This is a genomic window from Enterovibrio coralii (assembly GCF_001559595.1).
GTDB classification, from domain to species: domain Bacteria; phylum Pseudomonadota; class Gammaproteobacteria; order Enterobacterales; family Vibrionaceae; genus Enterovibrio; species Enterovibrio coralii.
Genome location: NZ_LNTY01000051.1, coordinates 1 through 56,832 on the forward strand (window position 1 = coordinate 1; position 56,832 = coordinate 56,832).

General features: G+C 47.6%; 60 protein-coding genes and 4 pseudogenes (1 of these 64 only partly in view). 24 read left to right on the forward strand and 40 right to left on the reverse strand.

Annotated features, from left to right (window positions below; translation table 11 throughout):
• The 3 genes from ATN88_RS19415 to ATN88_RS19425 all read right to left on the reverse strand — a co-directional run.
• On the reverse strand, positions 1-108 hold a 108-nt coding region (locus ATN88_RS19415), incomplete at its 3' end, for a hypothetical protein (protein ID WP_157490773.1).
• A 110-nt stretch (positions 109-218) separates the two neighbouring features.
• Positions 219-1,169, reverse strand: a complete 951-nt coding sequence (tal, locus tag ATN88_RS19420) for a transaldolase (protein WP_067419318.1) — start codon at positions 1,167-1,169, stop codon at positions 219-221.
• Positions 1,170-1,437: 268 nt separating this feature from the next.
• Positions 1,438-2,442, reverse strand: a complete 1,005-nt coding sequence (locus tag ATN88_RS19425) for a sugar-binding transcriptional regulator (protein ID WP_067419379.1) — start codon at positions 2,440-2,442, stop codon at positions 1,438-1,440.
• 319 nt (positions 2,443-2,761) lie between these two features.
• Here ATN88_RS19425 and ATN88_RS19430 point away from each other — a divergent pair, with 319 nt between their 5' ends.
• Positions 2,762-5,329, forward strand: a complete 2,568-nt coding sequence (locus ATN88_RS19430) for an EAL domain-containing protein (protein WP_067419319.1) — start codon at positions 2,762-2,764, stop codon at positions 5,327-5,329.
• On the opposite strand, the gene ATN88_RS19435 is transcribed toward ATN88_RS19430, so the two are convergent.
• A complete protein-coding gene (locus ATN88_RS19435; RefSeq protein WP_083539546.1) occupies positions 5,317-6,411 on the reverse strand; it encodes an anhydro-N-acetylmuramic acid kinase in 1,095 nt (364 codons plus the stop codon). The genes ATN88_RS19430 and ATN88_RS19435 overlap by 13 nt on opposite strands.
• 151 nt (positions 6,412-6,562) lie before the next feature.
• Here ATN88_RS19435 and nagZ point away from each other — a divergent pair, with 151 nt between their 5' ends.
• Positions 6,563-7,567 (forward strand): beta-N-acetylhexosaminidase, encoded by a 1,005-nt coding sequence (nagZ, locus tag ATN88_RS19440; RefSeq protein ID WP_067419321.1) that lies wholly within the window; start codon positions 6,563-6,565, stop codon positions 7,565-7,567.
• Positions 7,568-7,618: 51 nt separating this feature from the next.
• On the opposite strand, the gene ATN88_RS19445 is transcribed toward nagZ, so the two are convergent.
• Complete coding sequence (locus ATN88_RS19445) at positions 7,619-7,915, reverse strand: ArsR/SmtB family transcription factor (RefSeq protein ID WP_067419322.1); 297 nt, start codon at positions 7,913-7,915, stop codon at positions 7,619-7,621.
• Between the two features lie 228 nt (positions 7,916-8,143).
• A complete protein-coding gene (locus tag ATN88_RS26215; protein ID WP_198158422.1) occupies positions 8,144-8,302 on the reverse strand; it encodes a hypothetical protein in 159 nt (52 codons plus the stop codon).
• Positions 8,303-8,899: 597 nt separating this feature from the next.
• Here ATN88_RS26215 and maoP point away from each other — a divergent pair.
• Positions 8,900-9,229, forward strand: a complete 330-nt coding sequence (maoP, locus tag ATN88_RS19455; RefSeq protein ID WP_067419324.1) for a DUF413 domain-containing protein — start codon at positions 8,900-8,902, stop codon at positions 9,227-9,229.
• A gap of 74 nt (positions 9,230-9,303) precedes the next feature.
• Here maoP and ATN88_RS19460 read toward each other — a convergent pair whose 3' ends face one another.
• From ATN88_RS19460 to ATN88_RS19480, 4 genes and pseudogenes are all read right to left on the reverse strand, one after another.
• Entirely contained in the window at positions 9,304-10,722 is a 1,419-nt protein-coding gene (locus tag ATN88_RS19460; RefSeq protein WP_067419380.1) for a lactate dehydrogenase, read from the reverse strand.
• A 343-nt stretch (positions 10,723-11,065) separates the two neighbouring features.
• Positions 11,066-11,236: a XapX domain-containing protein gene (locus ATN88_RS19465; protein WP_067419325.1), complete on the reverse strand. Its 171-nt coding sequence runs from the start codon at positions 11,234-11,236 to the stop codon at positions 11,066-11,068.
• 324 nt (positions 11,237-11,560) lie between these two features.
• Positions 11,561-12,451, reverse strand: a complete 891-nt coding sequence (locus ATN88_RS19475) for an aspartoacylase (RefSeq protein WP_067419327.1) — start codon at positions 12,449-12,451, stop codon at positions 11,561-11,563.
• Positions 12,452-12,541: 90 nt separating this feature from the next.
• Positions 12,542-13,200, reverse strand: a pseudogene (locus tag ATN88_RS19480) (pyridoxamine 5'-phosphate oxidase family protein).
• Between the two features lie 97 nt (positions 13,201-13,297).
• On the opposite strand from ATN88_RS19480, the gene pdxR reads away from it, so the two are divergent.
• Positions 13,298-14,758, forward strand: coding sequence for a MocR-like pyridoxine biosynthesis transcription factor PdxR (pdxR, locus tag ATN88_RS19485; protein ID WP_067419328.1), 1,461 nt, complete (start codon positions 13,298-13,300; stop codon positions 14,756-14,758).
• On the opposite strand, the gene ATN88_RS19490 is transcribed toward pdxR, so the two are convergent.
• Both ATN88_RS19490 and ATN88_RS19495 read right to left on the reverse strand, forming a co-directional pair.
• On the reverse strand, positions 14,755-14,985 hold the full coding sequence (locus ATN88_RS19490) for a DUF7661 family protein (RefSeq protein WP_232313429.1): 231 nt from the start codon (positions 14,983-14,985) through the stop codon (positions 14,755-14,757). The two genes, pdxR and ATN88_RS19490, sit on opposite strands and share 4 nt — an antisense overlap.
• Complete coding sequence (locus ATN88_RS19495; RefSeq protein WP_067419329.1) at positions 14,969-15,568, reverse strand: pentapeptide repeat-containing protein; 600 nt, start codon at positions 15,566-15,568, stop codon at positions 14,969-14,971. The genes ATN88_RS19490 and ATN88_RS19495 overlap by 17 nt, the downstream gene beginning before the upstream one ends.
• Before the next feature lie 169 nt (positions 15,569-15,737).
• Here ATN88_RS19495 and ATN88_RS19500 point away from each other — a divergent pair, with 169 nt between their 5' ends.
• The 3 genes from ATN88_RS19500 to ATN88_RS19510 all read left to right on the forward strand — a co-directional run bounded on the left by ATN88_RS19500 (position 15,738) and on the right by ATN88_RS19510 (position 18,622).
• Positions 15,738-16,199 (forward strand): NADAR family protein, encoded by a 462-nt coding sequence (locus tag ATN88_RS19500; protein WP_067419330.1) that lies wholly within the window; start codon positions 15,738-15,740, stop codon positions 16,197-16,199.
• 615 nt (positions 16,200-16,814) lie between these two features.
• On the forward strand, positions 16,815-18,170 hold the full coding sequence (locus ATN88_RS19505) for a sigma 54-interacting transcriptional regulator (RefSeq protein ID WP_067419331.1): 1,356 nt from the start codon (positions 16,815-16,817) through the stop codon (positions 18,168-18,170).
• A gap of 194 nt (positions 18,171-18,364) precedes the next feature.
• On the forward strand, positions 18,365-18,622 hold the full coding sequence (locus ATN88_RS19510; RefSeq protein ID WP_232313430.1) for a hypothetical protein: 258 nt from the start codon (positions 18,365-18,367) through the stop codon (positions 18,620-18,622).
• Positions 18,623-18,674: 52 nt separating this feature from the next.
• Here ATN88_RS19510 and ATN88_RS19515 read toward each other — a convergent pair whose 3' ends face one another.
• The 4 genes from ATN88_RS19515 to ATN88_RS19530 all read right to left on the reverse strand — a co-directional run bounded on the left by ATN88_RS19515 (position 18,675) and on the right by ATN88_RS19530 (position 22,458).
• A complete protein-coding gene (locus tag ATN88_RS19515) occupies positions 18,675-19,064 on the reverse strand; it encodes a response regulator (protein WP_067419332.1) in 390 nt (129 codons plus the stop codon).
• Positions 19,065-19,201: 137 nt separating this feature from the next.
• On the reverse strand, positions 19,202-19,510 hold the full coding sequence (locus ATN88_RS19520) for a hypothetical protein (protein WP_067419333.1): 309 nt from the start codon (positions 19,508-19,510) through the stop codon (positions 19,202-19,204).
• A complete protein-coding gene (locus ATN88_RS19525; RefSeq protein WP_067419334.1) occupies positions 19,495-20,415 on the reverse strand; it encodes a glycosyltransferase family protein in 921 nt (306 codons plus the stop codon). Before ATN88_RS19525 ends, ATN88_RS19520 begins: the two co-directional genes overlap by 16 nt.
• A gap of 198 nt (positions 20,416-20,613) precedes the next feature.
• Entirely contained in the window at positions 20,614-22,458 is a 1,845-nt protein-coding gene (locus ATN88_RS19530) for a sensor domain-containing diguanylate cyclase (RefSeq protein ID WP_067419335.1), read from the reverse strand.
• Positions 22,459-23,436: 978 nt separating this feature from the next.
• On the opposite strand from ATN88_RS19530, the gene ATN88_RS19535 reads away from it, so the two are divergent.
• The 3 genes from ATN88_RS19535 to ATN88_RS19545 all read left to right on the forward strand — a co-directional run bounded on the left by ATN88_RS19535 (position 23,437) and on the right by ATN88_RS19545 (position 25,129).
• Complete coding sequence (locus ATN88_RS19535; protein WP_232313431.1) at positions 23,437-23,670, forward strand: hypothetical protein; 234 nt, start codon at positions 23,437-23,439, stop codon at positions 23,668-23,670.
• 454 nt (positions 23,671-24,124) lie between these two features.
• Positions 24,125-24,493 carry an NADH:ubiquinone oxidoreductase gene (locus ATN88_RS19540; protein ID WP_067419337.1) on the forward strand — a complete coding sequence of 123 codons (369 nt, stop codon included), beginning with the start codon at positions 24,125-24,127 and terminating at the stop codon, positions 24,491-24,493.
• Positions 24,494-24,571: 78 nt separating this feature from the next.
• Positions 24,572-25,129 carry a GNAT family N-acetyltransferase gene (locus tag ATN88_RS19545; protein ID WP_067419338.1) on the forward strand — a complete coding sequence of 186 codons (558 nt, stop codon included), beginning with the start codon at positions 24,572-24,574 and terminating at the stop codon, positions 25,127-25,129.
• A gap of 110 nt (positions 25,130-25,239) precedes the next feature.
• Here the strand turns inward: ATN88_RS19545 and ATN88_RS19550 are convergent, their stop codons facing one another.
• Together ATN88_RS19550 and ATN88_RS19555 are read right to left on the reverse strand one after the other, a co-directional pair.
• Positions 25,240-25,698 carry a DUF6151 family protein gene (locus ATN88_RS19550; RefSeq protein WP_232313432.1) on the reverse strand — a complete coding sequence of 153 codons (459 nt, stop codon included), beginning with the start codon at positions 25,696-25,698 and terminating at the stop codon, positions 25,240-25,242.
• Between the two features lie 9 nt (positions 25,699-25,707).
• The gene (locus ATN88_RS19555) at positions 25,708-26,766 is read right to left on the reverse strand and encodes a GNAT family N-acetyltransferase (RefSeq protein ID WP_232313433.1); all 1,059 of its coding nucleotides are present in this window, start codon (positions 26,764-26,766) and stop codon (positions 25,708-25,710) included.
• Between the two features lie 518 nt (positions 26,767-27,284).
• Between ATN88_RS19555 and ATN88_RS19560 the strand changes: the two genes are divergently transcribed.
• Positions 27,285-28,523 (forward strand): cysteine desulfurase-like protein, encoded by a 1,239-nt coding sequence (locus ATN88_RS19560; RefSeq protein ID WP_067419339.1) that lies wholly within the window; start codon positions 27,285-27,287, stop codon positions 28,521-28,523.
• Positions 28,524-28,592: 69 nt separating this feature from the next.
• Here ATN88_RS19560 and yqfB read toward each other — a convergent pair whose 3' ends face one another.
• The 5 genes and pseudogenes from yqfB to ATN88_RS19585 all read right to left on the reverse strand — a co-directional run bounded on the left by yqfB (position 28,593) and on the right by ATN88_RS19585 (position 33,364).
• Positions 28,593-28,913: a N(4)-acetylcytidine aminohydrolase gene (yqfB, locus tag ATN88_RS19565; RefSeq protein ID WP_067419340.1), complete on the reverse strand. Its 321-nt coding sequence runs from the start codon at positions 28,911-28,913 to the stop codon at positions 28,593-28,595.
• 149 nt (positions 28,914-29,062) lie between these two features.
• A complete protein-coding gene (locus ATN88_RS19570) occupies positions 29,063-29,545 on the reverse strand; it encodes an ASCH domain-containing protein (protein WP_067419341.1) in 483 nt (160 codons plus the stop codon).
• A gap of 56 nt (positions 29,546-29,601) precedes the next feature.
• Positions 29,602-30,132 carry an MltR family transcriptional regulator gene (locus ATN88_RS19575; protein WP_067419342.1) on the reverse strand — a complete coding sequence of 177 codons (531 nt, stop codon included), beginning with the start codon at positions 30,130-30,132 and terminating at the stop codon, positions 29,602-29,604.
• A 75-nt stretch (positions 30,133-30,207) separates the two neighbouring features.
• Positions 30,208-31,355, reverse strand: a pseudogene (locus tag ATN88_RS19580) (mannitol-1-phosphate 5-dehydrogenase).
• A gap of 62 nt (positions 31,356-31,417) precedes the next feature.
• Complete coding sequence (locus ATN88_RS19585; RefSeq protein WP_067419343.1) at positions 31,418-33,364, reverse strand: PTS mannitol transporter subunit IICBA; 1,947 nt, start codon at positions 33,362-33,364, stop codon at positions 31,418-31,420.
• 568 nt (positions 33,365-33,932) lie between these two features.
• Between ATN88_RS19585 and ATN88_RS19590 the strand changes: the two genes are divergently transcribed.
• Entirely contained in the window at positions 33,933-34,196 is a 264-nt protein-coding gene (locus ATN88_RS19590; protein WP_067419344.1) for a DUF5062 family protein, read from the forward strand.
• Positions 34,197-34,262: 66 nt separating this feature from the next.
• Entirely contained in the window at positions 34,263-34,730 is a 468-nt protein-coding gene (locus ATN88_RS19595; RefSeq protein WP_232313434.1) for a DUF3429 domain-containing protein, read from the forward strand.
• A gap of 26 nt (positions 34,731-34,756) precedes the next feature.
• Here ATN88_RS19595 and ATN88_RS19600 read toward each other — a convergent pair whose 3' ends face one another.
• From ATN88_RS19600 to msrB, 3 genes are all read right to left on the reverse strand, one after another.
• A complete protein-coding gene (locus ATN88_RS19600) occupies positions 34,757-35,029 on the reverse strand; it encodes a hypothetical protein (RefSeq protein WP_067419345.1) in 273 nt (90 codons plus the stop codon).
• A gap of 103 nt (positions 35,030-35,132) precedes the next feature.
• A complete protein-coding gene (locus tag ATN88_RS19605) occupies positions 35,133-36,488 on the reverse strand; it encodes a sensor domain-containing diguanylate cyclase (protein WP_083539541.1) in 1,356 nt (451 codons plus the stop codon).
• A 241-nt stretch (positions 36,489-36,729) separates the two neighbouring features.
• Positions 36,730-37,173 (reverse strand): peptide-methionine (R)-S-oxide reductase MsrB, encoded by a 444-nt coding sequence (gene msrB / locus ATN88_RS19610; RefSeq protein ID WP_067419347.1) that lies wholly within the window; start codon positions 37,171-37,173, stop codon positions 36,730-36,732.
• A gap of 199 nt (positions 37,174-37,372) precedes the next feature.
• On the opposite strand from msrB, the gene ATN88_RS19615 reads away from it, so the two are divergent.
• From ATN88_RS19615 to ATN88_RS19620, 3 genes are all read left to right on the forward strand, one after another.
• The gene (locus ATN88_RS19615) at positions 37,373-37,780 is read left to right on the forward strand and encodes a hypothetical protein (RefSeq protein WP_157490776.1); all 408 of its coding nucleotides are present in this window, start codon (positions 37,373-37,375) and stop codon (positions 37,778-37,780) included.
• A 38-nt stretch (positions 37,781-37,818) separates the two neighbouring features.
• Entirely contained in the window at positions 37,819-37,956 is a 138-nt protein-coding gene (locus ATN88_RS25900) for a hypothetical protein (protein WP_157490777.1), read from the forward strand.
• A 94-nt stretch (positions 37,957-38,050) separates the two neighbouring features.
• Positions 38,051-38,734: an HAD family hydrolase gene (locus ATN88_RS19620; RefSeq protein ID WP_067419349.1), complete on the forward strand. Its 684-nt coding sequence runs from the start codon at positions 38,051-38,053 to the stop codon at positions 38,732-38,734.
• Positions 38,735-38,776: 42 nt separating this feature from the next.
• Here ATN88_RS19620 and ATN88_RS19625 read toward each other — a convergent pair whose 3' ends face one another.
• From ATN88_RS19625 to ATN88_RS19670, 10 genes are all read right to left on the reverse strand, one after another.
• Positions 38,777-39,685 carry a methylenetetrahydrofolate reductase gene (locus ATN88_RS19625; RefSeq protein ID WP_067419350.1) on the reverse strand — a complete coding sequence of 303 codons (909 nt, stop codon included), beginning with the start codon at positions 39,683-39,685 and terminating at the stop codon, positions 38,777-38,779.
• Between the two features lie 197 nt (positions 39,686-39,882).
• A complete protein-coding gene (locus ATN88_RS19630; protein WP_083539542.1) occupies positions 39,883-40,728 on the reverse strand; it encodes a lipase secretion chaperone in 846 nt (281 codons plus the stop codon).
• Positions 40,729-40,765: 37 nt separating this feature from the next.
• Complete coding sequence (locus ATN88_RS19635; protein ID WP_067419351.1) at positions 40,766-41,698, reverse strand: lipase family alpha/beta hydrolase; 933 nt, start codon at positions 41,696-41,698, stop codon at positions 40,766-40,768.
• A gap of 190 nt (positions 41,699-41,888) precedes the next feature.
• The gene (locus ATN88_RS19640) at positions 41,889-42,956 is read right to left on the reverse strand and encodes a succinylglutamate desuccinylase/aspartoacylase family protein (RefSeq protein ID WP_067419352.1); all 1,068 of its coding nucleotides are present in this window, start codon (positions 42,954-42,956) and stop codon (positions 41,889-41,891) included.
• On the reverse strand, positions 42,940-43,848 hold the full coding sequence (gene rimK / locus ATN88_RS19645) for a 30S ribosomal protein S6--L-glutamate ligase (protein ID WP_067419353.1): 909 nt from the start codon (positions 43,846-43,848) through the stop codon (positions 42,940-42,942). The genes ATN88_RS19640 and rimK overlap by 17 nt, the downstream gene beginning before the upstream one ends.
• Positions 43,849-43,852: 4 nt before the next feature.
• Positions 43,853-44,344, reverse strand: a complete 492-nt coding sequence (locus ATN88_RS19650; protein ID WP_067419354.1) for an ATP-dependent zinc protease family protein — start codon at positions 44,342-44,344, stop codon at positions 43,853-43,855.
• A gap of 450 nt (positions 44,345-44,794) precedes the next feature.
• The gene (locus ATN88_RS19655) at positions 44,795-45,643 is read right to left on the reverse strand and encodes a 2OG-Fe(II) oxygenase family protein (RefSeq protein WP_067419355.1); all 849 of its coding nucleotides are present in this window, start codon (positions 45,641-45,643) and stop codon (positions 44,795-44,797) included.
• A 103-nt stretch (positions 45,644-45,746) separates the two neighbouring features.
• Entirely contained in the window at positions 45,747-46,229 is a 483-nt protein-coding gene (locus ATN88_RS19660) for a GNAT family N-acetyltransferase (RefSeq protein ID WP_067419356.1), read from the reverse strand.
• Positions 46,230-46,261: 32 nt separating this feature from the next.
• Complete coding sequence (locus ATN88_RS19665; RefSeq protein ID WP_067419357.1) at positions 46,262-46,738, reverse strand: GNAT family N-acetyltransferase; 477 nt, start codon at positions 46,736-46,738, stop codon at positions 46,262-46,264.
• Positions 46,739-47,042: 304 nt separating this feature from the next.
• On the reverse strand, positions 47,043-47,918 hold the full coding sequence (locus ATN88_RS19670) for a DMT family transporter (RefSeq protein WP_067419358.1): 876 nt from the start codon (positions 47,916-47,918) through the stop codon (positions 47,043-47,045).
• A gap of 136 nt (positions 47,919-48,054) precedes the next feature.
• Between ATN88_RS19670 and ATN88_RS19675 the strand changes: the two genes are divergently transcribed.
• The 8 genes and pseudogenes from ATN88_RS19675 (at position 48,055) to ATN88_RS19705 (ending at position 52,694) form a co-directional block, all read left to right on the forward strand.
• On the forward strand, positions 48,055-48,537 hold the full coding sequence (locus tag ATN88_RS19675) for a MarR family winged helix-turn-helix transcriptional regulator (protein ID WP_157490778.1): 483 nt from the start codon (positions 48,055-48,057) through the stop codon (positions 48,535-48,537).
• Positions 48,538-48,619: 82 nt separating this feature from the next.
• Positions 48,620-48,883 carry a hypothetical protein gene (locus ATN88_RS19680; RefSeq protein ID WP_067419360.1) on the forward strand — a complete coding sequence of 88 codons (264 nt, stop codon included), beginning with the start codon at positions 48,620-48,622 and terminating at the stop codon, positions 48,881-48,883.
• Between the two features lie 82 nt (positions 48,884-48,965).
• Positions 48,966-49,382, forward strand: a complete 417-nt coding sequence (locus ATN88_RS19685) for a BLUF domain-containing protein (protein ID WP_067419361.1) — start codon at positions 48,966-48,968, stop codon at positions 49,380-49,382.
• 123 nt (positions 49,383-49,505) lie between these two features.
• A pseudogene (locus tag ATN88_RS19690) lies at positions 49,506-50,109 on the forward strand (LysE family translocator).
• Positions 50,110-50,375: 266 nt separating this feature from the next.
• Positions 50,376-50,717, forward strand: coding sequence for a DUF1428 domain-containing protein (locus ATN88_RS19695; protein ID WP_067419362.1), 342 nt, complete (start codon positions 50,376-50,378; stop codon positions 50,715-50,717).
• Between the two features lie 245 nt (positions 50,718-50,962).
• Positions 50,963-51,262: pseudogene (locus tag ATN88_RS27755) on the forward strand (cupin domain-containing protein); the annotation flags it as partial.
• 141 nt (positions 51,263-51,403) lie between these two features.
• The gene (locus ATN88_RS26225; protein ID WP_067419384.1) at positions 51,404-52,162 is read left to right on the forward strand and encodes an SDR family oxidoreductase; all 759 of its coding nucleotides are present in this window, start codon (positions 51,404-51,406) and stop codon (positions 52,160-52,162) included.
• A gap of 145 nt (positions 52,163-52,307) precedes the next feature.
• Positions 52,308-52,694 carry a hypothetical protein gene (locus ATN88_RS19705; protein WP_067419363.1) on the forward strand — a complete coding sequence of 129 codons (387 nt, stop codon included), beginning with the start codon at positions 52,308-52,310 and terminating at the stop codon, positions 52,692-52,694.
• A gap of 1 nt (position 52,695) precedes the next feature.
• On the opposite strand, the gene ATN88_RS19710 is transcribed toward ATN88_RS19705, so the two are convergent.
• The 4 genes from ATN88_RS19710 to ATN88_RS19725 form a co-directional block, all read right to left on the reverse strand.
• On the reverse strand, positions 52,696-53,577 hold the full coding sequence (locus ATN88_RS19710) for an AraC family transcriptional regulator (protein ID WP_067419385.1): 882 nt from the start codon (positions 53,575-53,577) through the stop codon (positions 52,696-52,698).
• A gap of 98 nt (positions 53,578-53,675) precedes the next feature.
• On the reverse strand, positions 53,676-54,485 hold the full coding sequence (locus tag ATN88_RS19715) for an L-iditol 2-dehydrogenase (RefSeq protein WP_067419364.1): 810 nt from the start codon (positions 54,483-54,485) through the stop codon (positions 53,676-53,678).
• Complete coding sequence (locus ATN88_RS19720) at positions 54,482-55,882, reverse strand: mannitol dehydrogenase family protein (protein ID WP_067419365.1); 1,401 nt, start codon at positions 55,880-55,882, stop codon at positions 54,482-54,484. The genes ATN88_RS19715 and ATN88_RS19720 overlap by 4 nt, the downstream gene beginning before the upstream one ends.
• Positions 55,875-56,832, reverse strand: the 3' portion of a protein-coding gene (locus ATN88_RS19725) for an ABC transporter ATP-binding protein (protein ID WP_067419366.1). Its footprint extends 149 nt past the window's final position; only the last 958 of its 1,107 coding nucleotides appear in the window; the start codon falls outside the window, past its right edge — the gene reads right to left on this strand; its stop codon occupies positions 55,875-55,877. Before ATN88_RS19725 ends, ATN88_RS19720 begins: the two co-directional genes overlap by 8 nt.

A 56,832-nucleotide genomic window follows, 5' to 3' on the forward strand; every position in this document is an offset into this window, starting at 1 on the left:
AGCGATGTCAGCCATACCCATTGGTGCACCTGGGTGACCAGAGTTAGCTTGTTGAACACCGTCCATGCTCAGCGCACGGATTGCATTGGCAAGGGTTTTACGTTCCATCTTGGGCTTACCTTGTTAAATCGAAGTTATCAGACCGGGAATTTTCAGCCGGATCATATAAGAAATAAGAAAGCGGCAATAGTGCCGCTTTCAGAAAAGTGATTTGACGCTTACAGACGCTCGCGGATCATGACTTCAAGTTTGCCTTGGTCAACCGCGAAATTACGGATGCCTTCGGCCAGTTTCTCTACTGCCATTGGGTCCATGTTGTGTTCCCACAGGAACTCAGCGTGAGACATTGCTGCTGGGCGGTCTTTCACTTCCACGTCGTCTTGCAGTTTTTGTACGACTTCGCCTTCAGCGTCAGACAGCTCTTGCAGAAGCTGCGGGCTGATAGTCAGGCGGTCACAACCTGCAAGTTCAAGGATTTCACCGATGTTACGGAAGCTTGCGCCCATAACAACTGTGTTGTAGCCGTGCTCTTTGTAGTAGTTGTAGATGTTGGTTACAGACAGCACGCCTGGATCTTCTGTTGGTTCAAAGTCACGACCTTCTTGCGCTTTGTACCAGTCCATGATGCGGCCTACAAAAGGAGAGATGAGGTAAACACCTGCTTCTGCACATGCACGCGCTTGAGCGAATGAGAACAGAAGCGTCAGGTTACAGTTGATACCTTCTTTTTCCAGCACTTCAGCCGCGCGGATGCCTTCCCACGTAGATGCCAGTTTGATCAGAATACGATCGTTGCTGATACCTGCTTCGTTGTACATGCTGATCAGCTTGCGTGCTTTTGCCACGCTGCCTTCGAAATCGTAAGAAAGACGTGCATCAACTTCGGTAGAGATACGGCCTGGAATCACTTTCAGGATTTCTTTACCAATGTTCACTGCCAGACGATCACCTGCGTCTGCAACTTGCAGTTCGATGTCGTCACTTTTTGATTTTGCGTATGCGATAGCGTCATCAATCAGTGGCGCGTATTGCGGGATTTCGGCAGCTTTAAGAATCAGAGAAGGGTTAGTGGTTGCATCTTGTGGTTGGTACTTCGCGATAGCATCGATATCACCAGTATCCGCAACAACAGTCGTGAGCTTGCGTAGTTGTTCAAGTTTAGTGCTCATCTTCAGAACCTTTTGTAGAGAGTTTCACTTTGGTCGCGTGGCAACCTGATGCTGCTTCAGGTTCGAATTGTTCACAAACATGGTGTTTTTGCATGAGTTGAACAAATGCGACATACCTGAGCAAATGATATGGTCATGTTTGTGTTTTTCCGCGATAAAGTCAACGGCTGGATCTAAGATTTTTTCCCCAGATCTCACCGCTCTTGACCTTATTTTCAAATTCTGCTCAGCGCGCTGTTAACGGGATTTTGCTGTTACAAATGTTCAGTCACTTAAACGATTGTTCAGCGTCCACCATATTAAGTAATGCCATGGCACAACTTGCACTTGTGGCAAGCACGTCAATGGTGCCTGTTTTCAATGCTCCGAGGATAGAAAGTGCCTTGCGGCTTTCACTTGCCATGGCAATAACATTGGGAATTCTCGCCAAATCAATCATTTCCAGTCCAACAACACGGTCGCGCATCAGAGTATTGGCGCGGCTGCCATCCAATTTAAAGAAGTCAAAACCACCGATGTCGCCCACAATGCCGTCGTTAATACGTGCTTCTACAAACTCTTTCGCTGAGAAACAACCAAGTTTCACCATATGGCTGTTCTCATCCATGTCACCAATACCCACTAGCGCGAACTCCGCCTTTCTCGCCTGACTGAGTGTTTCTGCGATGTTTGGATGATGAATAAAGACATCTCTGATCGCGGGTGTGTCGACATAGGCAGGGGCGTACAAGGTTTCACTGGAGCCCCCAAATTTCTTCGCCAAACGGCGGCAAATGTGGTCAGCATTGATGATGTCACCGCTTCGGTGTGTACCGCCAATGGCACAAACAAAGCGGGCATTGCGATGTGAGACAAGCCCCGGGTGATCGGCAATGGCGGCGACGTTTTGGCCCTGACCAACCGCGACGACCATGCCATCTTGCAAGCTGCCGTCCAAAAACGAAGAGACAAGGGTTGCCACTTGGGTACGTTGCTCTTGAACGCTTGGCTGGTCGAGCGCAATCAATGCGCGCTTTAAGTTGAACCGCTCCATTAATCTTTGTTCGAGTTGCGCACTGTGCACAGGGTGAAACTTCACAGAGATTTCAACGATGCCTTCTTCACGCGCGCGGCGTAGCAATCGGCTTACTTTGGCGCGGCTTATGCCAAACTTCTTGGAGATTTCTTCCTGCGTGGTGTTCTGTTGATAGTAAAGAATTGCTATTTCAGTCAATAGGTTAGTGTCATCCAATAGACTTTCGAAATTGCTGCTCAGTGCGCGGGTCGTGATCATCATGCTTCTCGGCTAGGGTTATCTGCGAGAGTTTACTCGTTTTCCAAACAATGAACAAATGTTCGGAATAAATACATTTGTTCACGTATCGCGTGCTGATCGAGTATGAATATTTGGCGAATAAAAGTGATCTGTGTTTGAAAAAGTAGCCACTCGTAACTAAGTTGATATTGATTGAAACAGTAATGTTAACGGCATTTTCTCTTTATTTTCGGTGAGATGTTCTCTTCTCGAGTTGGCTTATGGAAAAAATTTTTCAAAGTTTTGTGTATTTGCGCACACATTCGACGTTTGTTCGTCATATGAAAAGGCATGACGTATGAGGAATGTGTCCTTGGTGCCGAATAAAACGCTCTGGGTTACGGCGTCTCTGCTTTTGGTTATCCTCTTTGGGTTAACCTCTGCGCGCTTCTCGTCATTTTTTCCGGCCTTGTCATCGCAAAGCGAGAGTCTGAAAGCGAAATACAGCTATTTCATCGACAATAGCAACAGCCATATCCTGAGCTATGTAATTGGCTCTGCGATTTTCCGAAATATCGATGATCCCTCTGAAATCCCTTGGACCATCGGTCAAAAGTCTTACTGGGTCAAAGTTGAATTGCAAAACATCGCGGACGAGCACAAGCACCACGTTCTTTACTTCGACACGCCACTGATAGACAGGCTCAACATCTATATGTATTCATCAGGTGGTGTGTTGGTGAAACAGTGGTGGCTGGGTGACAGTGCGCAGCGTGGCTATGAAATGGGCGACATGCCGCCAGCGGTGCATTTTCAGCTAGACATTGGCGAACGTGCGACCATGTATTTGCAGGTGAGCACAACGGGCATTCCAGTGATGCCCATTTGGCTCTTGGATCAACAAGAGTTTCATCAAGTCACCCAACTGCTGCATTTAGTATGGGGCGGCTTTGTCGCCATCTTGGGTATTGTGGCGGTGTATACCTTCGCAGTCTTTGTCGCGCTCAAAGAGAGAGTTTATCTGGTTTACGCCGCCTACGTCGTAACCGCGATTGTTCAATTGGGGGCATTGCATGGGTTTGGTGCCTATCTCTTCCCTTCAGCGGTGCAGTCCTTCTTTAGTAAAAATCTGGTTGCGCTGACCTTTGGCCTATTCATTCTTTCTTTATTATTCGCTCATCTCTATTTGCGGGTACATAAAACTCCGAGTCTACTGCGTCAGGTCGTTCACTATGGCTTGATGGTGCTCAGCGGGTTGATGTTGGTATCGCTATTTTTACCTGAGCATATCTCGGGCACTTTCTTGATTGCCGTTCAACCGCTTTTCTACGGGCTCATTGGCACCATTGTGTGGCGCAGATGGCGACTTGGTAAAAACTGGGGCCGGATGTTCATGGTCTCTTGGGTGCCGCTCATCATTGCGGGCGTATTTCCGCCACTGCTGGCGTTGGGGGTTATTGAATACACCTTGACGACACGCTACGCCTTTATGATGGGTACTGTGCTCGCTGTGTTCTTTATGGCGTTGGCTCTCGCCGAGCGTTTTCGTCAGCAACGCCAAGATTCAGTGTTCCAACTTACCCATGATGTGGTTTCTCAACTGCCTAATCTCAATGTGTTGAGCCTTGTGGTAGACAGGCTTGTCGACAAAGCGACACCTTTTACGCTGTGCTGTTTCCAAGTTGACCGATTCGAAAGTCTGTCGCCTTACATGTCGGCAGATGAAAAGGCACGATTCGTGAACGCGATTTGTGAACGGCTCACTCGCGCTCTCGACAGCGACGATGTCCATGAGCTGGAGCGTGGCTACAAGGTCATGCATCGCGTGGCGTGTATTAAAGAAGGGAGCTTCGGCTTTATCGTTCTGTCCGCGGTGGAAGAAGACGTTTCCCTCTTTGTCTCTAGCGTGATTGATGAAGTAGAAGGTTACATCGAGCTGAACAACTACAGTATTCGAGCGCAGGGCACCGTCGGTATGAGCCTGTTCCCGAAAGATGGCAGTCAGTCTGACGTCCTTATCAACAAAGCCCTGCAGGCGGTGACAGAGACCTCTCCGCTTGAGAAGAAAGTTAACACCTACGATTGTCTGGATAACTTCAACCGCACCTTGAACATGTCACTTGTGGCTGACTTGAAAAAGGCGATTGAGAACGACGAACTCTCGTTGTATCACCAACCACAGGTCGATTTGCGTACAGGCACCATTCACGGTTCAGAAGTCCTGTTGCGGTGGGAGCATCCGAAATACGGTCACATTTCGCCAGAAGTGTTTGTGAAGTTGGCGGAGGAAGTTGGCTTAATTAATGACCTGACGATGTGGGTAATCAAGCGCGCCTTCTACCAACAGAGCAAGCTGATTGAGATGGGCTTTAGCCGCCGTTTGTCTATCAATGTGAGCGCGTCTGATATTGCTATCCCAAATCTTGTCGACAGGATTTGTGACTTTGCCAATAACTACAGAGTGCCAACCGGATTGCTGTCACTTGAATTGACAGAATCCACCATGGTGTCTGACTACGACAGGCTGCATGAGGTGATCGAGAAGTTGTCTCAATTCGATATTGAGGTTTCTATCGATGACTACGGAACAGGGTATTCCTCGCTGACCTACTTGTCGCAATTGCAGTTTACGGAGTTGAAGATAGACAGAGGCTTTATTCAATCGCTCACCAGCAGCCCTCGTCAGCAGAACATTGTGCGTGCGACGACCGAAATGGCGAAATCACTGGGTTTGATGGTGGTGGCTGAAGGGGTGGAAGACCTTGAAACCGTCTCTGTGCTCAAACGCTATGGGGTCGATATCGCGCAAGGCTATCACTATTCTCGACCCCTAAGTTTCAGCCAGTATTTGATCTACTTGAAGCGCACGTGCACGCAAATGCCTGCGCCAGCAAATCGTATCCGCCGAGATTCTCAGTCCGGGTAATAAATGGCACCGAGTCGACATTGTCGGCTCGCGCCCGTTACTTCAGAAAGGTTCCCCGGCTTTCCTTCGATCGCTTGTTTGGCCAGCCATGCGAAGGCGAGTGCTTCCATGGAGTCGCCATCGACGCCACGTTCATCGGTTGTCAAAACCTTCCAAGTAGGCAATGCAGCTTGCATTGCGCTCATAAGAGCAATGTTTTGCGCCCCGCCACCACAGACAAGCAGTTCACCTGCCGTGTACTTGGCGACATCATTTGCTATGGATTGTGCGGTAAGTGCAAGCAGGGTCGCTTGCACGTCCTCCTCGTTGAGATCTTCTCCGAACATGTCGAGTTGCTGACGAAGCCAGCCTGCGTGGAAGAGCTCGCGTCCCGTACTCTTTGGTGCAACGCGTGCGAAATAAGGCTCAGACAGCATTTGATTTAATAGCTGGGTATTTACCGTACCTGAAGCTGCCCATAAACCGTCTTTGTCATAACCTTGCCCTTTATGCTGTTTGATCCAGCTATCCATCAACATGTTGCCTGGACCCGTGTCATAGCCAATCACTGGCTTGTTTGGCTCTAAGACAGAAATGTTGGCAATACCGCCAATGTTGAGGATCACGCGGCAAAGGTGTGGGTCGGAAAATAGCCCTTTGTGGAATGCGGGCACCAATGGCGCGCCTTGTCCGCCCAATGCCATGTCTTTACGGCGAAAATCTGCAACGGTTGTGATACCCGTTTGCGCGGCGATGATGTTTGCATCACCTAGCTGCATAGTGAAGCGCATGTCACCATCTGGCTTATGGAAAACGGTTTGACCGTGGCAGCCAATCGCGGTGACAGATGCTGGCGGCAATTGATGCTCATCCAAGAAGCGATTGACCGCATTGGCGTAAGTAACGCCAAGGAAATGGTCAATCGTGCCAACCTCTTCCAATGTCACTGGTGCGCCTTGGCTAAGGGAAATCAGCTTTTCTACGAGCTCGGCAGGAAAGGGATACATTGACTGGTGCAGAACACGAATGTCGTCGCCAGAAAATTCAGCCGCGACCATATCAATACCATCCAAGCTGGTACCGCTCATAATGCCTATGTAAATGCTCACAATTTCACCTCAAAATTGGCGTCTTTATGCGGGTAAGTTTCTCATAGGATTAGCATTTCCAATATCAATTTATACTGCACTCTTTCTAGAGTGTGCGACTCAACGTAATATGTCGCGTAGATTTAAGAAATGACAGGAGAGCACCATGGGCCCACTGTGGCTTGACCTTACCGGTTGTGAGCTGGACGCTGAAGAACGAGAACTACTTGAACACCCTTTGATTGGTGGCGTCATCCACTTTGCTCGTAACTATCACGACAGTGAACAGCTTGCTGCATTGAACAAAGCGATAAGAAAAGCAGCAAAACGCCCGATCCTGATTGGTGTTGACCAAGAAGGTGGCCGCGTTCAGCGTTTTAGAGAGCAATTCAGCATTATTCCGCCAGCCCAATCGTTCGCAATGATGGACAACGGTGAGCAGTTTGCCCGTGAGTCAGGCTGGCTGATGGCAGCTGAGTTGATTGCGCATGACTTTGATTTGAGCTTTGCTCCTGTTCTGGATCGCGGATTCGATTGTAAGGCGATTGGCAGCCGCGCATTTGGCGACGACAACGACACTGTGCTGCGTTATTCGACCGCGTATATGCAGGGCATGAAAGACGTTGGTATGGCAACGACCGGCAAACACTTCCCTGGGCACGGTGCGGTGCTGGCGGACTCGCATTTTGAAAGCCCTATCGATGATAGAACAAGTCTGTTTGAGCAAGACATGGCGATATTCAAAGCGCAGATTGATGCAGGCATACTCGATGCGATGATGCCTGCACATGTTATCTATCCGCACTTCGACGACCTGCCAGCCAGTGGTTCGCCATATTGGCTGAAAGACATTTTGCGAAACAAGCTTGGCTTTAAAGGCATTGTGTTCTCGGATGACCTCTCCATGGAAGGCGCGACTGTTATGGGAGGGCCTGCTGAGCGTTGTCGTCAAGCGTTGGCAGCGGGCTGTGACATGCTTTTGCTGTGTAATAACCGTCAATCGACAATTGAAGCGATTGATGGCCTTTCTATTACAGAAGTGCCACAAGCCGCATCGTTGGCAAAACGTCAGTCTTTCAGCGTGAAAGAGCTTAAAGCGACCGAAAAATGGAAAGAAATCAGCAAGCGAATTGAAGCCTACAATGCTGAATGGCAAGAACGTCAGGCGTAGTAGGCGTTTTTGAATGATGAAAGGAAAGGCAAGGTGAATACCTTGCCTTTTTTAATTGCAGGTTTCGTCGCGGCAACATTCGTCGCGTAGAAACGCGAGTACGCCTTCTAACTGGTCATATTCTGGGGTGCAATAAAGCACGCGACCTTCACGACGCTGGGTGATAAGACCCGCAGACATCAGACTGGATAGATGGTGTGACAGTGTCGAGCCCGGAATCCCCAGTTCTTCTTGTACAACACCTACAGCAATGCCGTTGTGTCCGGCCTTAACGAGACGTTTGAATATCGTTAGGCGAGTAGGATGCCCAAGTTCCTTCAGTGCCTTAGCGACGGATTCTATGTTCATGGTGTGTTCTCTTAATACATCTGATTTCGATATTACCAGAATTAACCAATTACGCACGCTCAACGCAAAGTTTCTTGCTGAGTCGAGGGGGGCAGCGCGCATGGGTGTTGGGGAGAAACGCAAAACGCTCGCTATACACATTAGGTCTTTGCCTTGGGCAAGGGTGTATCGACGAGCGTTTGGATTAGTCAGCGAATGCTGTGAGTTCGATTTTAATGCTTTGCGGTATTAATCGAATGGGTAGTCCTCGTGGGTAGGACGACCAGAACGCGGCTTACGACGCTTTCTGTCTCGTTGAGGTCTATCGCTATATTCATCATTGAATTTAGAGTGAAATTTCTCTTTTTTGTTTGTGTCGTTTTTCAGCCACTGATCCCACTTGGCCATCGTATTTACCCTGTTCGTTTAACTGTTGTGTAAAGAAAACTATTAGGTGTTTCAATGCGACTATATTTCATTAATGCATTACCCGCAGAAATATAGCTCACGCTCCATGTCAATTTCATGAACTTTTATTGGCATCAGTGTGATACCGCAGTCGGCTCAAGCATAAGCTCAGCGCGATGATTAAATAAAACGAAAAAATTCGTCCTTTGTGATTAGAAAAATAGATGAAGAATGAAAAAACATAGACAGTTCCATTTTGGCTTCACTTTCGCTACAGAAATGTTGCTGTGGTGTAAGCGGGTAGCGGCTTGCAGCCGAAAAACTGCGATCAGTACCGCGGTTGAAAAATGAATGATGACCGTTTTCACATTGTTACAATGATTTACGCATTACGTACTCGACCTCTCCGTATTTATTGACTATTTTGGCTTATAAATGAGATAGGAAATAGGTGTTCAAAAGCTCGACAGAACTTAAAAACGTCGCTATAAAGCGCGTGAAGCATTAATTTTCTTTATCGTCAGATTAACAATATTTTGCTTTACACCTTAATGGTTTAATGAAAAATATTGCGCAAATTTGTTAAGGAGCTAAATAATGTTTAGTGGTCAAAAGTTTTTTGATGACAAGCATTTTCCAAAAGGTTTCGCTCGTTCCGGCTATTTCACCATCAAGGAAGCGCAACTTTTGGAAACCAGTGGCCGTACTATGAAAGCCTTGTTTGAAGGTACGATGGTTCCACAAGATGAAGAACAGCAGAAGTTTGTTGATGAAGTGAACGGTCGCCGTGCTGCTGAATCACAATACGCTCTATGTTGGTTGAAGTATTTGAAAGAGATCAACCACAAGCACGTTGTATACAACCTGTGCTCGACATCTCGTAACGGTGCTGCTGAAGATTACTCAGAAGCTGAAGCTGACGAATAATCGGCTGAAAATGCGGAAAAAAAGCGAACAAATTGTTCGCTTTTTTTATTTCTGCTCTAAGCAAAAACGCCTATTTAGCTCAATAAATCAGCCAGTGAATAGGGCTTGCGAGCCAGTCCCAACGCTTGTGCCGGAGTAATGCCATTGCTGTCTTGATGACACAGGTTGTTCCAAGCGCGATAGATATCCAAAAGCGGTAGCAAACCACCTGGACGCAGACGACGCCTTGGCTCATCGATAACGCTTTTAAAGCATTGATGGAATCGAGATTGGTATCTTTCCAGTTGTTCGGTAGACGCACACTCCAGCCAATGTCGCTCGTTATCCGTTTCTCGCCCTAAGTGGCAAATCGCTTTATTGCCTTCTCCACTTTTCGTAAATGCCCATCTGTCTCTCCACCAACTTAACAGCATGATATCAACAGGGGCACTCTCATCTGGTTTGTGCCAATAGGCATTCTGTACCACATACACAGGGTGGCAGGATTTTCCAAGCATTCTGTCTTTGAACACAGAGACCACCGCAGAGCGAAGAAGCGGCTCCTGAGGTAGATACAGCGTGACGGTTTCCCAGTGAGCGGTTGCTTCGACAAGACGCATAAAATGGGCGTAGGTGGTGTATTGAGGGCGCACTAAACTGCCGACTGCAGGGTAGTTCACATCAATCGCTTTGGTAAACGGATCTTCAACGTTCTGGCGAGACAAGACGTCGCTGTATTTTGCATTGACCTTATCGAGTAACACCTGTGGTGTCGGAGCCGGCACTTCACTCGGAGCAACAAAATCATCAGGCATTAAACGGCTATGTTTCTGTGTGGCTGAGAATGTAACTGGCTTATCTTCATCGGCCGAGTAATTCAAGCTTTGCTGTAAGACATAGCCAAAGTTTGCATCGCCCGTTGCCAGCCAGTTGACCCCGTTTTTACTGTTGGGTTGTAAAGGCGCAATGGTTGCAGCTAAAGGTGTTGAATCGCAAAGCTGAACAAATCGCGCATCAACCGCCGCCAGTTTGTTGCGACAACGGAGCGCAATTTGCGCGAGGTGGTCGTAAAAGGTTTTGGGATTGATGGCGAGCTTGCGGCAGATTTCGCGTACGGCGTGCCCGGTAAAAACCAGACCAAGCAAGCGCTGTTGGATCTCTAGCTTAGGATTGGCATTCGACCATTTATCAACAAAGGTCGATTGGCATTCTTTACAGCGGTAACGCTGTTTTTCACCACTATAACCAAATGCGTGGTAGAGCTCGCGATGGGTCAACACGGGTTTGCCAAACGAAGAACAATCGTGATTTGAACACGCAGCAAGGTTTGCCGAGTCCTGCTGCTTGGTTCGAAAAACCTCTTCGAGCAACGCTCGGTTATCAAGGAGAGGAGGAAAGGCACCGCACTCACGGCAAACTAAGCCGGGACGAGACGGATCGGTTTCTTGAAGCAAGTAGTACTTCTTGTCACTCAACCCAAAGTTTCGACACGCCAATGTTTTACAATGATTCATTGAAGCTAAGCCAATCGTGCCACCAAAATCGATAGGTTGGAGAAGTAACTCCGTGCTGTCGATTTGGGTAGGTTGATGTGGTGTCAGCTTGCAACCGTTGAGTTTTAATCCATCTGCTGTCGACGTTAATTTACCTGGCGACACCAGTCCTCCTCGAAATTTATAATGCAAATGACTGTCAGGATGTTTTTGATAAACACCATACGGGCGTTCATCGAGAGCGTGGTGCTCTCTACTGACGGAAAGGGTATTCCCACTCCGTGAACGCTTCATTCCTTTTAGTACGCTCAGTGTTTAATGTTGGATTAAATCAATGAGTTTTAACGCTTTTTACTGTTCGTCGTTAAGAGAAAAAGCGCGCGACGATGGCGTGGTAAGCTTGACCGCCTAAGTAAATCCCCACTATTCCCATAATACCTGTGATAACGGGCGGTGCTGGCAGTGGCAGTTTGATAGCACTGAATAGAAAACCCACCAGTGCGCCAGCAAATAGGGCAAGGATAACGTCGCTCATTGTGTTTACTCTCTTCTACGTATCGCCCTTTAAAATCATCCTGTTGCGTAAAGGGCCAGTGATATTGTCTCTCTCTGTGATGCCTTTGTTTTTTTATTTAGGCATTCTGTTCATTTTTGTTAGTGCGATTAGTCTAAGTAAACTGCAAATGCGTGCGAGGGATCTCGGTCACAATGATGGGATCGTTTTTTGGATTATACGTGATAGTAACTAAAAGTGTTGAAAGTGAGGTTATAGCGTATTCATTTGTTTGCATAATTTTGGCGTGAGCACAAAAAAAGCACCACTGAAAAGGGTGCTTTTTGTTGAGGATTGCGAAGGCAACTATTTGATAACTTTGATATCGACCTTCTTACCCAGCGACATCGCCAGATTGTTGTCGTAGTACGCCGCTTCATTGATGAAATGCGGGTAGGCTTCGTAGTCACCGTCCCAGCAGATCTCTTGTCCATCAAACAGGGTGTAGATAGGGTCACCGTTTCGCAGCGGTGTAAAGTCTGCATCTTGAACGTTTTTGTGCACCATGCCGATGCGCTCACCCTTCTCGTCTTCAGGTAGTTTCAGCGTTTCTGTATAGCGGTATGCGGAAATCGTGTCTGGCAGCTCAGGTACGTTGTTATTGTTGTACAGCTCGACGAAATCGAGGATGTGAAGCGTCATTTCTTCCATCCAATCCAACACATCTTGGCGGATCACTGACTGAGGCTGAGGACCTACTTCGATGATGATACCTTGCTCTGCAATCGAGCACAGGAAGTAGTGCTCTTCTACCGAGCAGTGATCCTCAAAGAGGATAACCGCATCATCCATGCGCTCTGCGACATAGGCAGCAAGCTGTGTGTTGAAAGCATCAGATTTCAGCAAAATCAGCGTTGGGCCCATGTTGCTGGTGGTGTTGTGAAGATCGATGATGAGATCGGTACGCGCGTTACCCTTCGGGCCAAGTTGCAAATTGATCGCTTTGGCGCGGCTTTGCTCGTAATTTCCAAGCTCAGGGTTGGCAAGATCGTGAAGAAGAAACTGACGGTTCAGGTCGCAGTCTAAATAGCGCTTGTTGTCACGATGCGCGTTTGGGTTGCCAAAAAGGGTTTCTGTTTCGAAAGTAGGGCGGCTGATGGTCGCAGGCGTCGCTTGCCATTTTTTCAAAAGATAAACGCCACTAAATTCATTTCCGTGGGTGCCGCCAACAATGGCTACCCGATTAAAAGTCTTCATCCTTGTCCTCTCCTGATAGACGAACAGTCAATATATCAGGGAGGTAGGCATTCCCCAAGTGCTTAAAACATCATGAGGAATGCATAAGTTTTATCTATCGAACCAACGCTCTCCATAGGCGGATGAATAGTCAGGCTCGACGTCCGTTTTCAAGTCACTTTCTGCAATCAAAGGCCCGACAACTGTGCGGTAGGGCAATATGCCAGCCCAGACATCAAGCTTCATGTCAGCGAGGTCATCATTCACCCCGTGACGACCGATTTTTACGGAGGCTTCTTGTATTGGCATAACCAGCAATTCTGTCGCGGTTAGTTCTTTCTCATTGCCCGGTCTGGCTTCTTGGCTTCTGCCCGGTGCGATTTGCTCGAGAAACGCGTCCAATGCGACTGCCTTTTGCTGGTTGTCTTCAACGCGTTCGAATTGTCCAAACACCATTGCACAACGGTAATGAGCACTGTGGTGGAATGCCGATCTCGCTAGCACCCAGCCATCAAAAAGAGTGAAAGTCAGGCAGCAATCTTCACCTTTCTTCAAGTGCTTCATCAAAGGCTGTTCTTTGCGCCGTGAATATAGAGGTTATCGTCGATGCGCCATACCAACATTGGAATGACAGTTGGACCACGATGATCGTGAATGGCGACATGCGCCAGTTTTGATTCATCGATGATCACGTAGAGCGCTTCTTGATCTTTAACGCCTTTGTGCGCGGCTTTATTAAGCGTTGTTCGTGCCGTTGAACTGAGTGACATTGTTTGCTTCCCCTCATTGTCTGATTCCTTAACTTGAAATTTAAGACAAAGGTGGCACCTTATATAGAACCAATTTTTACAAGCTAATGGATCCAATATGCAGCCCATCGACATCGGAGACCTCGTGCTGGATGAAAGTGTCGGCTCAAAGCAGCAGTCGCTCTATCTCGCCATCCAATCAAAAATTCTTCGTGGCGAATGGAAAAACCAGGCGAGGTTACCAGCAACCCGTGTGTTGGCAGCGGAGATGGGGCTGAGTCGCAACACGGTAACGGCCGTTTATGAGCAGCTAAAGGCGGAAGGCTACATTGATAGCAAACCGGGCGCGGGCTATTTTGTGTTGCTGCACCCCGACTATTATTTGAATACACAAGCTGCGGCACTCGATTCGGCTGATTTAGACAAATCCGGTGAAACGGTGTTCAGTTCGAGTACGAGGAATAGACCGTTTTCGCCAGGTGTGCCCGACCTTGCCCACTTTCCTTATAAAAAATGGGCAAGACTGGTTCAAATCCAAATGCAGCGCGCAGTGTTAGCGGGGCAAAATGATATTCAGGGTAGTTTTGCGCTTCGCCAGGCGTTGAGTGAGTATCTCCTGACAAGCCGCTCAGTGGTCGCACCGGCGCATCGCATCATTATTACAACAGGCGCACAACAAGCCTTGTTTATCGCACTCAATGCCATTGTGAGACGTGGTGACAAAGTGCTGATGGAAAATCCGGGTTATACCCAAATGCGCAAGGTGCTGCAGCAATCAGGTGCGAACGTTTCTTACTTTTCTCTCGCAAGCCAATTCAACGATGATTTATCGATGTTGGATAACTTCAACGGAAAAGCTCTATATCTCACGCCCAGCAATCAATACCCGATGGGGCATAGTATCGATACACAAGCGAGAATGCGTTGCATTGAGTGGGCAGTGAAAACCGGCGGTTGGATCATTGAGGATGACTACGACAGTGAATTTCAGTTCGCCAATCGTCCTTACCCGTCTTTACAAGGGTTGGCGACTCAACTGCAGGGTGAAAGGGCAAATGTTATCTACATTGGCACCTTTGGAAAGGCGTTTGTACCGGGTATTCGTGTTGGCTACATGGCGGTGCCAGACGGTCTTGTGGACGCCTGTTTATCACTGAAAGACGCGACCACCGGGTGCTCCCCCGTTCACATTGAGGAAGCCTTGGCCGAGTTCATTAAGCCGGGTGATTATCTTCGTCACATTAAGAAGATGCGCCACCTTTACCAGCAAAAGCACACCAAATTTGTGGCATGTTTATCTTCCGTGTATGGCGGGAATATCGATGTTGTAAGCCAACCCGCGGGGCTACATGTGACGTTTAGATGGCAAGGTGGTCCAGATGCGTATTGGGTCAAAAATGCACTGGCGGACAAGGGATTTACCCTCCGTACCTTGGATTACTATTGCGATGAGGAATCCCTGCACCAGATGCCAGAATGGATACATCGTTGTCTGGTGGCAGGGATAGGCAATAGCTCGCTGAATGACATTGAAGAAGGGCTACTCGCACTGAGCGATGTTTTTAAAGCGTTTGGCTAAGACACCCTAAGAACATGGGGATGAGCTGCGTTGGCATGCTCATGGTAGATATCGCCAAGGTAAGTGAGAAGCTCGTTTTCTGTCATCTCATTGGGAATAACAACATCATAAACACGCACTCGCATCGCTGTTGGCGACTCTTTGAAGAGTTGCCACTCATCCCCAATGCGTCGCACACTCATCAACTGGCCGAACACATTGAAAACCACCTCAATCCACCAGCTCAATGTTGAGGCTCTCTAGCAAAGCCAGTGCTTCATAGCGTGAGAAGGTTGCACCTTTGAGGTTGTTTTCTAACACATTGATTGAGAAATTGTGTGAATCGGTAAAATCGGTTTCAGACAAGTTTGTTCGCATAAACAAGCTATTGGAAAAATCACAATTAGTGAGGGTGGAACTAGCAAAATCCCCATCACGAAAGTCGACATCATGAAGCTTACAATCTGTGCAGTTAAGCTCATTTAAGGTCAACCCAAAGAAGCTGGAATCTGTGAGGATGCAGTTTTTGAATCTCATCTCGGCATCTTTTCGATAGGCTGGCCAATCTGCCATTGTCCAATCAATTCCCACAAGTTTAGATTCCTCAAAATCCAGCTCAGTGAGCCTTGAGAAAGGAAACTTTGCCATGCTGAGGTTACAGCGTCGGAAAGTGCAATTGATGAACTTGCAGTCACGAAAAACCGTGCCTGTAAATTGGCAATCTCGAAACTCACACTCTTCAAATTCAATACCCGTGAAATTGGCTTCTTGAAGGGTTAGCTTTGAAAACACTTCATCGTAATACTGCTCGCCATTTTCAATGCTTACCACGGTAACTCCTGTGTGTGTTAGTGCCTGAATATAGAGTGAGAGTACAGTGTATTTGGGCGGAGAGAAAGCGCGATTTTCGAGGCTAAGAGAATCCATTTAACGAGGGAATATTTGACATCCTTGACTATGATTAAAGGCAGAAACCTTTGTGAGCCAAGGTCGTAGATGTATGACAAATAGAACAATCTACTTTTACGAGCCAGACGATGCGTACGGCTTTCTGTCTAACTTCTTTATTGCGCCTTTAACGATTGATGACCGTGTTTGGTTAACCTCCGAGCACTATTATCAAGCGCAAAAATTCCCGTCTTTTTCTCTTCAAGAGCGTATTCGACATGCGCGCTCACCGGACGAAGCGTTTCAGTTAAGCCGACAATTTGCTGACGAGGTCGACAGCAAGTGGATGGACGTTCGCTGCGAGGTGATGCGCCATGTGGTCGAGCAAAAGTTCACGCAACATCCTGCGTTAAGGACGTCGTTACTCGCCACCAATGATGCATTGCTGGTGGAGCATTCCAGTGTTGATGCGTTTTGGGGCGATGGGGCAAAGGGTGATGGCCTCAACCAACTCGGTCTGATTCTAATGGATGTCAGGTTGATGCTGGCTAACAATGCGAGACATGTATCCTGAGTCATCCTCTGCGCTGATTTTGGGACAGAGTGTTCTCCGAGATAAGCGCGTTTTCATGCATTTTGATTGAGAGAAAGTGCCTACAAAGTAAGAATTAACAACATTTCCTCCTTTTGCTGCAACCCTGCGCGCAGTGCCCCTGCTATTTTAATGACGAGCGGGGAAGTCGGCGCAACCGCTCTTAAATATCCCGCCAATAAAAATTAATAACTCAAAGCAGCCGTCACCAAGATGTGATGTTGTCTGTCAGGGAACGTGAGTTTGGCTTTATCCATTGCTTACACCGATGAGGATGTGCCCAAGTACAAGAACTGAATGCGTCGTCAGTTTTCTTCCACGAAGTTCTTATTGTGTGGTTAAGCGGAAAGACACTTTGGTATCAGAAGGATTGCATACCAAAGAAACATTACACCTGTGACTCAAAAATCTTGGTGTGAGTAAAGGAGAACGAAACACTCGCGGAGTGCGATTGTTCTTCTCATTTTTACGCCAAGATTTGACGCCAAAACGGCAACGAACATGACGAGATTCATGTTGCTTCCTGTTGCGATACTCAACGCGCAACTGGCCTGAGGCGGTTTTATGTCAGGTGATTTACCATGATAAGGGGGAGAAATGTTTGAAACACCAAGGAGCAATGTCTCTTCAGCTCAGGGATCGCTGCTGATCATTGATGATGATCCCGAATCCCAGAAACGCTTGAGCCTAGCGTTAGAAAGTGAAGCGTCCATCGTTACCGCACAATTTTCCAATATATCCCAAGCTCTACACCAGTTACTGACCTCTATTGTCGTGTTAGGTAAGAGCGACGTTGCCGCCATCAGTTTATTAAAAGAACTCAGAACCATCGCGCCAAAAACGAAAGTCTTAGTCATTGTGGACAATGACACTGATGGTGACGCAGTATTGGCCATGGAATCCGGCGCGTTTGATGTTATTGACCGACCCTACAGTGATGAGTTCTTGCGGCTGATGGTTCGTCGCGCACAGCACGTATCCAAATTAGAAAATGAAGTGGAGCGCTTAAAGAAATTTGAGCGACGAGAAGAGTCGATCGTCGGTGGCAGTTCGCAAATGGTTCAACTGATGCGAATGGTTGAGCGAATCGCAGCTTCGGGTGTGGATACCTTGGTGGCGGGAGAAAGCGGCACAGGTAAAGCCTTGCTAGCACGAGCGATACACGACAGAAGTGCCCGCAGTGATGGACCGTTTGTAACGGTAAATTGTGCTTCCGTACCAGAAAATCGTCTCGGCGCAGAGCTTTTTGGTCAAGAAATCATAGGTGAAGAGGCGCACCGTGTGCTGCGAGGGAAGATTGAAGCGGCAAACGGCGGCACCCTGTTTTTGGATGATATTGGCGACATGCCGCTTGGGCTTCAAGCCAGTGTGTTGAAGTGTCTCAAAGAGCGCAGTGTCACTCGACAGGGCGGCGAGCAGAGCATTCCGGTAGATGTCAGAGTGGTCAGTGCGAGTTATCACGACTTGGGACAAAGAGTGAATGAACGCCGGTTTCGGGAAGATTTGCTTCAGCTTATCAGTGACGTCATGGTGACGATTCCGCCCCTTCGTGAGCGAGGTGATGATGTTCTTCTGTTGTCCAAGACGTTCCTGCTTCAATTCAATCAAACCATGCATCGCAATATCTCCGGTTTTTCCGATGATGCGATAGAAGCGTTGATCGGTCACAGTTGGCCGGGGAACGTACGAGAACTTCAAAACAAAATTAAGTCCGCATTGATCATGGCTGATGGCAACAAGATCACTGCGGCGGATCTTTCCTTGACCAAAGATCACAAAAAAGACAGTGGGTTACCGTTGAATCTCCGCCAAGTCAGAGAGGAGGCAGAGCGCCACGCAGTGACGCGTGCATTGGCGAGAGCGCAGGGAAACATGTCGCAAACGGCGACATTATTGGGCGTGTCTCGCCCGACGCTATACACGCTCATAGAGAAATATTCATTACAACGATGATGTCATCACCTCATCAGCGTCTTGAGGCTGCGACTCGAGGTTAAGTATCCCCAAATTGAACATGGGTAAGTGACAGGAGCGTATAAAGTTATAAAAGGCGATATGAATTCGCTGAATTTTTTTGTCAGACAGCCAGGTTATTTGAGCCATGTTAGGTGATACACGAGTTCAGCACGATCGAGTGGAGCAGTAGGATGAGAATGTGTGAACTGATTGATAACAATTTGGTGCTGAAAGCGGATGTCGATGTGTGTCTGGCAGAAGACTTTTCTTTGGATGTGTGTTGCTATGAGAAAGGCGACCAGCTTGTTGTGTTCAGCCCTGTCACGGGTGATGTGATGGTGTGTGATAGCGCGACCAGCGTGTTCCTCTCTTTGATTGAGAAAAACCTTCCTTTAGGTGCGGCGTTGTCAGCCTGTCAGTGTGCGACCCTGAGTACGCCCGTCGTTTGATCCACGAATTAGAGCGTATGCAGATCATCCAGCTTGCAGGGGTGCGTTGGCATTAGGTGCCCGCTTGTCGATGCTGGTTTTGCTTTTCGATTCGTTGAAGTTGCTTTTGTAACGTTGCCCCGTTGAAGGGTTTAACCACAAAGCCATTCACACGATAGTCAATCAACTCTTGGATTTGGTTTTTATCTTGCTCGCATGACACGATGAGCACAGGAAGATGACCAATTCTCTTGTCCCTTCGTATTTCCTTGAGTAACTCTTTGCCGTCCATTTTTGGCATGTTGAGATCAGTGATCAACAAATCGTAGGGATTTTTCTTCAGCATTTGAAAAGCCTGCCAGCCATTTGTTGCCTCTTCTAAATCGAGGTAGCCGATGCTTCTGAGCAAGTTCAACATGACGTGCCGCATTGATGTCATATCATCAACGACCAGTATTTTCATGGTATCGAACGCTTCTAAATTGAGTCACATGACTAAAATATAGTCCATCAATAGCCCGTTATTTAGACAGACTCTCCAAATTCTACTGAAATGCTGGATTTATCCGCGTTCTGTGAGTGTTGTAGGTAAGTGGACGCTCACTCTCGCCGAGAGGTTGGTGAGGCCGCATAGCGTCTCGGGGCACTTTCATCTAGTGACGTGTGCTCTGCGTGTCGTGCCATTTCATACAGTGACAGCAAGCGGGTTTCATACTCACGCGCACAGTGTTTTTCTTGCACATAGAGCCTCGACTCGCGGCCTAAACGAAGGCGTTTCGTCATGTCAGTAAACACATCCAACAATTGGTGTTGAACGCGACAATGTCCTTTCTTATCTGTCCATTTGAGCGGGTGTTCATTTCTGCGGGCAATGGCTTTGGGGCGCACCGAAATCACGGGTGTTGCCATCGCCATAGCTCCAGTAAGAGGGCAGAACGTGTGTCTATTTCTGTAGGGATGGCCAATGCATCAATCACATTGAAAAAGGGATAGTAGTCAGAGATTTCACCTGCAAAGCGAACGTTGTTTTCAATGATATTTCTGGCTTGAATTTCGTTTCTCAACAGGGGCAAGAAGCGCGCGTTTCCTGCAATGAGCAGCACGCTATTGTGCTTAAATTCCGGCGACAGTTTACAAGCAACCGCAAACTCGTCGATCAGGTGTATCACATCTTCAATGGCGTGATGAGTAATGTCCGTGCCAACGACGAACTTATTGGTTGGTATGGCAACTGTCCCAATAAAGGAATTCGTCCTCTCTGCATCAACCTGTTGTAACGCGGGACGGAAACGTCTTGCATTGATAGCAGGCCGAATGAGACGGCATTGTTCAGGGGCGATCTTCACCCTCTTTTTTAGCCAGACATACGTATCGCTTGATGATGAGATGAAAACGTCGGTGGAGTGCGACAGAGCTGACAAATAAAGACGTGAGAGCCAGCTTGCGTCCTTTTCAGTTTGCGCAGGTGCTAATTGATGAAGCTTTACCGAAATAGATGCTCGGTGAGCAAGCCATTGCATGGCAAGTGGCACTTCACCATAGGTATGGCAGATGTCTGGCTTAAGGATGCTGAGGATTTTCTTGCACTCGCGAAAAGAACGCCAGCATAACGGCTTGGTATTTTTAAGCTCAATACAGCTAACACCATTGGGAAGTGTGAGTCTCTGTCCTTGATGTTTACTCAGAACCACGAGCGTGTGTTCATAGTCTTTGGACATAGAGCAAGACAGGTTGCTCAATAACTGGCGATTTAGCACATCATCCGTGTATGTACTCACGATATGGCAGATGTGCGTGGATGAAACTGCCGACATGAATTTCCACTCCAAACGCTTGACTATCCAGATACTTCGGCCAACAACACCTTGGTACGACGACATGTTCGCACAATTGCGTAAGTGGCAAATTCCGAAAAAAGAGACAAACAGGAGAGACGGGGTTCAGCAGGGATGTTTAAGGAAAGAGAGATAACGTAAGCCCCTAAAACTAGGGGCTATTCGAGGGCTATGATACTAGCTGCTTAGTTCTGAGACTTGGTGACGTTTTAACTCAGCACGGTTGCGTCCGGCGCGTTTTGCTTTGTACAAACACTGATCGGCCATCTCAAGCAGTTGGTTTGAATTGGTATTCTCGTCTGGGTAGCAAATGATGCCCCCGATACTGATGGTGATAATACCGCTACTACTGCTGCCTTGATGTGGGATACACAGATCGCGAACGTTTTGACAAAGCTGCCACGCGATTCGTTCCGCTTGTGCCTGATCGTTTCCGCGGATCAGTAAGGCAAATTCTTCGCCACCAAAACGTGCCAGTGGCGCATTCCATTCTTTAGCAACCAGCCCCATCGCACGAGATACGTAAAGCAGGGCTTTATCGCCTTGCAGGTGTCCGTAGATGTCATTGTAGGCTTTGAAATGGTCGATATCGATCATCATCACCGTCAAGGATGAATGCTCGTCGACAGCGTCATACAGTGAAGCACTCAAAAGGCGACTGAATGGACGGCGGTTTAGCAGACGCGTTAGCTCGTCGGTTTCCGCTTCGACACGCAGGCGTTCATTGGCGAGGATCAGCTCTTCTTGCAGTTCAGTCATTGCTTGATGATCGCGCTCACGAATGGTGAGTTCACTCAACATGGTCGCGAAACGTTTGAACAGCAGTTTCTTACTGTCGTTCCACACTAACGGCTTGTCTGAGTTTGCCGCAGCAATAACCCCAAAGCTCTTGCGTCCGTCAGTCAGAGGGAAAATAGCTAAGCTGCTTATCCCTGCGTTTTCCAAAAGCTCTTTTTCCGTTTGCGCGTGGGTATCAAGAAGGTGAGTGTCCACTATCGCGACGTCTTGTGAGCTCAATAGCCAACGTTTCATCTTGTACATGTCGTTGAGCTCGACCACAGGGAGCGGAATTTGCTGTGGGTAGCTGGCGCGGTATCTCACGGTATCGTTATCAAAGGACAACCAATAGAGCTGTTCTGAGTTCAGCAACAGGCTCATTTGGTGCAGCGCAAGACGAACATCATGTTCAACATCGGCTTTATGCCACTGCAACAAGCGAAGTGATAAATCTGCCAGTAATTTGTTTGACTGACTTTGCCATTCAATTTCGCTGGTTCTTGCATTCACTTCGTCAACGAGCAAAGACTTGTGTTGCTTGAGGGTGCGTTCTTTGAGCTTCTTTTCGATGACGTCTGCGCGGATACGCGCATGCAATTTTTGAATAGAGCGGGCGACCTGCCCAATCTCATCTTCACTGTCGGTCAAAGCCTGAGGAATAGTCAGACGGCTGACACGGGAAAGATTGATGCTGTCCACGCTATCGACAAGTGCTCGGATACGGCTGGTGAAGGTTTTTTTCAGGACAAGCAATAAAAGAAAGGCAACAGCCAATGCTTCAAACAGGTAAATAATGCCAGCGGGAGCGGCATTCTTCATGGCGACAACCTTAATGGCACCAAGGTCGAGGTATATATCTAAATCACCAATTTCCTGCCCGTCAGTCACCAAATCGTATTTCAAATGGTGATTAACTTCTGATTCCTTGGTGAGGTTATCCGCCCAAAACTCTTGTCCATCACGGCTGGTGAGGTGGACATTGCTGACAAAAGGGGTGTTAGCGAGGTCTTGCAGCTGTTGAACGAGAAGATCGGTATCGTCTTTTTTCAACGAATAGGTAATAACAGATACGGCACTGGCTGTGCGTTTCTCTAATGCTTGGGTCGTCCACTCTACGGTTTGAGTGTAGTTCCGGCCTAGTTGCACGCTCACTGATACCACAGCAAACAGCAAGCTTACTCCAAGAACCAGTACGGAAAGCCGAGTTTGTATACTCTTGTGCGACTTGAGTAATTTTTTCAACATGTCTGGTTCGTCACTTCAATAGGATATAAACAACGTGATAAGGACTACTTACGAAACCGCTAAGTCGTCACCGATGAATATCCTATTCAATAAAACGCCTTACTAGAGTGCTTCTTCAATGAGCCTTTGTTTTACTTATTCCCAAAGCCCGATTTGTGCTTTCGTGGAATCAAAGGTCTATCTATTTCAAAGGGTGTTATTACTGCGCCGGGCAAGAATTTTATTTCTTATTCATCCCATCGATAGCATATAGCCACATGTTACTTTAAAAAGGCCAAAAAACATTTGGAAATTGCACCAAATTGGCAAAGGAAAGTGCTGATTGCACGTATTTTCGCCAAGAATGGCAGTGCGGAGCGAGATTTAAGGCTATTGCGAATCTTGAGTAAGGCAGATTCGATGGCTGCCTTGTGCGGTTTTTTCGCCCATATCCAAACAGGAATTCAGGTTTGTGAATTTCTCATATTCTATTCCGAGCACAAAAGCACCAATCACTAAAACAACAACGATTATCCATCGGAAAACTTTGAGTTTCATGTAAACTGCTTGCCCTCTCGGTGACTGAGACGAGTACAGAGGCGAAATTTATCGCGACGTTGAATAAGTATAAGCCGAGAAAGGCGATTTACCTTGATTCTTGTTGTTTCATGTTGCCGCTGACAAAGGGATGATAAGAAATTTGCTCATGCCGATTTTTCACCGTCATTCTCACTGGAGGGTTAGACCCAAATCTCATAAATATAAAGAAACGAATGCAATAAAAACAATCAGTTATTTGCGGTCGTTTTTATGGCGGATATGAAAACAGCTTCTATACTCAGATCTCGTGTGCATCGGTTTTCGTAAGAGAAAAGAGATACGACATTGAAAATAAACAAACGAATCCGCAAGTTTTTTCCTTTGGACTTCTATGGAGAAGATCGGGGTTGGCGGTTTGTAATTAGAGCTCACAACACGAGTGAGGTGTTGGATGCATTGATGTGGCGCTCTTTCCTGTCTGTGCGTCGACAGGATTTCAATTTGCTTCACCTTGCTGTTGAGACGTTCTCTTATGAGAATGACTACTCGGAAGGACGGATCGCGGAAGTCTCGGGTTCTCACGGCGCGATGATGCGAGTGAAAATGTTGGGGCCAGTGGTCAATGTGAGTGCCTTAAACCAAGCCTACCTTGAGAAACAAGCTGCGGCACAAGCGTTGTGCTCTCTTGCTTGAAGCTGAATACGTAACAAAAAGCCGAGCTTAGTGCTCGGCTTTTTCGTGTCTAAGATTCGCCTTTCTACACTTCTTTACGCCAACAGTGTTCTTCGCGTAAACCCATACAGTCGCTGCTTTTCTTGTTACATTTTAGAGACACTTTGAAGGTTGGGAAACCTCAGTATTTAAAGGCTATTGATGTAATTTCGTTTTACCTCACAAAAAACGCCATTCAAATATGTAATTAAATGTTTCCAATTGCAACAAAACAACATTTTATTAACGTGTTTAGACGTACATAACTATCAGATATATCAACAAATGCTGGTTCTTAACCTGTTGTAATACGGTATAAATGTTGAATGAATGTGGCATTAATGTTTTTGGATTATTGCGCATGGATGTGTAAAAATAGCAACGAGTTGAACAAAATGTGTTCAGTTATTCATTAACTTTAGTTGTTGGAGTATAAATGGCCTTTTTCGTGGTTGTTTTTCTTTCTGTTGTTGGTGGTATTCTCGCGGGTGATCATTTCCATTCATTTATGGTGGGCTTCTCGCTAGCAACCATCGCTGTGGGATGTTGTTACTGGTTGAGCTTCCGTCACACGAAATACCCTCAACTGGCCCTGTTGCTGCTGATCTCTGGGTTTGCAGTGAAAATGGGGATCACCATATTTGGTGTTATGTGGAGCCTTGAGCGTGAGCTGATCACGTCTCCATTTGTGTTTGCGCTGTCGTACCTATTTTTCTCTCTGGTCTCGACGTATGCTTACTTCAAGTACCGCGAGTTTTGGAACAAGCGCATTGAAGCTGTGAAAGCGCGTCTGCAAACGACATAACAGCTTGACGTCTAAACGTTAACTATCGTTTTATAAAGGTGGCTAGATAGCCACCTTTTTTGTTTTTAGAGATTGTACATGGATAGACAAACTGCTCGACTCCTTCTGCGCCCCTTCACCGAAGAAGACCGCGAGCCCTTTGCGGCACTCAATGCCGACCCTGATGTGATGAAGCATTTTCCTGCAACCTTGAGCCATGCAGAAAGTGATGATGTGCTGCTGCGTATATCACGTAAGTGGCAAGAGTACGGCATTTCTTACTGGGCAATTCGGTTAAAAAGCACCGATGAATTTATTGGTACGGTAGGGATCAACTTCACAGACTATTTAGTTCTCGGTGAATATGTCTATGAAATTGGTTGGCGTATTTCACCCAAGCATCAACGCAAAGGCTACGCCAAGGAAGCTGCTCAAGAAGCGTTACGCATCGCGTTTGAAGAAATGAATATCGGAAAAGTGGTGTCGTTTACGGTTCTCGATAATTTGCCGTCACAAGGTGTAATGCAAAGCTTGGGGATGGAAAACACGGGCGAGCAATTCGCGCATCCGTTGATAGAAGAGAGCCATCGCTGCTCCATGCATTGTTTGTATTCACTCACTCAAGACGCTTGGCTAAATAGACAGTCCACCAGCTAACGGTATCTAGAGTTTTTCTGGCGGCGAGACCGATTTTCCATCGCTCGTAAAAAAGGGTGTTGGGGCATTGTTGCCTTTAATCTTGTTGGTAAGCATTAACGCCATCACTTTCACAATAGAGCCAAAAGAGAACTTTGGGTGAGGATTGAGAGGCGGAGCACCGTTCGCGTAAGTTCCATGACGGCATGGGTTATCGGCCCCAATAAAGCGTCTTTATTTTCGCCATGAAGTATTGCTACGGGAAGGCCGGCAAAGGCCGTTTTGTAGCTGATGGTATTGGCAATGGGTGTGCGGCAACACTTCGCGTAGTAACGGTAAATACCCTTGGGCTTAAGCCGGACACACTTTAGTTGGTCTGCGCCAGTTAAGATTTTTATCTTGGCGGGCGCGACCTGAAAAACTTCCGTACCACCCCATTCATCGAGCCATTTTTCAGCGTCACCCAAATAGCGTGCATAACGTTGGCAGTCGTCGCAATAACACATCATGTGATTACCTCTCTTTGGAGAGACATCTTCCAACACACCAGTCAGGGTGCCGCATTCACAGCGTATTGTTAGCTCTGACATAAACCACCTTTATTCGTTGTGAGTATCGTGCGACTCGACATTTTGTCGGTAAGGTAAGTGTGCGATGGCGTCTTCAACGTATCCATCAATCAGCTTGTGCTCACGTTGCAGATAATCTGCAATGGCTTGATGGAATCCTTGGTGTTCGAGGTAATGTGCGGAATAGGTGATCACAGGTTCGAAACCTCGAAGGAGTTTATGTTCGCCTTGTGCGCCAGCATCAAACTTCTTAAAGCCATGCTGAATACAGTAGTCGATACCGCGGTAATAACAGAGTTCAAAGTGGAGATTATCAAACTCCTGTGAGCAGCCCCAATAGCGTCCGTAGAGTGTGTCATCAGATTTGAAGTAAAGCGCGCCCGCGATGTATTGACCATTTTTTCGGGCGAGTGCCATCACCAATGCGTCGCTCATGGTTTGGACGAGTTGATGAAACAATTCATCATTAAGATAGCCCGTGTGACCGGAGCGTTTGAGGTAAGTGTTGGTGTAAAAGCGTGCAAATAGTTGCCAATGTTCTTGAGTGATTGCGTCACCTTCGAGTATTTCCACCTCAATCTGCTGCTGTTCAATGCGCTGGCGTTCCTTACGAATGTTTTTGCGCTTTCTCGCTGTCATTTGAGCGAGGAAGTCATCAAAACAACCATAGTCTTTGTTCTGCCAGTGAAACTGCACCGCGCGACGTTCCAAGAAGCCAATTGGCTTGGTTTGAACGCACAGTGATTGCTCTGGAAAGAGAATGTGAGCACCAGAGCAGGCGGTTTGATCGACCACTGAACGCATGGCATTGGCGAGCAAGCGGTGCATTTGTTGAGCGTCCTCGCTGTCCCGACAAAGAAAACGAGGCCCTGTCGCTGGTGTGAATGGGATGGCACAAATGAGCTTGGGGTAGTATTCCAACCCTGCATCTTCATAGGCTTCGGCCCATGCCCAATCAAACACATACTCGCCATAAGGGTGCGTTTTGATGAAGCAAGGTGCGGCACCAATCAATTCGTCGCCGCGATAAACAACAAGGTATTGTGGTATCCAACCTGATTTGAGGCCGACGGCTTGTGTCTCTTCCAAGCGAGAAGAAACTCATGCCGTAGAAAGGGATAGCGAGAGTTCACCAATGCATGCCATTCATCAGCCGTAACGTCTTTAATGCTTGTAATGGTCTGACAGTGCAGTTCGTCGTCCATATTGACGTTTTCTTTGGTGTTTTCTGGCGTCATGGTGAGCAACAGAGATAAAAGGTCATAGGTATAGTCAAAGAGATCGGCGAGTGAATTTCAACCTACAGAAAACAGTGTTATTCATGAAAGCGCGAGTTGTACGTATTTGCTAGCCCTCAGGTGGTTGTAGCACTAGATGTTCATTCTGTTTACATGTGGCTAAACAGTTCATTCGTTCTGGTTGACGATGAGAGTAGTATTAAATTCCGACATGACTGGCTTTATTACGCCTGGCTGGTTGAAAGTCTTGTCAGCCATACCATAAGATTATTAACAAGGGATTAACACGATTTGCTGGAGGCTGTTTAGCCTCATATTCACGCCAGTTCAAAGTTGCTCTGACGTCATTTCAAGAGAAAAGGAGCGTTTATGGCTAAGTGCTTTCCGCTAACTTCAGATAATGTTGATGTCATTCGCAGTCAATTTCCTGCCTTACAGCGAAAAATTGAGGGGGACTCACCCACCTACCTTGATGGCCCGGGTGGCACCCAATCGCCTGAGTCAGTGATCCTTGCCATTAGTGATTACTTACGCGGCGGGAACTCGAATCTGGGTGGACGTTTTCTTGTCAGCCAAGAAACCGAAGCCATTGTTGCTAAGGCAAGAGAGGGCGTTGCGGCATTGTTGGGCGCGTCAAAAGAGGAGGTATTCTTTGGCGCGAACATGACGTCAGTTACCTTTACCTTGAGCCGCGCCCTGTGTCAGGAGTGGCAACAAGGCGATGAAGTGATCGTTACGGATGCGGATCACGGCGCGAATCGATCGAGTTGGATCATGGCGGCGCAGGATCGAGGTGTCACCGTTCAACATTTGCCGATCGTTGATCAGCAGGGCGCACTCGATCTGGAAAAGCTGGACGGTTTGTTAAATGCAAATACGCGCTTGGTCGCGATTACAGCGGCCAGCAATATCACAGGTAACAAAACTGATTTAGATGTGGTCATCGATAAGTGCCGAAAGGTCGGCAGCAAGGTGTTTGTTGATGCAGTGCATTTATTGCCACACCAGTTGGTGGATGTGAAAGCGTTAGATGTCGATTTTCTCGCATGCTCGGCTTACAAGTTTTATGGTCCGCATTTGGGCATCATGTACGGGAAAGCTGAGTGGTTGTCTTCGCTTACGCCCTATAAAGTGGCACCCGCTCCGGATGTGACACCGAAACGCTGGGAAACGGGCACATTGAACTTTGAAGCATTGAGCGGCGTGGTGGCGACCATTGACTATTTGGCGTCTCTTGGTGAGGGTGACTCGCTTCGCGCGCGCCTTGTGTCAGCCTATGACAACATCCATTGCTATGAAGATGAATTGGCTGCGTATTTTCTTCAAAAGCTGAAAGACGTGGAGAGTGCAGAGCTTTTCGGTTTGAACGCGGTAGAGGGGCGGACTGCGACGTTTGCGCTTCGATTTGGCGAGCGAGATCCGGCTGAGATTGCTGAGGCTCTGGGACAAAGACAAATCTATGTGTGGAGTGGTCACCTTTATGCTGATCGCCTAACAGATGCTTTTGGGGTGACGGAGAAAGGGGGCATCCTTCGCGTAGGCTTGATGCATTACAACACCAAAGCAGAAATTGACACATTCTTTGAGGCACTTCATCAGATACTCTAGTTGCTAAGCCCGAAGGTCATATTGGCCAAGCAATAAAAAGAAAAAGCCGACGTTACGTCGGCTTTTTGCTTAGTCCACCAGTTTGTAACTGATCACATAGAATACGTTATCGTCTGGGTAGATCTTCCTGATCAGTGGCTTAAGCTCGTCAAGCGCCAGGAACTCCTGCGCTGCGTGTTCTTCGTTGATGTCATCAAACGAAATTTGTTCCACCTTCAGGATGTCAATCTGACAAACATACTCGTCTTTTTCTAGCGTATGCACGTCAACACGCGTACCCGGTACATAGTGGCTTTCTGACTCGTCACGAATAGTGATGGTCTTTTTGCCAGAAGCAACAAGTGGCGTCAGCCATTCAAAGAAGGTGATTTTAGTTGGAGCTTGGTTCACAGGGATTACCTATAGAGCTGTGATGATTTACGGGCGCATTAAACCACAAAGCTTAACGAAAACTGGAGCAGTATTTTGTGTCATAACGTGACTTTCCCAGAGTGGTGGCACCTTGGGAGTGCGCAACGGTGTGGGATGAAGCGTAAAAACTAGCTTTCGCTGTCGTTTGAGACAAAAACCGTTTCGAATCGCTCAAGAACGAGCAAAGTCTCTTCTGTCATTGGTATACCCAGCTCTTCACATTCCGCAGAGAAAAACGCCCAATGTGCGTCTCGCCACCAGGTGTAGCTTTTATCACCTTCGCCTTCCGCGGCTGCAAACTCTTCGGTGACTTGGTTGAAAGGGCAAGTGGTGACATCTGTGATTTCTATGATGCACTTGGGTACACCGTGAAAGTCAGTGACAACCTGAAGATGGCCAACCTGAGGGTAGGGCTCACCTTCTTGGTGATACCAAATCGCCATGCTGCAAGAGGCGCGCTTTTCACCCCTGGCTATTAGGTCTGCGCAAATACGTGCGTTGTCTTCATCAGCGCAAAAGTAGTCGGCAGAGAAACTGACATAAGTGGCGCGTTTTTCTGGGGTAAGGGTGTCGAGGTAAGCGTTTAAATAGCGTTGAGTGCGAGCGTCCATGCATCTTCACTTTGTTGTCTGTTGCAAGTGGCGAGAGTATATCGGCTTTGATGGCGTTAGAACGGACTCTCTTTGTTAAGCTCGTTACAGATTTCGACGATGGCGAGGGAGAGCCCTGAAGCAATCATTTGTTGCTGACGTTTGAGCTGTAATTGATAGAACTCCAGGTCGACATCGTCATCCGGCTGCATCACTTCCAGCCTCACCATTCCCATTTTTTCCACCAAGTTGAGCGACTTAATGGCGCTGATGATAAAGGGATCCGTGAAGGTGTACTCTTCACCGTCACTGTTGAGTTGATTGCGAAGTTTGATGATTTCGTTAATGTCTTGATAGATAGGGTCAGGTAATACACCCAAGCCATAAAGTAATTTAAGGCGAACCGCGATGTCGCCAAGCGGCCCTGTATCGTCGAGCAATGGGCCAACAACAGACTTCACAGCAAAATCATCCTTACGGAAAATGCGTTGGATGAGTTGGTCAATGGCGTCGGTAAATACTTCAACGGAGGCAATAAAGAACCCTCGCACAGTCGGCGCAGCGTTTAGCTTTTCTAATATTTGTGTTTCGTTTATCGGCGATACCATTTTTGCCTTAGTTGTTTTTTTCTTTGGGGAGGCTTTCGCCCTCCTTTTGTGTTCCCTTCCAGCAAAGGGGAAGGTTTAAAGCTGGCTGAAGATTGACTCAATGCTCTGCGCCTCTTTGCTGTTTGCTTCTAAGCCGCAGTAATTCGCGAGCGTTTTCATCACACCGTGTTCTTGTAAATAGGTCTGCAACTCGACGGCTTGTGGATCTGTGGCATTGATATACTTCAGTGCCGCTGCTATGCCCTTGAGCAATGCGTCGTTTGACGTACCATATTCAATTGTACCGAGTAACGGTCTGATTAATCTATCATTCCTGCCAAGTTTTCTAATGGGCTCTCGTCCCACTCGATTAACTTCATCCACTAAGAATGGATTTGAGAATCGCTCGAGAATTTTCTCGATATAGGCGTAATGCTGTTCCCTGTCGAACCCATATCGCAAGATCAGCACTTCGCCACTCTCTTTCATTGCTTTTGTCACATCCATACGGATGATTGGATCGCTAATGGCCTCTCGAATGGTGCGATACCCCGCCAAACAACCGAGGTAAGCGTGATGCAATGTCCCGTGTTAAGGGTGAACAGTTTGCGTTCCACGTACGCCATCAAGTTGCTTGTGCGTTCCATACCAGCAATTGAAGGAATATCGCCTTTGAATTGCTGGTCATCCACAATCCACTCACTGAAGCTTTCAACAGTGACTTCAAGCGGGTCGTCATTCGCTGCATCCATGGGAGGCACGATACGGTCTACCGCGGAATCAACGAACCCAACATATTGCTCTGCTTGGTTTTGCTCCTCTTCATTGAGGTGGGCGTAAACCTCTGCTTTCAGGTGTGTGCTTCCACGCACCATGTTTTCGCACGCAATGATATTCAACGGTGACTCATTGCCCAGTTCAAAACGTTTCTGCAACCCTTCAGCGATGGTTCTGGCGATTCTATCCAGTACATTTGCGCCAACTGCGGTGGTGATCATGTCGGTGTAAGTGATTTTATCTATCACGTCTTTGCTCAGAGAGTTCACCGCCGTGATGTGCTCTACGACATCAATTTTGTTGTCTTTGCCTACGACACGAACCCTGTATTTTTGCTCGTGACTTAATTGGTCAATCAACGGTGCGTTAACATCGGCAAAGGTCACCGCTACGTTTGAATCTGCAAGCAATTTCCCGATAAAACCACGGCCGATATTGCCTGCGCCAAAATGGACAGCTTTTTTCATCTTCATTACCTCATCAATGTTCAGAAAGGAGCCAGAACGTGCTGACTCCATTCTTTTGGGGCTTACGCCGCCTCAGTCGCAGACAGGATTTCCAGAACTTCATTAACGTCTTGCGTGGAAGCAAGTCGTTCGATGGCGTTTGGAGCGTCCAATGCGTTAGTGATGGAGGTAATAACTTGAATGTGTTCGTCGTTTTTCGCCGCGATGCCGATAACCAGTTTCGCTACGTCATCGTCGTCTTCGGTGAACTTTACACCGCTTGGATACTGACAAAATACAATGCCAGTTTTCTTCACCTTGTCTTTGGCCTGAATAGTGCCGTGTGGTACAGCGATAGATTCACCGAGATAGGTCGACACCAATTTTTCACGTTCAAACATGGCATCGACGTATTCAGGCTCAACATAACCAAGAGCCACCAGTTGCTCACCGGCAAAGCGGATAGCGTCTTCTTTGGAGTTGGCCTGCAGACCAAGGTGAACGTTTTTCTTCTCCAGCTGGAAGGCGGGTGTCGGTTGAGGCTCTAAGGTTTCGTCGTTTGCGGCAAGCAGCGGTTTTTTAATGTACTCCGCATCGTTCGCCGCTTTCGGCCCTTGCGCTGCCAACAATTGCGTGACGAGGTTGCTGTAAACGTCGCTATCAAGGAAGTTTTGCAGCGAAATGTGGTGTGCGTGTTCAGCGTGTTTGCGCGCACGGTCGGTAAGATCCGAGTGTGTAATAACAATGTCGACATCTTGCGGCAGGTTGTTGATAGCCACGTTTGTCACGCTAATTTCTAATCCTGCATCTTGCACTTTCTTGCGCAGCAGACCCGCGCCCATGGCACTTGAACCCATGCCCGCGTCACACGCCACAATAATGCTCGACACGTTCGCCATATCAACACGGCTGTTATTGTTCTTCTGAGCCACCATGCCTTTAGATGTCGCTTTCATGTCTTTCATCTGTGACGTGGCCTTGGTAAGCGCATCTTCGTCGTCTTCGTCTTCTGTACGTTGTGCTTTAAGCAGCAGAGAAGCAACAAAGAAGGAGACGCCTGTCGAGGCAGCAACTGACAACAACACACCCACTAACGAGCTTTTCGGTGTCATCAGAAGGATGGCGAAGATAGAACCAGGAGAGGCGGGCGAGACCAGTCCTGCATTGAAAAGAGTGAGAATAAACACGCCAGTCATACCACCCGCGATCGCCGCCAGAAGCAGCCGAGGGTTCATCAATACGTACGGGAAGTAGATTTCGTGGATACCACCAAAGATTTGGATAATCGATGCACCACCTGCGGTTTGTTTCGCGGTCCCTTTACCAAAGAACATGTATGCGAGAAGGATCCCTAAGCCTGGGCCTGGATTTGCTTCAATCAAGAAGAATATAGACTTCCCGGTTTCTGCCGCTTGCTGAATACCCAGCGGAGAGAAGATGCCATGGTTGATAGCATTGTTCAGGAACAGAATTTTCGCTGGCTCGACAAGGATGGATGTGAGAGGCAACAAATGCGCTTCAACCAAGAAGTTAACGCCAGATGCCAGCATGTTTGAAACGACTTTAACGAATGGGCCAATCAGGAAGAACGCTACGATCGCACATAGCATGCCGATAATGCCGGAAGAGAAGTTGTTGACCAGCATTTCAAAGCCGCTTTTGACTTTGCCTTCCATGTATTTGTCGAACGTTTTGATGGCCAAACCGCCCATTGGACCAACAATCATCGCACCCATAAACATGGGGATGTCTGAGCCGACAATGACACCCATGGTGGTCACTGCACCAACAACGGCACCGCGCTCGCCGCCCGCTAAGCGGCCACCCGTGTAGCCAATAAGCAGTGGAAGCAGGTAGGTGATCATTGGGCCAACAAGAGCTGCCAATGTTTCATTTGGCCACCAACCTGTTGGAATAAATAGAGCTGTGATAATACCCCACGCGATAAACGCGCCAATGTTGGGCATAACCATGTTTGAGAGAAACCGACCAAAATTTTGTACTTTGATCTTCGCATCTGGTGATATCATAAGAATTACCCGTCTGAAGTCTCTTTAGATTTGTGTGGAGCGGTTCGCCAAAACCGCTGGTTTGTTTTTGCACAATTACAAATTACCACACTCTTCAATGAAGGCACTGATGACGGGTTTTTTGTGACTTTCGTCAACTAAATCGCCGTCAGGTCACAGAAAAAAGTGAGAATAATCTCACATTTATGCTGTAGTTTTCTTTCAAATTCCCATCATCTCAAAAGTCAACAAAATTCATTAATTCTAATGATGATCCATCTCTCTTTTTTCACACGTCATACGCGAATATTTCTTGTGAGTTTGATCACTTATTGAATCAAATTAGAGGCCGAAGAATTTTTTAAAGTGATTCAGATCACATTAAAATTGTTAATTATCTCGCCAAATAAAGTGAAATGAATCGCATTAAAATTTCTGTAATTTTCGTACAGCGAATTTTTGGTGATCTCGCGCACATTTAAGCGGGGCTGTACTGGGTCAGTTTTGTCATCCCAAACGTGCTCCTTGAGACCGTTTCCAACGACTTACTCTGCTATGCTGGCTGAAAATAGTGCTTTGGAGTCATCAAATGAAGAAAATAAAACATGAAGCTCAACTACTGAAAAAGGCACTGCAGATTGGCGAGCAGTACGCGCGTAAAAGAGGGTTTGCGCACTTCGATGAGGGCACGTCCAACAAGATAAAAATCGAATGCATTTATCGTTTATTAGTAGAGGACAAGGTGCTCACGCCATTGGCGTCAGACAAGGAAGACGGCCCAAACATGAAGCACAAACTGGTACTTTGGATTCATAAGCAGTTGCCAGATGGGCATCCACTCTTGAGTGACTGATGTTGAACCAACATGATTGACAGCGCGTACGATTGACAGATTTGGCTCTAAAGGGGAGATAATTGCATGATGAAAAAGACAGCGTTAGCGTATGGTTTTCTTGGGCTTATCCCCTTCGTCGCGTTTGGCATGCTGTTGCCCATATGGCCGCTGGATTGGCAAGCAGGCCTTGTCCATATGTTTAATAGCTACAGTGCTATCATACTCGCCTTTTTGTCAGGTGCGGTGTGGGGAATGACGATCAGTGGCGCGAAGGAAGAAAAGCCAACAAACGGACTGACTGTCGGGATAGTGTTTTCGCTGGTGGCCGTTGGGGCACTGTTGATTCCGTTTCCTTATTCCATCTACTTACTTATCGCGTCCTTTGTCGTTTTGTTCGCGCTCGAAGTGGGATTGATGTTCAAAGGGATTTACCCTTTTTGGTACACGCTAATGAGAGCGGCATTAACGGCCGTTGTGGTGATATGTCACCTGTTTTTACTCTACTGGCTTGGCGACATTTACAACGATGTGGTGTCGATGGGTACAACATGAAAAAAGCGCCTGACGGCGCTTTTTTTTTAATCTTCTAAGTCTTGTTGCCAAGGCATCTCTGGCAGCAAGTCCAAATGCTCTTCGTAGCGCTTCAGGTTGAATTCGCCATCGCATTTCGCCACGTCGTAGATTTCAACCATCAGTGCGCAGGCAATGTATTCCATTGCTTCTTCCTGTGAAGAACCGGTCATGCGCAAACGCATCAGGGTTTCCTTCACTTTCTTAGGGTTGTTGTCTGCTAACTGATTTTCAACGATTTCAATTAGATTCTCGCTGGTCAGAATGTCATCTTCATTCATAAATTCAAAGCCTTGCTTAAAGCGAATGGTGGAGAGCGTAATTTTCCTGCCTATGGTACGGGAAGATGACTGCGCGAGACAGTCTTTTCGACTAGATGAGGACTTACTGCACCACGACGCGGTTACGTCCTGTGTTTTTGGCTTGATAGAGCAGGGTGTCTGCACGTTCCATCAAGGTATCTTGCGATTCAGAGAGTTGGTAGTGCGTTGCCCCAATACTGATGGTGACCGTCAATTCGGTATCAGCCAGGGTGATCTTATGGTGCTCACAGCGTTGCCTGAGCCGGTCCAACGCGCGTTTTGCTTGTTGCGTGGTCGCGCCGGGCAACAAGATGGCGAATTCTTCACCACCAATACGGGCGACAAAATCTGATTCACGCATTTGGTCACGCATGATTTCAGCGATTTCAAGCAAGACTTTGTCGCCGACCGCGTGACCGTGGGTATCATTAACGACTTTAAAATGGTCGATATCGATAACGGCAAGCACAAGATCAGTGTTGGCATCGTCAGCTGCTTCACAGTGGTTAGTGAGTTCAGGGAAAAACGCGTAACGGTTAGGTAGGCCCGTTAATTGGTCGGTTTGCGCTTTGGTCTGCCAACGATCCCTTGAACGAGAAACGACATTGAGGCGTCGAACGTGCAAGCCAATAGCGATAGGGGTGATCATACTGACCAGCACAAACGTCAGTAGCGCGGTGTGTCCTTCAGTTTTGTCCGGCAGGTTGAAGGGGCCAAGATCATACGGTGCAATCGCTGTGACAATCAGTCCCATTCCGAGTAATCCGAGCAGAGATGCTAGCTCCTCTCCTTTAAATGCCAAAATCATTGGCACGACAGGTGCAATGAATATCAGACCGGGCGAAAAGATGAATGCACCCAGAGTTATCAGAAGATACGCGCCAATATAACTGAGGTTTTGTTTATTTAAGTGTGATAGCGGTTTTTCGGTGCGCGTCCAAATGTAATAGAAGGGTGCGACGAGCAAGATGCCCAGCGCATAGGTGGAGGTGATTTCATACAGATCGTAGAAATAGCCGCCTTTGCCCGTATAACCGCCGTAGAGAATATCTAACGATTTGACTGAGCCGAGCAATAGCCCTGGCAATAAACAGACATTCAGAAGATACGAAAACAAGGTCTCAAACCGTAAGCCTTCTTTGCTAAAACGGGTAACCCATATTTTGGCTGAAAGATAACACGCCAAAGGTATAAGCACCCCAGAGATGATTGCGGGGAGCAGGGAGGCGGACGCATCCCAACGATAAATCGCAAGTGGATAGCAACGGCGGAAGCGATAGAAAGTGCAATCAGTGCACGAATACCCCCATGGAGACAGGTGATCATACCGATTCCTGATGCGACGCTGAGCTGTACGATGTTTGCGTCGTGCAGACTTAATGGCGTTGCACCAGAATATGCAGCGATGAAATAAAGAAATGATCCGGCGACTATCCATGCGTCTGAACCACGAGTCATGCGAAATAGACTTCCAATACTACTGGCTTGTGGCTCGGCCCCTTGGCCCTTTTCCCTACTGACTTTACCGACTGTTTTTATTGTTATTGGCGGATCACTGCACCACAAGCAATTACCACTTCCGCTCTATGAGTATAGGGTGAGTTTGCCTTCAAGCCACCCAACGGAGGAGCCAATGGAAAGAGACCACGCAGAGTCTGCCTGCGTGGTCGCTGAAGTGACTACTTTTCTTTTTCAAGTGCCACAGCGTTGATACAAAAACGCAGGCGAGTCGGAAGCGGGCCATCAGGGAAAACATGCCCCAAATGCGCATCACAGACATTGCATGTCACCTCGACGCGGGTCATGCCGTGGGATATGTCCATGTTGTAGGCCACCACATTCTCCTCTAACGGCGCTGAGAAAGATGGCCAGCCAGTGCCAGAGTCAAACTTTTCCTGCGCATTAAACAGTGATGTTTTACAGCAAACACAGCCGTAAATACCGGGTTCAAATAAGGCGCACATTTGCGAACTGAATGGACGCTCTGTACCGTGTTGACGGGTAACGTAAAATTGCTCTTCAGTCAGCAGGCTTCGCCATTCTTGTTCAGACTTTTCTACTCGACGAGGAGCCACAGGGTTCCCATTTTTCGCCGTGTTTATTACTGATTCCCAGTTAAGCATACTACCCCCTTGATACGTAAAACCCTCATTCGATACTGCGAAAGAGGTGTGTAACAGACCGAATACTCAAGCAAAAGATTTCAGACGTTGAAGCGGTTTGATTTGTACTATGGTTTACGCATGGCGTTGAAAACAGGATCCCATGACCGCTCATTCCTTTGCCTTCTTAACAGTCTTTTTTCCCTTAGCATGCAGACGCGTGCTATGCGTATTCGGGTTGGTGTTGTTTACCTCATCTTGTGCATCCGATAACCCTAGCTCAGTCGACATGACTGGTCGTTCTCAGATTGAAGATGACGAAGTGCTGTTGGTGGGAAAGGTGTCTGTTGTGCCTGTTCCTGCTACGAAGACATCGCAAGAGACAGACACACTTAATCTCTTTTCTGATGAGCGCGTGTTGTTGTGGCTCAGTCCGTTTAAGCGTAACGTCAAATCTCAACCAGATGACATGCTGGGACTTTCGGCGGCGTGGGGTAAGACGTTTTCTTATGCCATACCCAAAAAGAACGTTGCCCTGCAAAAGTTAGAACGGGCGAAGGCAGTTAATGACCAACCAGTTTATCTACCATTGCTTCTCCCTGAAGCGTTCAAATTTCTCATTCGGTAGATGATCGCGTTATCTATATTGGGCATCTTAGGCTCTACGTGAATCCATTCGAAGAAGTGATTGGTTTTGAAGTGCTGGATGAATCGAAGCAAACCCAACATCAACTTCATCAAGCCATTGCAGGAAATGGGCGCTTTCGCGTCTCATTGATGGCACCGGTCTCAGAGTTTCACTGATATTTGATCAATACACCGCAATCAATACGTGGTGCTGGCATTCTCGGCGAGAAGTGACAGAGTAAGAAGTATCTCCCTCGCTTGGACGACGACTATGGCTCCACACCTCGCAGTATTCGATTTAGACGAAACCCTTGTCTCTGCCGATTCCATGGCACTTTGGCATCAATATTTGCTAGACCGACACTACACAAAAGATGCGGACTTCATGGAAAAAGATGAAGCGTTTATGCGTGACTACAGTGCTGGCACGCTAAACCTTGCTGACTATCTGGCTTTCAGCCTTTCTCCGCTAACGTCACTGACTACCGAAGAAGTTGACGCGTTGGCAACGCAATTTGCTGAAGACATCATGCCCGAATATGTCTATGACGAAGCACGCGCTACGTTGGCAGAACTTAAAGAGAGCGGTGCGACTATCATTATTGTTTCAGCATCCTTGGCGTTTCTCGTAAAACCGATAGCGAGAATGCTGGGTGTCGATGCCGCGATGGGCATTGAATTGAAAACAAAGAATGGTAAGTACATGCCTGAACCCGACGGGGAGCCCACGTTCCGTGAAGGTAAAGTCTTTAAACTCACGGAATGGATTTACGCCTTAGGACATGATTTTGAGCATGTCAGCTTCCACACAGATTCCATTAACGACCTACCAATGTGCTTTTTTGCCGACAGCGTGAAAGTAGTGAACCCTTGCAAAAGGCTGCTGGCAAAAGCGAGAGAATACCAATGGCCAGTGTTGCGCTGGGGAACAGTTGAAGGGGAGCTGGTGGACTGAAAGTCTCAGAGTATGAAAAAAGGAGCCTTGGCTCCTTTTTCTTTAGATGGCTTTGATGCGATTTAGCAGTTCGATGGAGGCATCAACTTCGACTTTTCTGACTGCTACGCTTTCAATGTTGCAGCCGATCGGAATACCTTTTTCGTCGGCAAACTCTTTCAGCTCACGCCAGCTTTGCTCCGAGTAATCGACCGATTGTTGGAGGATATCGTCTGAATGAATCAAATCGTTCTCCAGCCAACGAGGAATGTTAATTCCCAGCCACTTCATAAACTGCAGCGTCTTTTGAGAACCGCAAGGCGTCAAGGTGAAGATAATTGGCACCAAAGGAATGCCATGTTTTTTGCCGTAGTAGTAATAGTCAGACAAGAAGTCTTTTGACGCATGCACGTCATAAACACCCTGCGACACGAAAAACGAACAGCCAGCCTCTATCTTTCTGAACACGCGGAGATGCTCATCGCCTTTCACCAAATGACGCTCAGGAATGGTAACACCGCCGAGCAGCATGTCTTTGTTGACGCGCTTTTTTAGGGCGTAGGCTTCAGACATTGGCATCGTCACGGATTGATCGGCTGAGGATGCACCAACAAACACAGACAGTTCATCGGCAGGGTGAGAGTCTTCCAGAAAGCGCGACAGCGAGGCTTCTGAATATTTGCCAACCGATCGGTAGATAACGCGCGGCAACTTAATGTCAGCCAGATAGTCGCGGCTGTATTCGACGCCATCCAGTGTTTCCATGAACGGAAAGGGGCGTTCTTCTGATGTGCGTGTGGCTTCGTCTTGGATATCGTAAACGATAAGGCCATCTATCGGTTGATCTTGGAGTCTGGCAACTTGGCGAGAGGCAATTTCGGTCACTTTTTCTGATTCGGTGCCTTTCTTCGGTGGAACCAATCCATAAAGGATGATGCCGCTTTCGCGGGCTTTAATTTTATCTAACAGCATTAAAATCCAGTGACTCCTGTCATTTGGAACGCAAATTCAATCCCTAAAGCAACGAGATAGCATCAATGGCAGAGGAATTTGCTAGTCGCTCACCATCGTCTCGATGCTTTTCTACCTTAACAGGCTGAATAAGGGATGCAATTTGAATTTACGGTTACAGGCTGTTTTCTTATTGTTTTCGCGCTGTTTTTTCCATGTTACTGGGTGTTGTTTTGAACATTTTCCAGTGCGGTAACGCGTCGCTGTTGATCGGCGGAGAAATACTTATCTTTAAGGGCTTGAAGTTGTGATGGTGAGGAAGTCGGTGAAAACGCGTGTTTTTCAGCAAAGTAAGCAGCGAGGTTTTGCTCGAATGCTTCTTCTTCCTGTTCGTACGCTCGAATGCGCGAAGCAGCCTCCGTGCCAACCAGTTGGTCGAGTGCCGAGTCATAGTCTGAAGCAGACATGTTATCGAGAGCACCGATTTGGCTTATCAACGCAGCATTTTGATAGCTTTCCTTCATATCCGGCGGCAGTTTGTCCAATTCGTCTTGCCATTGTTCTGCCCTTGCATTTTCATCCAGGCCTAAGGCTTCCAATTCAAGACGTTTGATGGTCATGTCTCTGGCGAGGTTCTCTACGTAAAAAAGCTTATTCTGCTCACTTTCTGTAAACAGTTCAGCCTGTCTAAGATGGATTTGATCTTGAATAAAATAGAGATAATCGATGCCTGATAACGAATCTGAAGGCGAAATGTTGTCGAGGGATTGTCTGTACGCCTGATATTTAGCGAACAGCGACTTTTGATTTTCACCATAGCTGACTGAGTCTGCAAACGCTTCATAATCACGCTGGACGTCATTGAGTTCTCGTTCGCCCAATGTGGAGAGGAAATACTCGAATGTATCTCTATCGCTCGAGATATCCACGCTAGTACCTTGGTGAGAGCGAGCCTGCGAACCGTTGTTCTCGTCACCGTTCATCAGCCAATACAGCAATAAGCCAAACAGAATGCCTGCGACGACGATGAGTGCGATTTTGTAACCGGTAAATGAAATTCTCATTCGCAGGCTCCTGCTAGGTTATGTCTGTCGCGAATCGTTACAGTCCTTGTTGCTTCAGTCGATTCGCATGTTGGCGGTAAACCGTGACGGGATCGGTTTCAAACCAATGATGTAGACCGAAGAAACCGTTAACTTCATCCAAATGGTTCATGCGGTAGTTGCTGCGAATCACTCTGCCAAGATGGGTTGCACAGCGTCCGACTAAACCATCGTTCGGCTCTGAGAAGAATAGGCCAGTCACAAAGAAGGCAGGGTCACTAAGATCGAGAATATTGGTGACGGTACTGGTGCCAGACCATGAGTAGTAATACACGCCGTTCGAGGCGCGATAAGCTCCTTCACCACAACGTGAACGTGGCACGCCTTCTGGGTATTTTGCGTTAAACGCGAGCGAACCTTTGGTTGTCAGGGAGTGCAGTGATGCCAGCGGGTCTTGAGGGAGATGCTTTCCGCCGGAGAGGAAGCTGATCAACCCTGACAATGCTTTAGCTGCGCCGACGGCTGCTGCTTCACCTAACGAACCAGAAGGGAAGGCTTTTCTTACTGCATCTGCAAACTCCGAGCCTTTGTTGACACCACCCACACTGGTGACAGACGCAACGTGTTGAGGCGCAACCGAGGCAACATAGCGCGCAGTCGGGCTACCGTGACTGTGACCAATTAAGTTCACCTTCTTGGCGTTGGTCACTGCAAGTACCCATCTAACTTGGCGCAGAAGCTGTTCGCCGCGTTTTTCAGAGCTATTGGTGGCAGATACTTGGGCGACAAACACTTTAGCACCGCTGCGAGTCAGTGCCTGCGGAATCGCGTGGAAGTATTCAACGCCGGCGATGTTATCAAACCCAAACAAACCGTGAACAAGCACAATAGGGTATTTGGTTTGGGTGTATCCGGTTGTTGATGAGCCGGAAGCGGTAGAACCCGCTAATACTGGGCTTGAAGCAAGATCATTACGAGGGAGAAGAGCAATCCTTTCACAATTATTTCCTCTGGTCAGTCCTCTGATGTCGATCCTATATTAGCTATCGCTTTGCAACGCGTTCTGTCGTAACAGTGAGAAACGGTGAGAATGTTAATGAAATGTGATCTTGGTTTTGGTGGAGTGGGATTGAGATCAAAAAAGGAGCGCGGTGCGCTCCTTTTTACCGTTAGGGATGGTGTTATTGAACACCAATACCAAACTTAATTTCGTTGCTGATATCGTCAGTCACTTCATCCAAGTAGTTTTCTACCTGCTGCTCAACCAAACGATCTGGCTCTTCGAAGAACGCAATGTGGAAGATTGCGTCACCTTCGTTCACCAGAGGCAGCGTCTGCTGACCAATGATGATACCGCCAGCTGGTGCGTAGATTTGGATTTCTTCGCTACCCGTTGGCGCGCTGATCGATGCCAGTGATTGACCTTTGCTTACGCGTTGGCCAAGTGCAACGTGTGAACGCAAGATACCATCGGCTTCTGAACGCACCCAGCGAGTTGCGCGCGCAATAACAGGCTCTACAGCCGTCTTACGCTTGCTGCTCTTGCGGATCATGCCTAGGTATTGCATAACACGCTTACAGCCTTTCACACCAGCAGTGATCGCATAAGGTTCGAAGCGAAGTGCTTCACCTGCTTCATACGTCAATACTGGGATACCAATTTTCTCGGCTTCAGAACGCAGAGAGCCTTCACGCAGTGCTGCGTCGATAACAACAGGCGTACCGAACGCCAGAGCCATGTCGTACGTTTGTTCGTTAGACAGGTTTGCGCGAATCTGTGGCAGGTTAGTGCGGTAAATCGCCGCAGTGTGCAGGTCAAGAATATGGGTACAGCGACGAACGATTTGTTCGAAGATCTGGTAAGCCATACGGCCTGCGATTGAGCCACGCTCAGAACCTGGGAAACAACGGTTCAGGTCGCGACGGTCTGGTAGATAACGGGATTTGTGGATAAAGCCAAAGACGTTAACCACTGGAATCGCGATTATCGTACCTGTTAGTGTTGCTGGGTTAATACGCTCAAGAACTTGGCGTACGACTTCAACACCGTTCAGTTCGTCGCCGTGGATCGCTGCGTTAATCATTAACACAGGCCCAGGCTTCTTACCGTGAATCACTTCTGCGGTGACAGAAAGTGGAGAGTGCGTATAGAGTTTTGCGACTTCAAATTCAACGCTAGCGCGTTGACCAGGCGGGATGGTCATCCCGCCGATTTCGAAAGCTTTATTTTTATTATTTGCTTTTGACACGTGTCCTTGTCCTCGGAGTTGAGACTATTTTCTCAATATGATCAATGATCATCCCTGCTACGTCTTTTCCTGTAGCAGCTTCGATCCCTTCCAGACCTGGTGAGGAGTTCACTTCCATCACTAGAGGTCCGCGCTCAGAGCGAAGAAGATCCACACCCGCTACGTGAAGGCCCATTGCCTTCGCAGCAGCAACTGCAGTCTTACGCTCAGTTGGAGTAATACGCACCAGTGATGCACTGCCACCGCGGTGCAGGTTAGAGCGGAACTCACCTGGCAGCGCTTGGCGCTTCATTGCTGCGATTACTTTATCGCCGATAACGAAACAGCGAATATCTGCGCCGCCCGCTTCTTTGATGTATTCCTGAACCATGATGTTAGCTTTCAGGCCCATAAATGCTTCGATAACACTTTCCGCTGCTTTACGGGTCTCTGCCAGAACAACGCCAATGCCTTGGGTACCTTCCAGCAGTTTGATAACAACTGGTGTGCCACCGACCATGCTCAGCAGGTCTTTAATATCGCCCGGTTTGCTCGCAAAGCCTGTGATCGGCATACCAATATTCTTACGAGACAGCAGCTGAAGTGAACGTAGTTTGTCACGAGAACGCTGAATCGCCACTGAATCATTCACGGTGTAAATGCCAAGCATTTCGAACTGGCGAAGAACCGCACAGCCGTAGAATGTTACAGACGCGCCAATGCGAGGAATGATGGCATCAAAACCCACCAGATCTTCACCGTTTTGGTGAACAGAAGGCTGGGTAGAGTTGATGTTCATGTAGCAGCGCAAAGCATCAATAATCTTGTATTCGTGGCCACGCTGTTCACATGCTTCGATCAGACGACGGGTTGAATACAGGTTTTCGTTACGAGATAGAATTCCAATTTTCATATAATTACCCTTGAGGCACCTGAACGATAAATGATTGTACTGGGTCGACAAGTAGTCGGTTTTCCATGGCAGTACGGCCCAACAACATTCGAAATACCATAGTGTCGCGAGCTGTCAGCGTCATCTCGATTGGGTAGGTCAAATCACCAATAACCAATGGGGTTTCGATAACGTAACGGAACGTCTCATGACCACCTGAATCGCGAACAGTTCGCATGTCTTTTACTTTTGCGTGACATTCTTTCTCGGTCACGTTGTCGTCTTGAATTGGGTGGATCATAAACTTCACCCACTTCTCGTCGTCCTTCTCGTACTCTTCGATACCGAAAGTGTGCAGACATGAAGTACGTGCACCTGTGTCAACTTTCGCTTTGATCGCAGAGATACCTAAATCTGGTAAGGCTACCCATTCTCGCCAGCCAACCAGCATTCTGTCGTTTGAATTTGCGTGGTTAGAGTCCTCGACTGCTGGTCGAGCTGTGTTTTTGTCAGTCATTACTGTCAATGCCCCAGGTAGTGAATTTCGTACGGATGGAGTGAGCGCATCAATCTTTGACTTACTCAAGTAAACGATAGCTGTTTTGCGGAGATGTTCCGCTCACATTTCTAAGAACTGATTGAATAATCAACACTATCGAATTACTAAATACTGTGGCGTTCAAAGCCACATGGGTATTTCACTCCGGCGGCGCACTTAATCATCCACTTTCTCAGCACCGCACCAAAGAGCGCGCAAGGTACAGCTTTGCAATGCAAGCGACAAGTCAATTTGTGATTTGTGATAATCAAAATAATTTATCGATAAAATTATTAATCGCCAGAAAATCACATAATTAGCTTACTCGCCCAGTTGGTCCATATTCGGTGTTACGCTGTCGGGTTGTATCGCCCATGATGAGAGTATGAATGTATATTCTTTGACCGCAAATTTGGTCAGGCAGTTCGTTTATAAAACGAGTTTTTTGTCATCTTTTATCTGTTTAAACCACTGATACATAGGGACGTTACCCGCGTTGTCTACATTGGGCGCACCTTTGCCGTGTTTTACATCGTGAATGTTCACTGTCCGTATTTCTACGCTGAAGCGAAACTTGTCCGTGAGATTGAATTTGCTGCCATGAAGGTGTGCGGAAGCAAACGTTAGGATCTCGCCGGGCTGAAGTTCTGGCGTGAAACACGCTTGTTCATCAATAGATTCCAATGCTTGTGGCGAGCTTGGATAGGCAATTTTTTCACCTGAAGGCGTTGCTTTCTTTTCTGCCAAGTAGCGAGAAAACGACCAGTCCGACGTCGTGTTGGCGACTTTTTTGTTCCAGTAGTCAGGATACAGAGCAATAGAACGCGCTTTTCTGAGGGGAAAGATAGGCAGCCACCAGTTAATTTGGCTATCAATGTTACTGCCCCACGTGTCTCTGTGGTGCTTCACGCTTGCCTGTCTGCCCTTGTCGTAGGACGTTACACAAGGGACGATCCGAAGGACCAATCTGTCATAAAAATTCTCTTCGCGATTCACTCCACAGGTCTCAAGCGCACTAAAAAAGAGAGACTTAATTTCAGGGTCTCGTTCAAAAGCCGTCATGGTTTCGCTTGCACGCGCTGCGTACGTGGGTTCATCGAGTGCTAAATGTGCTTTTTGGGGATCTGGAATACCGAAGTGCTTATTGATGAGCTGCTTAGTTCGGTTGAGGAAAGGAGCTAGTTCGTCAGCGATGGAGAAGATGATCAGTTCGCCTTGAAAAAGACGGTCTCCAAGCTCTTGGTGAGAAAGTGCAGTATATGTGTGAAATGGATCCATGGAGTCACCTTGTAGCGTTTGCTTTTCCTCTTTTCGAGGATAGCTCACGCTCAAGGTGCAGTTTATTGAGATAAAGAGACGAGATGTAATTTATAGAAAGAGGCTACATGGCAAATTGCATTGCGATCGAGGCTGGCTCTCGCTTCCATTCACACAATATGTCTGCGAGGCCTTCTTCATTGTCATGCTGTCCAACCTCGCATTCTTTGAAGCCATGTTTCTCCCAGAAGGTTCGTGCAGGAAGGTTGACCTCGAAGGTATAGAGTTTTAGATGGTCTGTGTTCTCTTGCGCGAGCTCTACAAGGGCAGAACCAATCCCACGGCATTGGTGGTCGGGATGAATATAAAGCTGAGAGATGTAAACATCGTCCATTGCCATCATGCCCAGCACGGTGTCCGTGGTTTTTTCAACAGCGAGATAAATTCGATGAGAAGGTGCAAGGATACGGTTTAGGTAATAACGGTGTGAATCTAGCGAATGCAACTCTGGTATGCCCAGAGCTGCTTCCTTGCTTTCGCGCCACATCTCGATGGTTTGTTCGGTGTAGCGCGGATGATAATCGACTATAACAATTTCACGATTCATAAGGTTACGACGCAGTCTCAGGCTAAGTAAAGTTAAACAACGTTACTGAACTGCTGAAGCGTGCGCGTAAAGAAAGCACTGTTTGGATCTTCTTTATAATCGGCAAACGGCGCACATTGTTCGAAACCGAAACGTTCGTAAAGACGTCTTGCCGGTTCAAACTCAGGTTCAGTACCTGTTTCTAAACTTAGGCGGGAAAACTGACGTCTGCGCGACTCTTGAAGAATATGTGCGAGCAAGTTCGCAGCCACGCCTCGACGAACAAACTTCTGCGATGTACGCATCGATTTTATCTCGCCGTGCGAAGGGCCAATTTTCTTCAATGCGCCACATCCTGCGAGTTCGCCATCAATCCAAGCACTCCATAAAGTCACATCGGGATGCTGAAGTGCGCTGAGATCCAATGCGTGAACACTTTCTGGTGGGCTGATTTCGTGCATGTTCTTGAGATGTTCGAGAAGAAGTTCCTGAATTTCGCTTCCACTCAAATCATCAATACGAATTTCCATTTTCTACACTCCCGAAAAACCAACCTCCCTGCATTTATCACGTGAAGACGGGTTTGTCCAAGTGGCTTGAAAGCATTGCAAACGGTGAACAGGGGCTTTTCTACGTTTTGAATTGTCTGCTTAGAGAGGTTTGTATGAGATTTAATGCTTAATAGATGGTGAAAACTAGAGAGAAAAAATTTTGGAAGCAGTGAGAGATAAAGAAAAGAATCGGTACATCATTCGATATCGGTCACAGAATGCATTGGATGTACAACCGAAGTTCCCATGGAAAAGAAAAAGCCTCCGAAGAGGCTTTTATTGATCAACAGGTTTGTGGCTCGTGAGTTTGCGCTGGCAGTGTTTTGGCTTTCTTTTGCTTGGCTCGGATCATCAAACCCAAGCTGAGGAACACCAACCCAATGCCAATCCACTGGTATGGGCCCAACACTTCACCGACCAAGACGACGCCAAGGGTAACCGCAGCAATTGGGTTAACCATGCCCAGCATTGCCATAGCATCTGGGCCAATGCGTTTGATAGAACGAGTATATGCCCAGTACGCAAAGGCAGTGTTAAACAGGCTGACCCAAACTAATCCCGGTACTTCTTGAAGGGTGACCATTTTGGGGGCGCCCTCTACCAAAAATGCAATGGGCAACAGAAGCAGCCCGCCCAACGTCAGTTGCCACGCTGTGAGTCGGAATATGTCTGTTACAGGCCAGCTTTTCAGCCAAAGCGACGCGCGAGCAACAAGTGCTGTGGCGGTAAGTGCCGCAATGGCACCGATAGGGTCGATATCTGCTGATGGGTTGAGGATCAACATCACGCCACTCAGGCCAATAATGGCCAAGCCCAACATTTTCCATTCAGGCTTTTTACCTTCAACCAGCCACTGCATAAACATCAGTTGCAAAGGCAATGTTGCGCCCAGTGTGCCAGCCACCGAACCTGGCAATCTGTATGCGGCAATAAAAAGCAAAGGGAAGAACAAGGCAATGTTCAGCACGCTAAGCAGGGTCATTTTCGACCAAGGCAATGGTGGCTTGCCCGGTTTTAGTAACAGCAATAGTAGGCCAGCCGGTAATGCTCGCCACACAGCAACCCAAAATGGTGTCATGTCTTGCAGGTACAATCCCACTGCCGCATAGGTGCTGCCCCAAAGTAGGGGGACGAGTGCAGCGAGTATGTAGTTTTTCACTTTGGGCTCCTCAGTGTGCATACATTATCAAATCGCACACTATCTTCTAAAAAAGTATCTTTTCTAAAAGATAAATTATTCGCTTTGTCTCTTTTTTTCAAGTATCTTTTTCGAAAGATAAATTAAGGAGCATGTGGTGATGGCTGATCATGTCGATACAATCCTTGCGCAGTGGAAGACGCAACGACCAGATTTAGACTGTTCTCCGATGGCAGTGATTGGGCGTCTAGTTCGCGCAAAACAGATTGTTAACCCTAAGTTGGACTCGGTTTTCAAGTCGTTTGAGTTAAGCAGTGTAGAGTTCGATATTCTTGCCTCGATGCGACGTTTTGGCTCGCCAGTGACACCAACGGAGCTTTATCAGACCTTGATGCTTTCATCGGGTGCGATGAGCACGCGCATTGATGGCTTGGTGAAACGCGGGTTTGTAGAGCGCCACGCCAGTGAAACCGATAGACGTAGTTGCACCATTACGTTGACGGCGTCAGGGACGACTCTCATTGACGAAGTGGTCAATGCACACGTGGAAAATGAACGTCAAATGCTGTCGAGTCTTTCGCTCGATGAACAAGAGCAATTGGCTGGGCTGCTGCGAAAATGGCTTATTGCTAACGAATAAAGGTCACTCTCTGGTCTCATGCCTGAGCCCCTCTCACCTTATATCTCCGCAATACTAAAGGAACTAAGAGAGGGGATGGGCAATGGATTACATGCCAGTGACAAAATTGATTGAGCTTGACCTGCATTGGATCAGAGGAAAGGATGCGCGCTTTAACGCCATTTTAAAAAGCCTTCGTAAGGGAGATGGCATCCAAGAAGCCATTTTGCTGATCAATTGTGCGTGTGGGAAAACCTATATTCTGCAAGATGGTGGGCACAGAATTTCTGCTGCTTATCAGCTTTTCTTAGAGTCCGGGAAGGATTCGATGCTTCCTGTCTCAATATTCCAATCCAACATTCCCTAGACAGCTTTGCGACTACTCCCTGAATGAAAGCTTCTATAGTTAATGATGATAACAACTATAAGTACTTATTTTAGGGGGAATAATGATTAGGTTGATCTATGCAAGTTCAGCGACCACGGAGTTTACAGAAAGCAAACTGATGAAGTTGCTTGGCCAAGCAAGAGCAAATAACCAAAAAGAAAATATTAGTGGCTTGTTGTTGTATGCCAAAGGGAACTTCTTTCAAGTGCTGGAAGGGGAAAAACAGGCAGTTGAAAAGCTTTACTGCAAAATCCAGCAAGATGAAAGGCATACCTCAGTTGTTGTCATCGATAGAAGTGATATTACTCGGCGGGCGTTTCCAGATTGGTCGATGGGCTTTAAAAACTTAGAAACCTTTGATAGCTGTGAAGTGCGTGGTTATAACACCATCTTTAATAAAGCACTCTCTGAAAAAGACATGGAAGAACTTGGCCCCGATATTATTTACCTCATCGAGCAATTCAAAAAAACGTGGTGACAGGCGTTTAAAATCCGATTGTCTTGACTTTGAACAAGTCTGAAGTGTTTCAAGAAAAGTGGAATATGATAGGCTGCCTTTTCAATCAAAGAGAGGCAGCTCATGGACGACGTTTCTTTCTGGATGTTATTTCTATCCACCGCAGTGGTGCTGAATATTGCACCTGGCCCTGACCTTTTATACATCCTCACCAAAACAGTTACTGGCGGCAGAAAAGTGGGTTTTCTTGCTGCACTGGGTGTATGTACCGGTGCGCTCTTTCATGTCGTAGCGGCTGCAATCGGTTTGTCCGCAATCCTCGTATCTTCCGCCTTGGCGTTTACCATCGTTAAATATGTCGCGTTGCTATCTTCTTTATCTCGCGTGGCAGGCGTTTTGCTCCAAAGGCACCCAACTTAATGTAGAAGCCGCATCCGCTGAAGCAGTTTCTGGTTGGGCTGCGTTCAAACAGGGTGTGTTGATTGATATTCTAAACCCGAAAGTTGCCATCTTCTTTATGGCATTTTTGCCTCAGTTTGTTAGAGAAGGCGAGGGGCCTGTTCCGGTACAACTGCTCGTGCTGGGTTTTATTGTGGTGCTGGTGGCGATTGTGGTGGAAGGGCTTTATGTTCTGGCGGCTGACAAACTGGCAGACAAGATTCGAAATAGCCAACGCATCAGTCGTTGGATGGACAAAATCGTCGGTGCCATTTTCACCTTTTTGGGTATCCGCCTTGCTATCAGCTAAGGAATAGCAAACCTGTAAGGGATGCAATAACATCCCTATTGAATTACTACTTATCCCTCATAGTGTTACGGCTCATCTATAAGCGACTTCTTGCATGTCTTAAATTTGAGCCAAAAACCCCCATCCTTTCGCGGTTATTATGCCCCGATAAGAGGCCAATCTGAACGTTCGACCGTATTCAGAAAGGTACAGAAATAATTCTTTCATTGTCAGTGGCTTGATCATAACCGCCGAGCACGTGTGCCGTGCGGCAGAGGAATACGATCATGCTGTACGTTGATGGGCTGGTGACTGCTTTACCTGCCAAAAACAAAGATACCTACCAACAATTGGTAAAAGATGCAGTTCCCCTGATGCGTTCGTATGGCGCGATTCAGGTTGTGCACTGTAGTGACAAGCCGACACATCAAAATGTCACACAAGAGGACTACGAAACGGCGAAAGGTGTGGTGGTCTTCTCATGGATTATTTGGCCGTCTCGTGAAGTCAGGGATAGAGGCATGGAGAAAATGCTGTCCGATCCACGATTTGATGATGTGATGAACCCGCATTCGTTGGAGGGGGAGCGGTTAGAGCTCGATCCTTCTTTCGTACCCAAATTCCACTGATCCCATTCTTCAAAACCCGTCTTAGGCAATCGCAAGTCAGTGATTGCCAAAAGACAGACCATTCTGCTTTAAGAAATTCGGCCAGATCCTCAGTGCGGCTCTTGTACTTCGTGCGACTTTTCTTCATGTTATTGAAATGTTGGAAATCAATGGATACACCAGACGATGCCTCAGTCATATCGTCATAGAAAAAGCATGGAGCCGTGATGATCAAATACATCATTACTAAACAACAGATAGAAGAGATGGAAGGGGTGACAAAAACACACTTCCTTAATCCCAATGCGGTGAGACATGCCAAGTCACTGGGTGACCTTGTTGGCATCACTGGCTTTGGTTTTCACCTCGTTGAGATTGAGCCTGGCCATGAGTCGACGGAATACCATGTTCACTATTTCGAAGATGAGTGTGTTTTCATCTTATCTGGCGAAGCGGAAGTGACGATAGGTGACGACGTTTTCTCGGTTGCCGATGGCGACTTTATTGGGTACCCCGCGAATGGCTTACCTCACGTGATGAAAAACACGGGGTCACAGACGCTTCGTTGTCTCGTGGTTGGTGAGCGTCTCGCTCATGATGAAGCGGACTACCCAAGGAAAAACAAGCGGATATTTCGAAACGAAGGGCGTCCTTGGCAGCTTGTCGATATAGATAAGATTACCGACCAACCCAAGGGAAGTAAGAAGATGGCTCCAGTGAAAAATGAAATCGCGTTAGTGACAGGCGGTAGTCGAGGCATCGGTGCTGCCACGTCTCTAAAGCTTGCTGAAATGGGCTACACAGTTTGTGTAAATTACCGCTCACGCAGCGCAGAAGCGAATGCCGTGGTGAAAACCATTCAAAATAACGGGGGTGAGGCTTTTGCGATTCAAGCTGATATTTCTGACGAAGACGCAGTGCTTGCTTTGTTCGCCGCTATCGATGCGAAAGCGCGGCCTTTGGCTTGCTTAGTTAATAATGGTGGCGTGCTTTTTACGCAAAGCCGTCTGGAAGATATGACGGTAGAGCGGTTTAACACGGTCTTTAGTGTGAATGTCACTGGCTCTTTCCTTTGTGCAAGGGAAGCAGTGAGAAGAATGTCGGTGGAAAGAGGCGGAAAAGGCGGTGTGATTGTGAATGTCTCGTCCGGTGCCGCGCGTTCAGGCTCACCAAATGAGTACGTGGATTATGCCGCAAGTAAAGGGGCTATTGATACGTTGACGGTAGGGCTGGCTAAAGAAGTCGCAAGCCAAGGGATACGCGTGAATGGTGTCAGACCCGGCTTTATTTACACAGACATTCATGCCGATGGCGGAGAGCCGAATCGCGTCGACAGATTGGCCAAGAATATACCCTTACAGCGTGGCGGAGAGCCAGTAGAAGTGGCGTCTGTTATCTGCTTTTTGGTGTCAGCAGAATCCACATTCATGACGGGTAGCATCCTTGATGTGACGGGTGGCGTGTGACGCTGAGTGAATACGCGTGATGGTTAAATTTTGATCTTGTTGCATTTTCTTGCATTTACCGACGCCTTTCCTCTAAACATCGCTGTGTCTCTATGGAATAATACAGCGATGTTTAGAACTCATTTAAGTTGAATTCAAACCGTTAATGATTATCAGAAAGCGTTGGCTGTTGTCCGCCCTGTTGGTGTGGTGCTCAAACGTGGCCGCTAGCGAATCCATCAGTCAGGATGTAGGTACCGAGTCTGAGGTGACTTACGATTATCATCAAATTGTGCCGAGTGAGACGGTGTGTCGTTCGAGCCTTCGTCAAAAGTTGCTGGAGCAGCAGATTGCCTTTAGCAACAGTCACAATTCTCCCGAAGAACGCCGATTTGCCGAAGAGAGCATTGATGAGGCGAGAGAAGCTTATTCTCAAAAGCAAAGTTACTGCGATGCAACCTTGGCACTGACGAAATACTTAGATCGCAAAGAGCACCATATGTCTCAAGCGGCGAAAGACGGGCAAGTTCAGAGTTTTGCGTCGACCGAGTAACCTAACGCTCACGCACCAGTGTCGGGTGTTTCTTTCGATAAACCAGAGGGCTCACGCCCTTGATACGCCTGAATTGTCGGCTGAAGTTCGCCAAATTGTGAAAGCCCACTGTTTGGCTGATGTCAGCAATGGTGTCTTCACTTTCTCTTAGAAGCACACAAGCACGCTGAATGCGGACTCGGTTTACAAAGTCGGTAAAACGGTGTCCTGATGCTTGATGAAAGAATCGCGAGAAGTAGGATTCTGTCATACCCAGCATGTCGGCAACGGTTTTTAGTCGGATAGGTGTTTGGTAATTTTGCATCACATAGTTCACCACATCGCTGACCCTGCTTTGCACTGTGCTGGCATCTTTCGTTTCCGACGCGGGCATATTTGACAAGACACGTGTACTGCGTGAGTTCAGGTAATCGATGAACGAAAGGAAGTTAACCAGTCTCGTCACCCCTTGGCTTTCCCGTATTTTACGAAAATTCTCCTCAGCTTTGTCGAAAGGCACATCCAAGAACTCAATGCCCATCTTTGCCTGTTCCAAAAGACGTGTGAACTGCATAAGCTCAGGGAACACAAGCGCGGCACCATCAAACAGATCGGGCTTAAAAACAACGACCATGTCCCTTAGCTGGTGGGTCTCCCCCGGCGCAAGCTGACTCTCCCAATTGTGAGGAAGCCAAGGGCCAACCAAGGTTAAGTTACCCGGAGAAAACGGCCCGAGGTAATTGCCAATCATGACCTTGCCGTGGGTTTTCACGATGAGGTGAAGCTCGTATTCCTCATGCACATGCCAATGAATGCGCTCGTGCGGCACACCATGTTCGACATAGCGTACTGACTCATCATCAATTTGAATAAATTCCCATACTGGGTCTTTGGCAACAGACATAGCTTCTTTCCAATTTGTGCTTTCACTGCTGAGAGAGTCATTCTCAGCAGCGTCCATCTTAATTGACGGAGAAAGGGATCTTGAAGAGCTAGCTTGGGTTAGCTCATGACATTACCCCCATCGACATTGTAGGTCTGAGCGGTAATGTAATCGGACAAGGGAGAGGCCAAGAACAATGCCGTTCCCGCAATGTCATTCGGCACACCCATGCGTCCTAAGGGGACTTCTTCACCCACCAGTTTTTTCTTTTCACCCAACTCGCGGTGTTCGTATTTCGCAAACAAGGCATCGACATGTTCCCACATAGGAGTATCAATCACGCCGGGCGAAATACTGTTGACGGTAATGCCATGTTCCGCCAGTGCCAGTGCCGCGGATTGGGTGTAATTGATCACCGCTGCTTTGGTGGCGCAATAATGGGCAACCAATGCCTCTCCGCGCCGGCCAGCTTGAGACGCCATGTTGATGATCTTGCCGCCTTGCTGGTTTTCAACCATGGTTTTCGCCACGTCTTGCATCAGAAAAAACATGGCTTTGACGTTTACGTTAAACAGCTTATCGAATTGGGCTTCGGTTGATTCTAACAAAGGCCCCATATCGAAAATGGCTGCATTGTTAAACAGCACATCAATTTTTCCGAAGCGTGATAGCGTAGATGTCACGAGATGATGGCGGGTTTCCGCATCCGTAATATCACCATGAAGGTAGGCCACGTTGTCACCGTATTTACCCAGAAGGGCAGCAACACCGGCAGAGGGTTCTTGTGGAAGATCGGTGATCATGCACTGTGCACCACTTGCCAAATAGGCATACGCGACGGCTAATCCTATGCCGCCGTTAGCACCACTTAGCAGCGCAACTTTTCCTTCTAAGAGCGGCTTACCATGTTGTTCAAGAGAAATGGTCATGGGTAACGCTCCTGATAGCCATTGAGTACGGTTTCAATTTCTTTCGCCAAGGTTTCTCCATACAGCGGGAAACGACGATGCAGCCCTTGCCAAATATCAGGGTCTTTAATGAAGGCATCAATGGGATCCGCTTGTTTCATCCAACCCTCGGCCACATACAAATAGGGGTCGCGGTAGTTGAACTTAAATTTGCCTTCAATCAAGAGGGCGAGAAACGCGTACCAATGCGCAATCAGCGTGGTTCCCGCTTGCGGCATATAGCCTCTTTCCAGATTCAATCTGATGGTTGGCAACACGAACTGAGGAAATTTACTGATGCTGTCCATCGCAATACGTTCGATGCTGTCTGCGATATAGGCATTGCTAAAACGAGATATGATGATGGCGCGATAATCTTCCATATCGAATGGACGGTCATAGATCGTCGGGATCACCTCGTTTTGGTGATATTGGCGAATTAGCTCGTTGAGTTCAGAGTCGCGAATGTTTTCGTCATAGAATTTGTAGCCGCGTAAAGCCCCGATATAAGAAAGCAGGAAATGCGCGCCATTGAGAACGCGGATCTTGGCTTCTTCATACGCATGGACATTGTGTGTAAAGGTCACACCAACTTTCGCCAATGGCGGGAAGTCAGCGGCCATAACATCTTGAATGACCCACTGCTCAAAATCTTCACCCATGATAGGCGCATTGTCTTGAACACCGGTTGCTTTGAGTACGTCCTGCGGCAAGTCAGCAGGTGGCACTGGCGTAATTCGGTCGACCATTGAACATGGAAATGTGACGTTGTCACTCATCCAGTTTGAAAGTGTGGTTAAGCCTGCCAATGAAACGAACTGCGTGAAGGCTTTTTCAAGGCGTTTTCCGTTATCACGAAGATTGTCACAGGTGGCGACTGTGATGGCTCCCTCGCTGAGTGCTTCGCGGGTTTGGAGAGCCAATGCGAGATAACCGTATAACGTTTTGGGGTGTCCATTGCCCTGACGGATCACTTCGATGTCATGTTTGATTTCAGGATGCTCGCCGTTTAGATCGTCGTTGTCATTGAGGTAGTAACCCCCTTCAGTGACAGTGATGGTCAAGGCTTTGACGAGTGGGTCACTGAACACTTCTCCAATCACACTCAAGTCGTAGGATGCGTCTTCCACACGGTCAATGCAATGGATCTCGATGTATTCTGCGTTGCCATCTGGCGCGATGCGTTTGAAATGGTAGCGGCCATGTTGTTGCTTCAGGGCTTCAGGAATACTACGCGTTTCGGCGCGCAGGTTAATATCGGTATAAAACCACTGCTCGTTCTCTGGCAGCTGTTCATTTAGCTTTTGCAGATAGTAAGCTTGGTGCCCACGGTGAAAGGCACCAATACCAAAATGAACAAGACGCTTATGTTCAGACATGGCTTACCTCACCATACACATTGAGGGCATTGTCTTCTGCATTGAACAAGTAAACGCGTGTAGCGTCGAGCTTAATGCCGACAGTTGAGCGCAAGGCCGGCGTGTATTTAGGATCGGCTCGTACAACCACAGTTTCGCCACTTAAGGTGCGAACATAGGTCAAGGTTTCTGAACCGAGCTGCTCAACCACTTCCACGTCACCTTTCAAATCGCCGTCAGCGGCATCGCAAAAAGAAAGAGACTCAGGCCTGAAACCAATGGCTTTGGCGGACTCTGCCGACGCTTGATAGAGCGACGCATCCAGTTCAATGCTCGCATCTGTGCCAAAGTCGACTTTCAATGTGGAATCATTGGCAGATGCTTTATCGACAGGCAGCACGTTCATTTTCGGTGTGCCAATAAAGGTTGCGACAAATCGGTTTGCGGGCTGGTGGTAAAGCTCCAGTGGAGAACCGATTTGTGCCACTTCACCTTGGCTCATGATCACCACCTTGTCGGCCAATGTCATGGCTTCGACCTGATCGTGGGTAACATAAATCATGGTGCTTTGTAGCTCTTGGTGCAGGCGCGACAGCTCGATACGCATTTCCACACGCAATGCGGCATCAAGGTTCGATAACGGCTCATCAAACAAGAACACTTTTGGGTTTCGAACGATAGCGCGACCAATGGCAACACGCTGACGTTGACCACCGGAAAGGGCTTTAGGTTTTCGGTCTAACAGCATGTCCAGCTTCAGCGCCTTAGACACTTTCGCGACCTTGGCTTCGATTTCGTCTTGCGGTTTCTTCGCCAGCTTTAGCGCGAAAGACATGTTGTCTTTGACCGACATGTGCGGGTAAAGCGCGTAGCTTTGGAAAACCATAGCGACATCGCGTTTTGAGGGATGGGTTTCAATGATTGACTGCCCATCCAGCTCAATATCACCGCCGGATGAAGACTCAAGACCT

Coding starts and splice junctions, on each gene's coding strand:
- tal (WP_067419318.1), bottom strand. CDS start 1,169: ATGAGCACTAAACTTGAACAACTACGCAAGCTCACGACTGTTGTTGCG.
- ATN88_RS19425 (WP_067419379.1), bottom strand. CDS start 2,442: ATGATCACGACCCGCGCACTGAGCAGCAATTTCGAAAGTCTATTGGAT.
- ATN88_RS19430 (WP_067419319.1), top strand. CDS start 2,762: ATGAGGAATGTGTCCTTGGTGCCGAATAAAACGCTCTGGGTTACGGCG.
- nagZ (WP_067419321.1), top strand. CDS start 6,563: ATGGGCCCACTGTGGCTTGACCTTACCGGTTGTGAGCTGGACGCTGAA.
- ATN88_RS19445 (WP_067419322.1), bottom strand. CDS start 7,915: ATGAACATAGAATCCGTCGCTAAGGCACTGAAGGAACTTGGGCATCCT.
- ATN88_RS26215 (WP_198158422.1), bottom strand. CDS start 8,302: ATGGCCAAGTGGGATCAGTGGCTGAAAAACGACACAAACAAAAAAGAG.
- maoP (WP_067419324.1), top strand. CDS start 8,900: ATGTTTAGTGGTCAAAAGTTTTTTGATGACAAGCATTTTCCAAAAGGT.
- ATN88_RS19460 (WP_067419380.1), bottom strand. CDS start 10,722: ATGAATCATTGTAAAACATTGGCGTGTCGAAACTTTGGGTTGAGTGAC.
- ATN88_RS19465 (WP_067419325.1), bottom strand. CDS start 11,236: ATGAGCGACGTTATCCTTGCCCTATTTGCTGGCGCACTGGTGGGTTTT.
- ATN88_RS19475 (WP_067419327.1), bottom strand. CDS start 12,451: ATGAAGACTTTTAATCGGGTAGCCATTGTTGGCGGCACCCACGGAAAT.
- pdxR (WP_067419328.1), top strand. CDS start 13,298: ATGCAGCCCATCGACATCGGAGACCTCGTGCTGGATGAAAGTGTCGGC.
- ATN88_RS19500 (WP_067419330.1), top strand. CDS start 15,738: ATGACAAATAGAACAATCTACTTTTACGAGCCAGACGATGCGTACGGC.
- ATN88_RS19505 (WP_067419331.1), top strand. CDS start 16,815: ATGTTTGAAACACCAAGGAGCAATGTCTCTTCAGCTCAGGGATCGCTG.
- ATN88_RS19510 (WP_232313430.1), top strand. CDS start 18,365: ATGAGAATGTGTGAACTGATTGATAACAATTTGGTGCTGAAAGCGGAT.
- ATN88_RS19515 (WP_067419332.1), bottom strand. CDS start 19,064: ATGAAAATACTGGTCGTTGATGATATGACATCAATGCGGCACGTCATG.
- ATN88_RS19520 (WP_067419333.1), bottom strand. CDS start 19,510: ATGGCAACACCCGTGATTTCGGTGCGCCCCAAAGCCATTGCCCGCAGA.
- ATN88_RS19525 (WP_067419334.1), bottom strand. CDS start 20,415: ATGTCGGCAGTTTCATCCACGCACATCTGCCATATCGTGAGTACATAC.
- ATN88_RS19530 (WP_067419335.1), bottom strand. CDS start 22,458: ATGTTGAAAAAATTACTCAAGTCGCACAAGAGTATACAAACTCGGCTT.
- ATN88_RS19535 (WP_232313431.1), top strand. CDS start 23,437: ATGTGGCGCTCTTTCCTGTCTGTGCGTCGACAGGATTTCAATTTGCTT.
- ATN88_RS19540 (WP_067419337.1), top strand. CDS start 24,125: ATGGCCTTTTTCGTGGTTGTTTTTCTTTCTGTTGTTGGTGGTATTCTC.
- ATN88_RS19545 (WP_067419338.1), top strand. CDS start 24,572: ATGGATAGACAAACTGCTCGACTCCTTCTGCGCCCCTTCACCGAAGAA.
- ATN88_RS19550 (WP_232313432.1), bottom strand. CDS start 25,698: ATGTCAGAGCTAACAATACGCTGTGAATGCGGCACCCTGACTGGTGTG.
- ATN88_RS19560 (WP_067419339.1), top strand. CDS start 27,285: ATGGCTAAGTGCTTTCCGCTAACTTCAGATAATGTTGATGTCATTCGC.
- ATN88_RS19570 (WP_067419341.1), bottom strand. CDS start 29,545: ATGGACGCTCGCACTCAACGCTATTTAAACGCTTACCTCGACACCCTT.
- ATN88_RS19575 (WP_067419342.1), bottom strand. CDS start 30,132: ATGGTATCGCCGATAAACGAAACACAAATATTAGAAAAGCTAAACGCT.
- ATN88_RS19585 (WP_067419343.1), bottom strand. CDS start 33,364: ATGATATCACCAGATGCGAAGATCAAAGTACAAAATTTTGGTCGGTTT.
- ATN88_RS19590 (WP_067419344.1), top strand. CDS start 33,933: ATGAAGAAAATAAAACATGAAGCTCAACTACTGAAAAAGGCACTGCAG.
- ATN88_RS19595 (WP_232313434.1), top strand. CDS start 34,263: ATGATGAAAAAGACAGCGTTAGCGTATGGTTTTCTTGGGCTTATCCCC.
- ATN88_RS19600 (WP_067419345.1), bottom strand. CDS start 35,029: ATGAATGAAGATGACATTCTGACCAGCGAGAATCTAATTGAAATCGTT.
- ATN88_RS19605 (WP_083539541.1), bottom strand. CDS start 36,488: ATGGATAGTCGCCGGATCATTTCTTTATTTCATCGCTGCATATTCTGG.
- msrB (WP_067419347.1), bottom strand. CDS start 37,173: ATGCTTAACTGGGAATCAGTAATAAACACGGCGAAAAATGGGAACCCT.
- ATN88_RS19620 (WP_067419349.1), top strand. CDS start 38,051: ATGGCTCCACACCTCGCAGTATTCGATTTAGACGAAACCCTTGTCTCT.
- ATN88_RS19625 (WP_067419350.1), bottom strand. CDS start 39,685: ATGCTGTTAGATAAAATTAAAGCCCGCGAAAGCGGCATCATCCTTTAT.
- ATN88_RS19630 (WP_083539542.1), bottom strand. CDS start 40,728: ATGAGAATTTCATTTACCGGTTACAAAATCGCACTCATCGTCGTCGCA.
- rimK (WP_067419353.1), bottom strand. CDS start 43,848: ATGAAAATTGGAATTCTATCTCGTAACGAAAACCTGTATTCAACCCGT.
- ATN88_RS19650 (WP_067419354.1), bottom strand. CDS start 44,344: ATGACTGACAAAAACACAGCTCGACCAGCAGTCGAGGACTCTAACCAC.
- ATN88_RS19655 (WP_067419355.1), bottom strand. CDS start 45,643: ATGGATCCATTTCACACATATACTGCACTTTCTCACCAAGAGCTTGGA.
- ATN88_RS19660 (WP_067419356.1), bottom strand. CDS start 46,229: ATGAATCGTGAAATTGTTATAGTCGATTATCATCCGCGCTACACCGAA.
- ATN88_RS19665 (WP_067419357.1), bottom strand. CDS start 46,738: ATGGAAATTCGTATTGATGATTTGAGTGGAAGCGAAATTCAGGAACTT.
- ATN88_RS19680 (WP_067419360.1), top strand. CDS start 48,620: ATGGATTACATGCCAGTGACAAAATTGATTGAGCTTGACCTGCATTGG.
- ATN88_RS19685 (WP_067419361.1), top strand. CDS start 48,966: ATGATTAGGTTGATCTATGCAAGTTCAGCGACCACGGAGTTTACAGAA.
- ATN88_RS19695 (WP_067419362.1), top strand. CDS start 50,376: ATGCTGTACGTTGATGGGCTGGTGACTGCTTTACCTGCCAAAAACAAA.
- ATN88_RS26225 (WP_067419384.1), top strand. CDS start 51,404: ATGGCTCCAGTGAAAAATGAAATCGCGTTAGTGACAGGCGGTAGTCGA.
- ATN88_RS19705 (WP_067419363.1), top strand. CDS start 52,308: ATGATTATCAGAAAGCGTTGGCTGTTGTCCGCCCTGTTGGTGTGGTGC.
- ATN88_RS19710 (WP_067419385.1), bottom strand. CDS start 53,577: ATGTCTGTTGCCAAAGACCCAGTATGGGAATTTATTCAAATTGATGAT.
- ATN88_RS19715 (WP_067419364.1), bottom strand. CDS start 54,485: ATGACCATTTCTCTTGAACAACATGGTAAGCCGCTCTTAGAAGGAAAA.
- ATN88_RS19720 (WP_067419365.1), bottom strand. CDS start 55,882: ATGTCTGAACATAAGCGTCTTGTTCATTTTGGTATTGGTGCCTTTCAC.